The organism is Brevundimonas sp. Root1423 (assembly GCF_001426805.1).
The window spans coordinates 114,803-166,438 of the sequence record NZ_LMFL01000008.1; the positions used below are offsets into that span (position 1 = coordinate 114,803).

35 protein-coding genes, 1 tRNA gene and 6 pseudogenes (1 of these 42 running past the window's edge) are annotated in these 51,636 nt (G+C 67.3%); 24 read left to right on the plus strand and 18 right to left on the minus strand.

The features are described 5' to 3' along the window. The 5 genes from ASD25_RS05825 to ASD25_RS05845 all read left to right on the plus strand — a co-directional run. Nucleotides 1-1,577: the 3' portion of an AMP-binding protein gene (locus ASD25_RS05825; protein ID WP_235562629.1), read on the plus strand. It extends 16 nt beyond the left edge of the window; 1,577 of the gene's 1,593 nt are visible here — the last part of the coding sequence; the start codon falls outside the window, past its left edge; it ends in the stop codon at nucleotides 1,575-1,577. 73 nt (nucleotides 1,578-1,650) lie between these two features. Further along, a complete protein-coding gene (locus tag ASD25_RS05830; RefSeq protein WP_056615588.1) occupies nucleotides 1,651-2,352 on the plus strand; it encodes a TetR/AcrR family transcriptional regulator in 702 nt (233 codons plus the stop codon). Continuing rightward, nucleotides 2,349-3,599 (plus strand): serine hydrolase, encoded by a 1,251-nt coding sequence (locus ASD25_RS05835; protein ID WP_056615465.1) that lies wholly within the window; start codon nucleotides 2,349-2,351, stop codon nucleotides 3,597-3,599. Before ASD25_RS05830 ends, ASD25_RS05835 begins: the two co-directional genes overlap by 4 nt. 36 nt (nucleotides 3,600-3,635) lie before the next feature. Beyond that, a complete protein-coding gene (locus ASD25_RS05840; RefSeq protein WP_056615468.1) occupies nucleotides 3,636-4,952 on the plus strand; it encodes an MFS transporter in 1,317 nt (438 codons plus the stop codon). After that, nucleotides 4,949-6,658, plus strand: coding sequence for a carboxylesterase/lipase family protein (locus tag ASD25_RS05845; RefSeq protein WP_056615471.1), 1,710 nt, complete (start codon nucleotides 4,949-4,951; stop codon nucleotides 6,656-6,658). The genes ASD25_RS05840 and ASD25_RS05845 overlap by 4 nt, the downstream gene beginning before the upstream one ends. A gap of 64 nt (nucleotides 6,659-6,722) precedes the next feature. On the opposite strand, the gene ASD25_RS05850 is transcribed toward ASD25_RS05845, so the two are convergent. Together ASD25_RS05850 and ASD25_RS05855 are read right to left on the minus strand one after the other, a co-directional pair. Then, a complete protein-coding gene (locus ASD25_RS05850) occupies nucleotides 6,723-8,093 on the minus strand; it encodes a sigma-54 dependent transcriptional regulator (protein WP_056615474.1) in 1,371 nt (456 codons plus the stop codon). Next, complete coding sequence (locus ASD25_RS05855) at nucleotides 8,090-9,895, minus strand: ATP-binding protein (RefSeq protein WP_056615477.1); 1,806 nt, start codon at nucleotides 9,893-9,895, stop codon at nucleotides 8,090-8,092. The genes ASD25_RS05850 and ASD25_RS05855 overlap by 4 nt, the downstream gene beginning before the upstream one ends. A gap of 231 nt (nucleotides 9,896-10,126) precedes the next feature. Here ASD25_RS05855 and ASD25_RS05860 point away from each other — a divergent pair, with 231 nt between their 5' ends. From ASD25_RS05860 to ASD25_RS05875, 4 genes are all read left to right on the plus strand, one after another. Then, nucleotides 10,127-11,482 carry a dicarboxylate/amino acid:cation symporter gene (locus tag ASD25_RS05860; RefSeq protein WP_056615479.1) on the plus strand — a complete coding sequence of 452 codons (1,356 nt, stop codon included), beginning with the start codon at nucleotides 10,127-10,129 and terminating at the stop codon, nucleotides 11,480-11,482. A 33-nt stretch (nucleotides 11,483-11,515) separates the two neighbouring features. Continuing rightward, nucleotides 11,516-14,584 (plus strand): TonB-dependent receptor domain-containing protein, encoded by a 3,069-nt coding sequence (locus tag ASD25_RS05865; RefSeq protein WP_056615482.1) that lies wholly within the window; start codon nucleotides 11,516-11,518, stop codon nucleotides 14,582-14,584. Between the two features lie 53 nt (nucleotides 14,585-14,637). Beyond that, on the plus strand, nucleotides 14,638-15,912 hold the full coding sequence (locus ASD25_RS05870; RefSeq protein ID WP_056615485.1) for a hypothetical protein: 1,275 nt from the start codon (nucleotides 14,638-14,640) through the stop codon (nucleotides 15,910-15,912). Between the two features lie 204 nt (nucleotides 15,913-16,116). Beyond that, entirely contained in the window at nucleotides 16,117-16,800 is a 684-nt protein-coding gene (locus tag ASD25_RS05875; protein ID WP_056615488.1) for a hypothetical protein, read from the plus strand. An 89-nt stretch (nucleotides 16,801-16,889) separates the two neighbouring features. Here ASD25_RS05875 and ASD25_RS05880 read toward each other — a convergent pair whose 3' ends face one another. The 8 genes from ASD25_RS05880 to ASD25_RS05915 form a co-directional block, all read right to left on the minus strand. After that, nucleotides 16,890-18,107, minus strand: coding sequence for an RtcB family protein (locus ASD25_RS05880; RefSeq protein ID WP_056615491.1), 1,218 nt, complete (start codon nucleotides 18,105-18,107; stop codon nucleotides 16,890-16,892). A gap of 713 nt (nucleotides 18,108-18,820) precedes the next feature. Next, nucleotides 18,821-18,910: transfer RNA gene (locus ASD25_RS05885), tRNA-Ser, on the minus strand. Nucleotides 18,911-18,958: 48 nt separating this feature from the next. Next, nucleotides 18,959-19,900, minus strand: a complete 942-nt coding sequence (locus ASD25_RS05890; RefSeq protein ID WP_056615494.1) for a hypothetical protein — start codon at nucleotides 19,898-19,900, stop codon at nucleotides 18,959-18,961. A gap of 5 nt (nucleotides 19,901-19,905) precedes the next feature. Then, complete coding sequence (locus ASD25_RS05895; protein ID WP_056615590.1) at nucleotides 19,906-20,499, minus strand: YfbR-like 5'-deoxynucleotidase; 594 nt, start codon at nucleotides 20,497-20,499, stop codon at nucleotides 19,906-19,908. A gap of 121 nt (nucleotides 20,500-20,620) precedes the next feature. After that, nucleotides 20,621-21,541 carry a hypothetical protein gene (locus ASD25_RS05900; RefSeq protein ID WP_056615496.1) on the minus strand — a complete coding sequence of 307 codons (921 nt, stop codon included), beginning with the start codon at nucleotides 21,539-21,541 and terminating at the stop codon, nucleotides 20,621-20,623. 98 nt (nucleotides 21,542-21,639) lie between these two features. Further along, nucleotides 21,640-22,512, minus strand: a complete 873-nt coding sequence (locus ASD25_RS05905; protein ID WP_056615497.1) for a MoxR family ATPase — start codon at nucleotides 22,510-22,512, stop codon at nucleotides 21,640-21,642. Nucleotides 22,513-22,570: 58 nt separating this feature from the next. After that, nucleotides 22,571-22,822 (minus strand): hypothetical protein, encoded by a 252-nt coding sequence (locus ASD25_RS05910; RefSeq protein ID WP_056615500.1) that lies wholly within the window; start codon nucleotides 22,820-22,822, stop codon nucleotides 22,571-22,573. Between the two features lie 653 nt (nucleotides 22,823-23,475). Continuing rightward, a complete protein-coding gene (locus ASD25_RS05915) occupies nucleotides 23,476-24,750 on the minus strand; it encodes a lytic murein transglycosylase (protein ID WP_056615505.1) in 1,275 nt (424 codons plus the stop codon). A gap of 159 nt (nucleotides 24,751-24,909) precedes the next feature. Here ASD25_RS05915 and ASD25_RS05920 point away from each other — a divergent pair, with 159 nt between their 5' ends. Then, a complete protein-coding gene (locus ASD25_RS05920; RefSeq protein WP_056615509.1) occupies nucleotides 24,910-25,323 on the plus strand; it encodes a BLUF domain-containing protein in 414 nt (137 codons plus the stop codon). Here the strand turns inward: ASD25_RS05920 and ASD25_RS05925 are convergent, their stop codons facing one another. Beyond that, the gene (locus tag ASD25_RS05925; protein ID WP_056615512.1) at nucleotides 25,324-25,683 is read right to left on the minus strand and encodes a DUF2200 domain-containing protein; all 360 of its coding nucleotides are present in this window, start codon (nucleotides 25,681-25,683) and stop codon (nucleotides 25,324-25,326) included. 160 nt (nucleotides 25,684-25,843) lie between these two features. Here ASD25_RS05925 and ykgO point away from each other — a divergent pair, with 160 nt between their 5' ends. From ykgO to ASD25_RS05940, 5 genes and pseudogenes are all read left to right on the plus strand, one after another. Then, nucleotides 25,844-25,969 carry a type B 50S ribosomal protein L36 gene (ykgO, locus tag ASD25_RS05930; protein WP_055832286.1) on the plus strand — a complete coding sequence of 42 codons (126 nt, stop codon included), beginning with the start codon at nucleotides 25,844-25,846 and terminating at the stop codon, nucleotides 25,967-25,969. 2 nt (nucleotides 25,970-25,971) lie between these two features. Then, a pseudogene (gene rpmJ / locus ASD25_RS31190) lies at nucleotides 25,972-26,069 on the plus strand (50S ribosomal protein L36); the annotation flags it as partial. A 350-nt stretch (nucleotides 26,070-26,419) separates the two neighbouring features. Further along, nucleotides 26,420-26,647 (plus strand): GapR family DNA-binding domain-containing protein (locus tag ASD25_RS05935; RefSeq protein ID WP_156389204.1); only part of this gene is annotated, 228 nt, incomplete at its 3' end. A 1-nt stretch (nucleotide 26,648) separates the two neighbouring features. After that, nucleotides 26,649-26,826, plus strand: a pseudogene (locus ASD25_RS29185) (DUF2312 domain-containing protein); the annotation flags it as partial. A gap of 2 nt (nucleotides 26,827-26,828) precedes the next feature. Continuing rightward, a complete protein-coding gene (locus ASD25_RS05940) occupies nucleotides 26,829-27,182 on the plus strand; it encodes a hypothetical protein (protein WP_156389206.1) in 354 nt (117 codons plus the stop codon). Here ASD25_RS05940 and ASD25_RS05945 read toward each other — a convergent pair. The 3 genes from ASD25_RS05945 to ASD25_RS05955 form a co-directional block, all read right to left on the minus strand. Continuing rightward, nucleotides 27,179-29,950, minus strand: a complete 2,772-nt coding sequence (locus tag ASD25_RS05945; protein WP_056615518.1) for a TonB-dependent receptor — start codon at nucleotides 29,948-29,950, stop codon at nucleotides 27,179-27,181. The genes ASD25_RS05940 and ASD25_RS05945 overlap by 4 nt on opposite strands. Before the next feature lie 184 nt (nucleotides 29,951-30,134). Then, nucleotides 30,135-31,595 (minus strand): sigma-54 dependent transcriptional regulator, encoded by a 1,461-nt coding sequence (locus ASD25_RS05950; protein WP_056615593.1) that lies wholly within the window; start codon nucleotides 31,593-31,595, stop codon nucleotides 30,135-30,137. Between the two features lie 134 nt (nucleotides 31,596-31,729). Then, the gene (locus tag ASD25_RS05955; RefSeq protein WP_235562630.1) at nucleotides 31,730-32,896 is read right to left on the minus strand and encodes an aspartyl/asparaginyl beta-hydroxylase domain-containing protein; all 1,167 of its coding nucleotides are present in this window, start codon (nucleotides 32,894-32,896) and stop codon (nucleotides 31,730-31,732) included. A gap of 520 nt (nucleotides 32,897-33,416) precedes the next feature. Here ASD25_RS05955 and rplJ (ASD25_RS31665) point away from each other — a divergent pair. The 4 genes and pseudogenes from rplJ (ASD25_RS31665) to ASD25_RS05970 all read left to right on the plus strand — a co-directional run. Next, nucleotides 33,417-33,649, plus strand: a 233-nt coding sequence (gene rplJ, locus ASD25_RS31665; protein ID WP_082572507.1) for a 50S ribosomal protein L10, incomplete at its 3' end; no start/stop codon positions are given. A gap of 1 nt (nucleotide 33,650) precedes the next feature. Beyond that, nucleotides 33,651-34,031, plus strand: a pseudogene (rplJ, locus tag ASD25_RS31670) (50S ribosomal protein L10); the annotation flags it as partial. Between the two features lie 14 nt (nucleotides 34,032-34,045). Continuing rightward, nucleotides 34,046-34,414: a 50S ribosomal protein L7/L12 gene (rplL, locus tag ASD25_RS05965; protein ID WP_056615529.1), complete on the plus strand. Its 369-nt coding sequence runs from the start codon at nucleotides 34,046-34,048 to the stop codon at nucleotides 34,412-34,414. Nucleotides 34,415-34,555: 141 nt separating this feature from the next. Continuing rightward, complete coding sequence (locus tag ASD25_RS05970) at nucleotides 34,556-35,233, plus strand: type 1 glutamine amidotransferase domain-containing protein (protein WP_056615532.1); 678 nt, start codon at nucleotides 34,556-34,558, stop codon at nucleotides 35,231-35,233. A 34-nt stretch (nucleotides 35,234-35,267) separates the two neighbouring features. Here ASD25_RS05970 and ASD25_RS05975 read toward each other — a convergent pair whose 3' ends face one another. The 3 genes from ASD25_RS05975 to ASD25_RS05985 form a co-directional block, all read right to left on the minus strand. Beyond that, nucleotides 35,268-37,229: a M61 family metallopeptidase gene (locus ASD25_RS05975; protein ID WP_056615534.1), complete on the minus strand. Its 1,962-nt coding sequence runs from the start codon at nucleotides 37,227-37,229 to the stop codon at nucleotides 35,268-35,270. A 17-nt stretch (nucleotides 37,230-37,246) separates the two neighbouring features. After that, nucleotides 37,247-39,196, minus strand: a complete 1,950-nt coding sequence (locus ASD25_RS05980) for a M61 family metallopeptidase (RefSeq protein WP_056615596.1) — start codon at nucleotides 39,194-39,196, stop codon at nucleotides 37,247-37,249. 334 nt (nucleotides 39,197-39,530) lie between these two features. Beyond that, on the minus strand, nucleotides 39,531-40,049 hold the full coding sequence (locus ASD25_RS05985) for an FKBP-type peptidyl-prolyl cis-trans isomerase (protein ID WP_056615536.1): 519 nt from the start codon (nucleotides 40,047-40,049) through the stop codon (nucleotides 39,531-39,533). 339 nt (nucleotides 40,050-40,388) lie between these two features. Between ASD25_RS05985 and rpoB the strand changes: the two are divergent. Both rpoB and rpoC read left to right on the plus strand, forming a co-directional pair. After that, nucleotides 40,389-44,376, plus strand: a pseudogene (gene rpoB, locus ASD25_RS05990) (DNA-directed RNA polymerase subunit beta). Nucleotides 44,377-44,471: 95 nt separating this feature from the next. Next, nucleotides 44,472-48,628, plus strand: a pseudogene (rpoC, locus tag ASD25_RS05995) (DNA-directed RNA polymerase subunit beta'). Between the two features lie 265 nt (nucleotides 48,629-48,893). On the opposite strand, the gene ASD25_RS06000 reads toward rpoC, so the two are convergent. After that, nucleotides 48,894-49,685, minus strand: coding sequence for a hypothetical protein (locus ASD25_RS06000; protein WP_056615538.1), 792 nt, complete (start codon nucleotides 49,683-49,685; stop codon nucleotides 48,894-48,896). 376 nt (nucleotides 49,686-50,061) lie between these two features. Between ASD25_RS06000 and rpsL the strand changes: the two are divergent. The 3 genes and pseudogenes from rpsL to ASD25_RS31675 form a co-directional block, all read left to right on the plus strand. Further along, a pseudogene (gene rpsL / locus ASD25_RS06005) lies at nucleotides 50,062-50,416 on the plus strand (30S ribosomal protein S12). Between the two features lie 66 nt (nucleotides 50,417-50,482). Then, the gene (rpsG, locus tag ASD25_RS06010; RefSeq protein WP_056615544.1) at nucleotides 50,483-50,956 is read left to right on the plus strand and encodes a 30S ribosomal protein S7; all 474 of its coding nucleotides are present in this window, start codon (nucleotides 50,483-50,485) and stop codon (nucleotides 50,954-50,956) included. A gap of 149 nt (nucleotides 50,957-51,105) precedes the next feature. Beyond that, on the plus strand, nucleotides 51,106-51,636 hold a 531-nt coding region (locus ASD25_RS31675; RefSeq protein ID WP_235562631.1), incomplete at its 3' end, for a GTP-binding protein.

The window sequence follows — 51,636 nt, forward strand, 5'->3', positions numbered from 1 at the left end:
TCAGCCCGATGCAGGATTACGCCCTGACCGTGGATCGTTTCCTCGATCACGGCGCCAAATGGCATGGGCAGGCGCGGGTGATCACGGCCGCGGAGGACGGCGATCAGGCTGTCGGCTACGCCGATCTGCGGGTCAGGGCCAACCGGCTGTCCGGCGCGCTTCTGTCGCTGGGTCTGACGCCGGGTGATCGCATCGCCACCCTGGCATGGAACAGCCAGCACCATGTCGAGGTCTGGTACGCCGCCATGGGCGCCGGCCTCGTCTGCCACACGCTGAATCCCCGACTGACGATCGCGCACCTCGCCGCGATGATTACCGAGGCCGGTGATCGGGTCCTGGCCGTCGGCGCCGGCCTCGCCGGCATGGCCGAAAAGCTGGCGGCGTCCTGCCCCTGCATCGAGCAGTTGATCCTTCTGGACGGCGACCGGCCTGCGGCGGTTCGCGGAGACGCCCCTATCACGGTTCTGGAGACGCTGCTGTCCGATCGCGGCAGAGCGACGACGTGGGGCCAGTTCGACGAGCGGTCGCTGGCGGGCCTGTGTTTTACGTCCGGCACCACCGGTGCGCCCAAGGGCGTCGCCTACACCCACCGGTCGAACTACCTGCACACCATCCGGTCCCTCCAGGCCGATGCGATGGCCTTGACGGCCGCGGACACCATCCTCGTCGCGGTGCCCATGTTCCACGCCAACGCCTGGGGTTTGCCCTTCGCGGCGCCGGCCGTGGGAGCCAGTCTGGTCCTGCCCGGGCGGGTCACGGACGGACGCAGTCTCGCGGACCTCATCAACCGACATGGCGTCACCGTGGCCGTAGGCGTGCCCACCGTCTGGCTGGGTCTGCTGGACCATCTCGACGCCACGGGCGGCGAAACGCCGAGCCTTGAGCGGATCATCATCGGCGGCTCCAGCTGCCCGGACACCCTGTTGAGGCGGATGGAAAGCCGGCTGGGCGCCACGGTCCAGACCAGCTGGGGAATGACCGAACTGTCGCCGCTGGGCACGATCTCCCCCCGGAGCAGTGAAACCGGCGCCGCGCGTGGCGCGGGACGACCGCCGATGGGGCTGGACCTGCTGCTCACCGACGCGGCCGGGACGCCCTTGCCGGATCAGCGCAACGCGCCGGGCCATCTGAAGGTGCGCGGTCAGAGCGTCGCGCAGGGCTATTTCGGCGCGTCGGAGTCCGCGCTGGACGCCGACGGCTGGTTCGATACGGGCGATCTGGCGATCATCGACGATGCGGGCAATCTGACCCTCGCAGGACGCTCCAAGGACCTGATCAAGTCAGGTGGCGAATGGATCAACCCTGTCGAGATCGAGGAGATCGTCGGCGCCCTGCCGTCGATCAGTCTGGTCGCGGTGATCGGCAGGGCCGATCCCAAATGGGGCGAGCGTCCTCTCATGGTCATCGAGCCGGCGCAGGGGCAGGAGATCGAGGACAAGGCGCTGAAAGCAAGCCTCAAGGGACGCGTGGCCGACTGGTGGATTCCCGAGCGGATCGTCCGGGTCGTGGCCATGCCGCTGGCGGCTACGGGCAAGATCAACAAGACGCAGCTTCGCGCCACCTATGGGGGCGCTTAGGATGACCGATGTCTCCGTCATCGAGTCGGCGCGTCGGTATCAGGATGCGCCGGACCGTCTTGAGGTTCAGGTCATGTCCACGCCCGTCCGCACCCCCCGCCGCAAGGCCGAGCAACGCGCCGAGAGCCTCGAACAAATCCTGGACGCGGCTGAGGAGCTGTTTTCGCAGCACGGCCTGCACGGGGTTACGGTCAAGGACATCGCCGACAAGGTCGGCGTCCACAAATCGCTGGTGCACTACTATTTCACCGACAAGCAGGAGGTGTTCGACAAGGTCATGGCGCGGCGCGCGCCGATCACCGTCGGTCGCCGGATGGAAGCCCTGGACGCCTATGAGGCCTCGGTCGGCGGCAATCCGACGGTTGAAGGCGCCCTGCGCGCCTTCCTCGACACGGACCTGGACACCTATTCGACCGGCGGCGAGGGCTGGCGGCATTTCGGCGCCCTGAGCGCCCAGATCAACAACACCCCCGCATGGGGCGCAGAGGTGATGGACCGCCTCTACGATCCAGTCGTCCTGCGGCTGATCGGCCTGCTGAAGAAGGCCATGCCGGACTGCGCGGACGAGGACATCTTCTGGGGTTATCACTTTGTCACCGGCGCCCTGACGCTGACCCTCGCGCGGACCGGGCGGATCGATCACCTCTCCGGCGGCCTGTGCAAATCGGACGACTTCGACGCCATCAAGAGCCGGATGGCCGCCTTCATGGCGCACGGCTTCATCGGCATCTGCGAAGGCCGGACCGCGGAACGCCGGAAGAGCGGGGAGCCATGACGCAGGCCGGCGGCCTTCCGCTCGCGCCCGACCCCGAAGCATTGGGCTTCGACAGGGCGGGCCTCGAACGCCTGGACGCCTGGATGGCGGACATGGTCGGGGCGGGGCAGGTGGCCGGCGTTTCGACCCTGCTGATGCGGCACGGACAGGTCGTCGATTTCAGGACACGGGGCAGGGCGCGGCTCGATGACGAGGCGCTGCTGGGCCGGGACGCGATCTTCCGCATCTACTCCATGACCAAGCCGGTCACCGGCGTGGCCCTGATGATCCTGTTCGAGGAGGGGCGCTGGCGGCTCGACGACCCCATCACGAAATTCATCCCGGAGTTTTCGGACCTGAAGGTCTACGCCGGCGTCGATGGGGACGGCTCCATGGTCGTCGAGGACGCGGTTCGCCCGCCGACGATGCGCGAGCTGATGAGCCACACGGCGGGCTTCGGCTACGGTCTGTTCGACGTTCACCCGGTCGAGCGCGCGTACCGGAAACAGGGCGTGCTGCGGGTGGAAAGCCTGGATGATCTGGTCCGGCGAGCGGCCCGCATCCCCCTGATGTTCCAACCGGGGACGGAGTGGTTCTATTCGATCGCCACGGATCTTCAGGGCCTGATCGTGGAGCGGCTGTCCGGTCAGACCTTCGGAGAATTCCTGCAGGCGCGCGTCTTCGATCCGCTCGGCATGGTCGACACGGGGTTCCAGACCCGACCGGACAATGTCCACCGCTTGGCGGCCATCTACGCCGACGACGGGGCCGGCGGTCTGAAGCCGGCGACCGAGGCCTTCGACATGCCTCTCAACGATTTCACGCAGACGCCGAAGTTCGAGGGCGGCGGGGGCGGGCTGGTCTCGACCGCCACGGACTACGCCCGGTTCTGCCAGATGATCCTGAACCGCGGGACGCTGGACGGCGTCCGCATTCTCGCGCCGGACTCCGTCGATCTGATGGGCCGGAACGTGATCCCGGACGCGGTGCTGGAGACGTCCAGTCCGCTAAGGCTGCTGCCCTTCAATCCGGCCTTCGGTTTCGGCCTCGACTTCGCTGTCGTCATCGATCCGCCCGTGCTGGGTCTCGTCGAGGGTCGCGGCACGCTGAGCTGGGGCGGCGGGGGAGGGACGTGGTTCTGGATCGATCCCGAGAACGACCTGATCTTCATCGGCCTGATCCAGCGCCTGGCCGACCCGGTCGGAAACGCCTTCCGCGCCCAGTCCCGCGCCCTTGTCTACGCCGCCCTGACCCAACCCGAAAAATAGACGGGCCCCAAGGCTCGCTTCACCGAGGAAACGATCATGAGCCAGACCGAAGCGATCGCCGCCGCTCCGCCAACATCCGCCACAGGCGTCGGAACAAGGGCGTGGATCGCCCTCGGCTCCCTGTGGTTCATCTATGTACTGAACTTCCTCGACCGGCAGCTGCTGTCCATCCTCGCCAAGCCGATCCAGGACACGCTGCATATAAGCGACAGCCAGCTGGGCTTGCTGGGCGGTCTCTATTTCGCATTCTTCTACTGTTTCATCGCCATTCCGGTGGGATGGCTGGCGGACCGGACCAATCGCGTGGCTGTGGTGTCCATCGCCTGCGGAATCTGGAGCGCGGCGACCATCGCCTGCGGTCTGTCGCGGAATTTCAGCCAGCTGGCGGTGTCGCGCATGACCGTGGGCTTCGGCGAGGCCGGGGGCGTTCCACCCTCGTACGCCATCATCACCGACTATTTCCCGCCCGGCCGCCGCGGCATGGCGCTGGGGATCTACAATCTCGGGCCTCCGGTCGGCGCGGCGCTGGGCATTGCCTTCGGCGCTTCGATCGCCGCGGCCTTCAGCTGGCGCGACGCCTTCGTCGCCATCGGCGTCGTGGGGTTGATAGTCGCCGTGGTCACGCCGCTGGTGGTCAAGGAGCCCCGGCGGGGCGGTCTGGACCAGGCCGCGAACGCCGCGCCCCAGGAGCGCGCGCCCTTCTGGGGCACCGTCACCGCCTTCTTCTCGCGGCCTACCCTCGTGCTGGCTGCGCTCGGCAGCGGGGTCACACAGATCATCACCTACGGTCTGGGCAACTTCGCGGTCCTGTTCCTGATGCGCGAAAAGGGCATGACGCTGAACGACGTGGCGCTCTGGTACGCGCTGGTCGTGGCCATCGGCATGGGTGGCGGCATCTTCGCCTCGGGCTGGCTGATCGACCGCTTCACGCGGCGTTCGAAGAAGGCTTACGCCCTGCTGCCCGCGCTTTCGCTGGCGCTGGCCCTGCCGTTCTATGTGGCCTTCGTCTGGGCGCCGTCTTGGCCGCTGGCGCTGGCGCTTCTGTGCGGGCCCACCTTCCTGAACTACTTCTATCTGTCCTCGTCGGTGGCGCTGGTCCAGGAAGAAGTCAGGCCCAACCAACGGGTGATGTCGGGCGCCTTGCTGCTGCTGGTGATGAACTTCATCGGCATGGGCCTTGGGCCGACCTATGTGGGCGCCGCGAGCGACTTCTTCCGCGCGGCCCATCCCGACAACTCGCTGCAGATCGCGCTCTACACCCTGACGCCCTTCTATGTGCTGGCCATTGGCCTGTTCGTGTGGCTGTCCCGGGTGCTGGGACGCGACACGTCGAGAGCGGGAGGCGTGTCATGAGCGCAGCATCGAGGATATGCCGGTTGGCTTTGGTCGCGGGCCTTTTCGCGGGACTGGTTTCCTGCGCCGCCGCAGCGGTCGCCCAGTCTGATCCGGCGGTCGTGACCGCGCCGGCCGGAGCGGTGCGCGGCCGGGCCGTCGGCGACGTGCTGGCCTTCAAGGGTGTTCCCTACGCCGCGCCGCCCGTAGGACCGAACCGCTGGCGGCCGCCGATCTCCGCGCCCCGATGGTCGGGGGTTCGGGATGCAGCGGATTTCGGACCGGCCTGTATCCAGCCGACGCCGGGGGCGCCGCACATCTATTCGGACAACCTCGGCGCCACGAGTGAGGACTGCCTGTCCCTGAACGTCTGGACTCCGTCGACGACGGGCAAGGCTCCGGTGATCGTCTGGATCCACGGCGGATCTCTGGTCGCCGGCTCAAGCAAGGAGCGGCTGTACGACGGGTCGGTGCTGGCGGCCGAGGGCGCGGTTGTGGTGTCGATCAACTATCGGCTCGGCGTCCTCGGCTATCTGGCGCATCCGGACCTGAGCGCGGAGTCGCGAGACGGAATCTCCGGCAACTACGGCCTGATGGATCAGATCGCGGCCCTGCACTGGGTGCAGAGGAATATCGACGCCTTCGGCGGCGACCCCGCCAACGTGACCATCGCCGGCGAGTCCGCCGGCGGCCTCAGCGTCATGTATCTGATGGCGTCGCCGCTGGCCCGCGGCCTGTTCGCCAAGGCGATCGCGCAGAGCGCCTATATGATCTCCACGCCCGAGCTGAAGCAGGCCCGCTTCGGCGCGCCCGCGGCCGAGGCCGCCGGAAGCAATCTGGCCCGCGTCCTCCAGGCGCCGAGCCTGAGGGTGTTGCGCGGCATGGATCCGCAGACGCTGACCGACAGCGCGGCCCGCAGCGGCTTCGCCTCGTTCGGCGCGGTGGACGGTGTTCTGCTGCCGGGCCAGCTAGTGGATGTGTTCGCCCGCGGCGAGCAGGCGCCGGTTCCGCTGCTGGCCGGATTCAACAGCGGCGAGATCCGCTCGCTGCGCATGCTCGCCCCGCCCGCGCCCGGAAGCACCGCCGAGTATGAGAGCGTCATCCGCGACCGTTACGGCGGTCTGGCCGACGAATTCCTGCGCCTCTATCCGGCGTCGGACATGGGCGAGAGCATTCTCGCCGCCAGCCGCGACGCGCTCTACGGCTGGACGGCGGAGCGGCTGGTTCGCAACCAGACCGCCCTCGGGCAGCCGTCATTCCTCTACCTGTTCGACCATGGCTATCCCGCCATGGACGCGGCCGGCCTGCACGGCTTCCACGCCAGCGAGCTGCCCTACATGTTCGGCATGCTGGACCGGACGCCGCCTCTCTGGCCGAAGGTCCCGGACACGCCTGAGGAAGCGGGCCTTTCAGCCGCAATGGTCGACTACTGGGTCAGCTTCGCCCGCACGGGCGAGCCTCGAGCGGCGAACGGCCCGGCGTGGCCGACCTACGGCGCTTCCGGTGCCTATATCGCCTTCCGGGATGGTCCGACGCTGGCTGAAGGTCTGTTTCCCGGCATGTTCGCCCTGCACGAGCAAGCGATGTGCCGCCGCCAGGCCCGCGGGGATCTTGCATGGAATTGGAATGCGGGTCTGGCCTCGCCGAAGCTGCCGGGGCCGGTTGACGGGCGTCGCAGCTCCGGAACGCCCGGCGGGCCAAGCCTGTCTCAGCGATGTTCCATATAGTTTCCGGGGTTCAGAGACGGCCGCATCCCTCCCTTGAGGCGCCAGAAGGACGGCGGCGGTGCAGTCAGTCCAACGACGGGTTGTCTCTATCGACGGCGCGCGACGGATTGCGGTGGGCGGCCGGGACAAGCCCGTGCCGGGCCATCTTGTCGTAGAGCGTCTTGCGTGGAAGCTGCAGGTCGGCCAGCACCCGGCGGATGTCGCCTTCATGCCGTGTGAGGGATTCCCGGATCAGCTCAGCCTCATACGCCTGGACGCGCAGGACCAAGCCCTGCTCCGACTCCACGTCTGAGGCGAAGGGCGACAGCCCCACGGCGATCTGGCTCGCGTAGTTCGCCAACTCGCGGATGTTGCCGGGCCAGTCGTGCTCCAGCAGCCGTCGACGGATGACATGATCGATCGCGGGTGCGTCGCGTCCCAGACGCCGCGTAGCGCGATCCAGGAAGCGCGCGAACAGCAACGGGACATCCTCGCGCCGTTCCCGCAGCGGCGGCGTCCGAAGCCGGATCACGTTGAGCCGGTAATAGAGATCTTCGCGCAGATCGCCACGCGCGACCGCCTCGGCGGGATCGGCCTTGGTCGCAGCGAGAATGCGCAGGTCCAGCGCATGAGGCTCCATTGCGCCGACCGGCAGGACTTCCCGTTCCTCGAGCACCCGAAGCAGAAGCAGCTGGGCGGCGCGCGGCGCCAGATCGATCTCGTCGAGGAAGAGGGTGCCCTGATGCGATTGTTCAATCTGTCCCTCGCGGCGTCGATACGCGCCGGTGGGCCCAACCGCATCGCCCATCAGCAGGCTTTCGAGACCACTCTCCGGCAGGGCGGCGCAGGACACGGCCACGAAAGGGCGCAGACGCCGACGTCCGGCATTGTGGATGGCGCGGGCCACGGCCTCCTTGCCAGCCCCGGTCTCGCCCTCGATCAGCACGTCGACCTGGGCGTCAGCCAGCCGATGAATGGCAGTGCGCAGGGCCTCGACAGATCGGCTGGAGCCGCTGAGCGGGATCGACCCCTCGTCGTCGGCGGCCAGTGCGGCGAGCCGGCGGTTGTCCAGCACCAGAGAACGCTTCTCCAGCGCGCGCCGGATTGTCTCCACCAGACGTTCGGGCGAGAACGGCTTGGCCAGGAAGTCATAGGCCCCACGCTTCATGGCATCGACGGCCTCGGCGATGTCGCCATGCCCGGTCATCATCACCACTGGCAGGCCGGGATCCAGCCCGTTCAGCCTTTCGACGAGCTGCCGGCCGTCCATCCTCGGCATGCGCAGATCGGTGACGACCACGCCCTCGAACCGGTCGTTGACGACCTTCAGCGCGGCCTCCGCCGAGGCGAACGCCGCGACCGCCAGGCCGTCGAGCTCGAGCCGTTCGGTCAGTGCATCCCGAAAGGCGTCATCGTCGTCGATCAGGGCGACGCGATTGAGGGTCTGGAAGCTCATGACGCCTTCGCCAGACGAATGATGAATCGCGCGCCCCGGGTTGAAGGCTCCAGAGCGAGTTCGCCTCCGAAGCCAGCGACGATGTCCCGGCTGATGACCAGTCCCAGACCCAGGCCGTCCTGCTTGTCGGTCGTGAAGGGTGTGAACAGCCGCTCCTGGACCCCGGCCGCGACGCCGGGACCGTTGTCGCTGACGTGGATCACGGCCTGCTTGCCCTTCACGACGACGCCCACGTCGATGGTCGGGTTCGCGACGCCGTCCAGCGCCTCGATGGCGTTCTGCAGCAGGTTCAGAACCACCTGTTCCAGCCGGTTTCTCTCGGCCCGCACGGCCAGGCCGGACGGCGCCCGCCGGCGGTTCAGCACGATACCCTTTTCCCCCATTCGTCCGGCCACCAGCAGCAGGGCTCCATCGATCGCTGCATCCACGCCGACGGCCACCGTCTCCGACCGCGTCTTGCGCGAGAAGGCGCGCAATTCGTCTGTGATCGCGCCAACGCGCTCGGTCAGTCGGTCGATATTGGCCAGCGAGCGAAGCGCGCCGGCATTGTCTTCCCGGCGCAACTGCACAGAGGCGCTGTCGGCGTGGGTCCGAATGGCGGCGACGGGCTGGTTGATCTCGTGCGCCACCCCGGCGGCGATCTGACCCAGGGTCGCCAATTTGTTGGCCTGGATAAGATCGTCCTGCAGATCCTGACGAACCGACTCCAGTCGCCGCCGCTCTTCGATCTCATGGTTCAGGAGGTCGTTGGTCGATCGCAGTTCGGACGTCCGGAGATCGATCTGACGCTCCAGCTCGACCCGGGCCTGTTCGGCCTCGATCGACCGGGCGGCGGCGCGTTGACGGCGGCGCAGCAGGATGCCGGTCAGGGCGGCCAGCAGGCCGACAGTCAGGGCGCCCAGCCACCGCGCGACGGCGACTGCCCGCGCCTCGGCGTCGCCGGCCGGAGAGAGCAGGTTCAACTCCCAGCCGATGTCGGGAATGCTGTCGGACGCGACGGCATAGAGGTCCGCGGGGACATCGGCCGATACCCGGACCAGAGCGCCGTTGCGGGTGTCGAAGGGCAGGGGAGTCGGGACGGTCGCTCCGGCTGTCTGGGTCGCCGCGAGGCGTCGCCGGAGGTCGGCGGACAACGGCCGGGCGGCGTGGAAGCGCCAGGCCGGCACCGTGGTGATCAGCACCACCCCGTCCGCGTCAGTGACATAGGTCGGCTCGCCCGATGCGCGCCAGTCGGCCTCAAGGGCGTCGAATTCGACCTTGGCCACGATGACTCCGAGCGGCTGGCCGGTGCGATCATCCACCCGGCGGGACAGATAAAGTCCGGGGCGGCCGCTGACGGTGCCGAGGGCGAAGAAGGCCGCCTGACCGTTGCGCATGGCTTCGAAATAATAGGGTCGGAAGCGGTAGTTGGAGCCGACGAAGCTGGTGGGCAGCTTCCAATTGCTGGCGGCGAGGGTCTTCCCGTTGGCGTCGAGCGCATAGATGGCTGCAGCCCGGACCTCTGTCGCCAAGGCCTCGAACTTTCGGTTCAATCGCGCGACGCTCGTCGGGTCCGGCTTGCCCAGCAGGGCCGCCAGGTCCGGGTCCTGCGCCAGAACCATCGGCAACGACCGATGCCGCTCCAGCTCGCTGCGCAGGACGGCGGCGTGAAGGGCGCTGGCCGTGGCCGCCTGCCGCCCGGCCGACGCCCTCGCGTCCTGCCGGGCGACCTCGCCGCTGACCCACACGACGAGGATCGCGACAAGAATCCACGCTGTCGCGAAGAGTCGCCACTGAGTCGTCGATGAAGCGGGATCGCGCATCGGGCGACTATGTGAAATTACGCACAAATGTCCATCACATGTGTGCGGATTACCGCACGCTATTGCGATTAAAGTGAAGACTGCAGGAGCAAAGCCGATTTAATTCAACACGATGTCTGGCTGTCGGCCTTTCCTTGTCGCGACCTCAGGCTCACCGATACTGCAGTCAATCGCGCCGTCAGAGCGCTGTTGAGACCGGAGCCGCGCAGCGGGTCCAAGGGAGGTCGCTTGTTGCATCCAGCCGCCACAGCCGGCGCGCCCGTCGCGCGCCGCCCGTTCTATCGCAGCCTGTACTTCACCGTACTGTTGGCGATCGTTGCCGGTGGGCTGATCGGCCACCTGTGGCCAGACTTCGGACAGAGCCTCAAACCCCTCGGCGACGCCTTCATCAAGCTGGTGAAGATGATCATCGCTCCGGTGATCTTCCTGACCATCACCACCGGCATCGCCGGTATGCGCGACCTGAAGCAGGTCGGGCGCGTCGCGGCCAAGGCCTTTGCATACTTCCTGGTCTTCTCGACCCTGGCGCTGATCATCGGTCTGGTGATCGCCAATGTGGTCAAGCCGGGGCAGGGGCTGAACATCGATCCAGCCACCCTGAACGCCGGCGCGGTGGCCCAGTACACCGAGGCCGCCCACGAGAGCACCATTGTCGGCTTCCTAACCGGCATCATACCGAACACGCTCGTCAGCGCCTTTGTCGAAGGCAACATTCTGCAGACCTTGTTCGTGTCGATCCTGTTCGGCATCGCCCTGGCCATCGTCGGCGAGGCCGCGGCGCCGGTAAACCGTGCGCTGGATGCGCTGAGCCAGGTCGTCTTCAAGCTGGTCGCCATCCTGATGAAGGCCGCGCCTGTCGGGGCGTTCGGGGCCTTCGCCTTCACCATTGGCGCCTATGGCCTGGGCGCGATCGCCAATCTGGCCGCCCTGATCGCCACCTTCTACGTGACCTCGCTGGTGTTCGTGATCGGGGTGCTGGGGCTGGTCTGCCTCGCCAACGGATTCTCCATCTTCCGGCTGATCGCCTATCTGAAGGAAGAACTGCTGCTGGTGCTGGGCACCTCCTCGTCCGAGGCGGCGCTGCCCAGTCTGATGCAGAAGCTGGAGCGCGCCGGCGCGCCCAAGTCGGTGATCGGCCTCGTCGTGCCGACCGGCTATTCGTTCAATCTGGACGGCACAAACATCTATATGACCCTGGCCGCCCTGTTCATCGCCCAAGCCATGAACATCGAGCTGAGCCTTCAGGATCAGCTGTTGCTGCTGCTGGTGGCGATGATCAGCTCCAAGGGCGCGGCGGGCATCACCGGCGCCGGCTTCATCACCCTGGCAGCGACCTTGGCCGTGGTGCCGGGCGTGCCGGTGGCGGGCATGGCCCTGATCCTCGGCATCGACCGCTTCATGAGCGAGTGCCGGGCGCTGACGAATTTCGTGGGCAATGCAGTGGCGACCCTGGTCGTCGCCCGCTGGGAGGGCGAACTGGACCGCGAGGCGCTGCATGCGGCGCTGGGATCCGGACCCAAGGCATTGGCCGCTGCACCGGATCCAGCCGCAGGGCCGGGCGATCGAGACGTCATAACGGCCGACTGAGAGCGGCCGAGCCAAAAACGGGAGGAAGAGACAATGAGGACCATCCACAGAACCGCTCTGCTCGGCAGCGCCGCCGTGCTGACCCTGCTCATCGCCGCTCCGGCGTTTGCGCAGACGGCGCCGGCGCCCGCCTCGAACGACGAGCCGGACGCGACGACCGTCGACGACGTCGTGGTCGTGGGCTCCCAGATCCGCGGCGCCAAGGTCAACGCCGCCCTGCCGGTGACCGTGCTCAGCGAGGAGCAGATCCTGGCGACCGGCGCGGTCAACGGGGACGACCTGCTGCGCTCCATTCCGCAGATGGGCGACGTGCTGTTCAGCGCCGCCAACAACCCGCAGACGTCCAACGCCGCCCGGGGCGACGTGAACTCGGTCAACCTCCGCTCGCTGGGCGTCGGGAACACCCTGGTGCTGCTGAACGGCCGCCGGCTCATCTCCCACCCCACCAGCCAGGGCACCTCGGATACGGGAACGGTCCCGGTCCTGAGCTACAACTCCAATACCATCCCGGTGTCGGGCACCGACCGGCTGGAAGTCCTGCTGGATGGCGCCGCCGCCATCTACGGCGCGGACGCCGTGGCCGGCGTGGTCAACACCGTGCTGCGCGACGACTTCGACGGTTTCCGTTTCCAGGCCCAGTACGGCGGGGCGGAGGGCACGCACCTGCGCGAGCTCTCGACCAACATCTTCGCCGGCAAGAATTTCGAGCGCGGCAATATCTCGGGCTTCATCGACTACACGGACCGGTCCGCCCTGCTGGCCGAGGACCAGGATTATACGGCCTCGTCCAACCTGCGCAGTCTGTTCGCCAACGAACCGGGTTTCGAGACCAGCCTGGATCCTGACGCGCGCGCGACCCGCGGCGCCTGGGCCAATCTGCAGGCCCAGACCAGCACCACCATCCGGCGCAACGGCACGGCCCTGACGACCTCGGCCGGCGCTTTCCACATCCAGCCGGCAAGCTTCGGCTGCGCCACACCGGTCGGGACGAACATCTGCATCGCGTCGGGCAACGCCAGCGCCAACGGCGTCCAGCGCGACCTGCGCTACGATACCCAGGTCGGCACCACAGTGACCCCGGAGGTCGAGCGGCTCAACCTGTTCGTTTCCGGCCACTACGAACTGTCGGCCGACGTCGAGGCGTTCGGCGAGATCGGCTTCTACCAGGCCACGACCCAGAACATCCAGCCGCCCACCATCAGCCTGAACGCCATCTGGATCCCGGCCTCCAACTACTGGAACCCGTTCGGCCCGGTGACCTTCGCCAACGGACAGGCCAATCCGAACCGCCTGTCGGGCCTGACCGGTGTCCCGATCGGAGGGCTGAACGTGAAACTGGGCAACTACCGCTTCAATGACGCCGGCTTCCAGATCGTGGATGTCGAGAATTCCCAGTCGCGCCTCCTGGGCGGCCTTCGCGGCGAACGCTGGGGCTTCGACTGGGAGACGGCGCTGGTCTATTCGGAAGCGGAGGCGACCGACACCTCCAACGCCGTGAACATGACCGCGCTGCAGGCCAGCCTGGCCCTGTCCACGCCCGACGCCTACAACCCGTTCAACGGCGGCTGCGTCGCAACCACGACCTACGGCGACTGCACGCCGAGCTCCCAGACCGCCATCGACGCGATCTCGACCGAACTGGTCCGTGTTTCCCGCACGACGCTGACCATGGCTGACTTCCGCATGAGCCGGCCTGACCTGATGGAGCTGCCGGGCGGGCCGCTGGGTGTGGCCTTCGGCGTCGAGTTCCGGCACGAGACCCAGAGCGACGACCGCGACGCCGATCTGGACGGCACCAACATCTTCACAGACAGGATCGACGGCGCGGTCAGCATCTCGAACCTGTCGGCGGTCAGCTCCAATCCTGACACCCATGGCGAGCGTGACGTGGCCTCGGCCTATGTCGAGTTCGCGGTGCCGGTGGTCTCGCCGGAGATGAACATCCCCCTGGTCCACAACCTCGAATTCCAGGTGGCTGGCCGGTACGAGCACTACAGCGACTTCGGCGACGTGGCCAAACCCAAGGTCGCCATGGCTCTGGACATCGTCGACGGCCTGCGTCTGCGGGCGTCCTACTCGGAGGGCTTCCGGGCTCCGAACCTCGAGCAGACGAACGCCACCACCTATTCACGCCTTGCGTCCAACAACGACTATCTGCGTTGCGAGGCCGACCTTCGCGCCGGGCGGATCGCGACTTTCAACGCCTGCGCACAGAGCGTCAGCTATTCGCTGCGTGTGTCCGGCAACCCCGACCTGAAACCCGAGGAAAGCACCAACCAGTCCATCGGCCTGGTCTTCGAGCCGTGGTTCCTGCCAGAGGCCGTGGGCAACTTTACCTTCACCGTCGACCGCTGGCGCATTCAGCAGGAAGACATCGTCGGTCTGATCGGCGGACAGACCGCAGTGGTTCAGGACTACCTGGCCCGGCTGAGCGGTTCGTCGAATCCGAACGTCGTGCGCGCCGCTCCCAATGTCGACGACGTCGCCTTCTTCTCCGGCACCGGGATTGCGCCAGTGGGGGCTATCCAGTCCGTCAGCGACAGCTTCGTCAATCTGTTGCCGCAGGACGTGCAGGGCATCGACTTCGCGGTCCACTGGCGTCTGCGCGACACGCCCTGGGGCGACTTCAGCGCTCAGGTGAACGCCGCCCAGCTGCTGGAATTCCACCGAGACGCCGGTCCGGCCGTCCAGGCCCTGGACGACGCCCGCGACGCCGGCACGATCAACCCGGCCACGCCCCTGCCGATCGCCAGCGACCTGCTGGCCCGGAATGGCCGTCCGGAATGGAAGGTGACCAGTTCGCTGACCTGGAGCCAGGGCCCCTGGCAAGTGGGCGGCTTCGTCCAGTACACCAGCGCGGTCGAAGAGACCGGCTTCCTCAGCACCGCAGGCGATCCTTGGATCGTCGAAGCCCAGACCACGGCCAATCTGTACGGCCAGTACGAGTTCGAGGACGCCGGCTGGGCCTCGAACACGCGTATCCGCATCGGCGCGCGCAACATCACCGACGAGGCGCCGCCGCTGACGTCCACCGGCTATCTGGGGTCGCTGTATCGCCCCTACGGCCGTTACTGGTACGCCAGCATCACCAAGACGTTCTGACATCCGGACCGGCGCGGCCGTCGTCGCGCCGGTCCGCCTATCGAGAGTTCGCCATGAGGCGGTTTGCTATTGCGGTTCTGGCGTTCGCAGGCGTCCTCGCGTCGGCTCCGGCTCATGCCGGGGCCGACGTCGTGCCTATCGACTGCCCCGCCTCGGCGGGGGCCGGGACGCGCTGTCTGTCAGGGCAGGACGAAAACGGGGCCTGGTACGTCATCGCCATGCCGGCCGACTGGAACAATCGCCTGATTGTCCACGCCCATGGCGGACCGCGCACCGGCGCCCCGGGGGCGGCGGACTCGCTGGAAGACCTCGAGCGGTTCTCCGTCATGGTGCGCCAGGGCTACGCCTGGATCGGCTCGACCTATCGTCGCGGCGGCTACGGCGTTCGCATGGCGGCCGAGGATACAGACAACAGCCGCAAGGTGTTCTGGAGTCGGTTCGGCCGGCCGGAACGCACCATCCTGCATGGCCAGTCCTGGGGCGGGAATGTCGCAGCCAAGGCGTCCGAACTCTATGCCCTCGATACGGCTGGCGGCCGAAATTACGACGGCGTCCTGATCACCAACGGCGTGCTGTCGGGCGGCACCCGCGCCTATCAGTTCCGCGCCGGCCTCCGCGCCGTCTACCAGTTCTATTGCCGCAATCATCCCGCGGCGGACGAGACGACCTATCCCGTCTGGCAGGGCCTGCCGCGCGGCAGCCGCATGACCCGCGCCGATCTGCGCGCCCGGGTCGAGGCCTGCACCGGCGTGGACAAACCCGCTGCTCAAAGGACACCGCAGCAGACGCAACGCCTGCACGATACCCTGGCGGTCACAGGCGTGCAGGAGGATCAGCTGGTCAGTCACCTGTCCTGGGCCACTTTCCTGTTCCAGGACCTGGTCCAGGAACGGCTGGGCGGTCTGAACCCGTTCGACAACAGCGCCGTCGTCTACGCCGGCTCGTCGGAAGACGCGGCGCTGAACGCGGGCGTCGAACGGTTCACGGCGGACCCCGACGCAGTCGCGCGGCTGGCCTACGATTCCGATCTTTCGGGCCTGATCGTCCTTCCGACCCTGACGATGCACGCGCTGCACGATCCGACGGTCTCCTACGAGGTCGAGGCGGTCTATGGCGCAACGGTCGCGGCCGCGGGCCGCTCGCATCTGCTGGTTCAGGCCGCCACGGACGAGGACCAGCACAGCAAGCTGAGCGACGCCGGCTACCTGACCGCGCTGAACGCCCTTGAGCGGTGGATCGACACGGACGTGAGGCCCGATCCCGCTCGTTTTCAGGCCGATTGTCTGGCAGCGCATTCAGGCGAGGGGGCCTGCCGCTTTCGCCCGTAGCGAACCAGAACGTGCGGCGGCCGCGATCCGCAGCACAAGCGCCGTCCTGCTTTTCATATATTCCCGCATATGGGCATTTCGCGAACGCGGCGGGACCATCGACAGGGCAGGGGAGGGGCCGCTCTGCGCCAGAAGCGGGCGTCGGGCTCTCGCCTGTAAGCCGACGGCCGTTGAGCGCGGCGCCGCCGGGCGATATGCAACAGCATGCCTTCGCGGACTGCCGAACTTGAACTGGATCGAGACGGCGCTGAGCTGGCCCCGAAGGCTCTCGACGGCTCCACGCTGGCCGGTTTGGAACAGGTGCTGGCCGGCCAGCCGCGAGACGTTGCCGGGGTGAGGCTTTTTGGCGTCAAAGGGCTGCTCTGTTTCCTCGCGACCAGCGGACCGATTGGCTGCCTGGCCGCGCGGAACCTGGGCGAGAAGGCCCGGCCTGTACGGGCGATCCTATTCGACAAAACAGCATCCACGAATTGGTCACTCGCCTGGCATCAGGACCGTGTGGTTGCGGTGCGTGAGCGACAGGAAGTCGAAGGCTGGGGGCCTTGGACACGCAAGCATGGCGCGCTGCATGTCGCGCCCCCGTTCCCGGTGCTGGCCGGCATGCTCACGTTGCGCGCCCACCTCGACCCCGTGCCCGGGACAAATGCTCCACTACTCATCGCGCCTGGATCGCACCGCTTCGGCAGGATCCCGGAGGCCGATATTCCAGAGGTGGTGAGCAAGTGCGGCGTCGCCACCTGTCTGGCTGAAGCAGGAGATGTCTGGACCTATGCCACGCCAATTCTGCACGCGTCCGACAGGGCGTCCGTGGCCACGCACCGGCGAGTTCTACAGGTCGACTATGCTGCCGGTGATCTCCCGGGCGGATTGCAGTGGCTTGGCGTCTGACGCGCGATGGGACGGGATGTCGCCGTTCAACCGAAAGCCGGCCTGGCTAACGACGAAAGCCGGCCCCGCTTGCGCGGAACCGGCTCCCGTCATCCTTTCACGCACACCACCTGACGCAGGGTGTGAACCACCTCGATCAGGTCGGTCTGGGCCGCAATGACCGCGTCGATGTCCTTGTAGGCCATCGGCGTTTCATCGATCACCTCGGCGTCCTTGCGGCACTCGACGCCCTCGGTGGCGCGGACGTGGTCCTCCACCGTGAAGCGCCGCTTCGCCTCGGTCCGGCTCATGGCCCGACCGGCGCCGTGCGAGCAGGTGCAGAACGAGTCCGCGTTGCCCTTGCCGCGAACGATGAAGGACTTTGCTCCCATCGAGCCGGGGATGATCCCCAGTTCGCCGTCCCTCGCCGACACCGCACCCTTTCGGGTCAGGAACACATCCTTGCCGAAATGGCGCTCCCTCGAAACATAGTTGTGGTGGCAGTTCACTGCCTCCTGCGTCGTCTCCAGGTCCGGCCAGAACGCGCGCAGCACGTTCAGGACGCTGTCCATCATCACCTCGCGGTTGGCGCGGGCGTAACGCTGCGCCCAGGACACGGCCTTGACGTAGTCGTTGAAGCCCTCCGACCCCTCGGGGAAGTAGGCCAGGTCCTGATCCGGCAGGTTCAGGAACCAGCGCCGCGACTCCTGCTTGGCCCGCTCGATGAAATAGGTACCGAACCGGTTCCCCACCCCGCGCGAACCCGAGTGCAGCATCACCCACACGTCCCCCGCCTCATCGAGGCACAGCTCGATGAAGTGGTTGCCCGTGCCCAGCGTGCCCAAATGGCCGTAGCCACGCGGGTGCGCCGCCTTGGGGTGCTTTTCCACTACGGCGTCATAGCCCGTCTTCAGCCCCTCCCACCGGGAAGCGGCAGAGGCCGGCGGCTCGGTCGACCAGGCGCCCTTGTCGTTGCGCCCGCCGTTGTCGGTGCGGCCGTGCGGAACGGCCGCCTCGATCGCGGAGCGGATGCCCGACAGGTCGTCTGGCAAATGCTCGGCGCGGATCGAGGTCCGCACCGCCATCATGCCGCAGCCGATGTCCACGCCCACGGCGGCCGGGATGATGGCCCCCACTGTCGGGATCACCGACCCCACGGTCGCGCCCATGCCCCAGTGCACGTCGGGCATGACCGCGACGTGCGAGTGGATGAACGGCAGCGAGGCCACGTTCTTCAGCTGCTTCAGCGCCGCATCCTCGATGGGCACCCCCCGGGTCCACGCCTTGATCGGCGCGCCCGGGCTTTCGATCACGTCATAGCCGCGCATGGCTGACGTCTCCTTCTCTGTCTGATCCTCCGGACCGACCGTCAGGCGTCTTGCAGATACAAGAAACCCCTCCGGCCGGAAGCGGGAGGGGTTTCTGGAAAACCGAAGTCGGTATGACCGGGTGCTCTCCTAAACGTCCTCCGCGCGCGCGCCATTACCCTCGACCGGCTGGCGGTCGAGCAGCATGGGCAGGCTCGCTTTGGTGCAATAGGTGAACATGATCGTCTCGCTTCGGACGCAGGCTCATAGCTCACAACATTTCGGAACACCAGTGTTCCTCAAAGCGCGACCCGGTCGGTTCAGCGCCAGAAGCGGACGTTGTGTGCGATCCCGAAGACGACATTGGAGCCCTCCACGCGCGAACCGACCACTCGCGGGCACGGAATAGCCACCAGCGAAACGTTAAGCTCCGGCCAAGCCGCTCCCCCCAGAATCGGATGCTCAACAACGGCCTGAAGTGCGGATGTAGCATCCTGCAGGAAGCGTCTGGCCCTTCCGGACGGCCCCAGCAGGCTCCCGCGAATGGACATGAGCGGACGCTCATTCGCCTGGCTTTCTTCGCCCCTGATATTCAACAGCGGCTCCTGATCGATGTCTGATCCCCCAAAGGCGTCACAGCACTTCCCGGTTCGCATCCCTGTTACCCGGGAAATTCTACCGGATCGCAAAACGTGGGAGAGCAAGCCGTGGTAGAGAACAGTGACTTGGGCCGGTGGCGGAGAGGGTGGGATTCGAACCCACGGTGCCCGCAAAGGCACGCCGCATTTCGAGTGCGGTACATTCGACCACTCTGCCACCTCTCCGTAATGGGCGATGGCCCGCGCCGCAAGCGGGATATCGGGGAAATCGGCTCAGCGTTGCGCGGGCAGGGGAAGGCCAAGCGCTTCGCCGGTCGACAGGTCGCCGTCGATGACGCGAAACAGCTCGGCCGGGCGGCCGCCGGTGGCGGCGGACAGGCGGCCGGTGGGCTCGACAAGGCCGGTTCGTTCAACGCCGCGTCGGAAGTTCTGCTTGTGCAGCGACAGGCCGGCGACGGCCTCGGCGGCGGTCTGGAGTTCGGACAGGGTGAAGGTCGCGGGCATCAAATCGAAAAGGACGGGGCGGTATTTCAGCTTGCTGCGCAGGCGGCCGAGGCCGGTGGCGAGGATGCGGCGGTGGTCGGAGGCCATGGCGCGACCGGGGGCGGTGGAAAGAGGCGGGCGTTCCTGATCCCTTGCGGCCTCGGCGACCAGACCGGCCTCGTAGAGCAGTTCGTAGCGGTCGAGCACCTGCCCCTCGTTCCAGCGATGGGCGGGCGCGGTGGCGAAGAGGGTCTCGACGCGGGCCTGACGGCGGGGGTCGGTCGCCGCCCAGTCGTTCAATGCGGCGATCAGGGGAGCGACGCAGGCGGCGGCGCCGTCGCGGCGGTCCTCCCACGGGAAGATTTCAAGGACGGGGGTCCAGCGGGCCTCGGCCTGGGGGGCGTCGGCGGCGTCGGCCGTGAGGGCGAGGTAGCCGACCGAGACCTCGCGATGATGCTCGGGGCCCGGTGTCGCGCGCGGGCTGGCGCGGCCCAGGTCGCCGAAGGTGTAGAGCTGTTCGACGAAGCCGAGGCGGAAGCCGGTCTGGTCGGTCACGAAGTCGCGCAGGGCCCGTTCGAATGTCCGGTCCCGCGCCGGATCGAAGGGGCCGAAAGGCAGGGCGGTCTCGCCCTCCTCGCCGGGGGTGGTCAGGACGCAGGCGCGGCGGTCGCGGAGTGCGATGACGACGGCCGAGAGGCCGATGCGGACGCCCTGTTCCCCCGGACCGGCCATGCGCTCTATTCCGTGTGCCAGGCGTCGGGGGCGGGGACGACCCCGGTCGCCTCGGCGAGGACACGGTAGCGCTCGAGATAGCGCTGCTGGGCCACCGGGGCGGGCAGGGGGTCGATGATCAGGTCGTAGCCCGCCGGCGGGGCGCCGAAGAGGGTCAGGCCCTCCTTTTTGGTGAAGCCCGCCAGCTGGGTGGCTTCGAAATATGCGCAGGCCACGTCGGCCTTCTTGATCAGGGTCTTGATCTCGACCGGGTTTTTGGGCGGCAGGCCGAAGCGGACGTGGATGGCGTCTTCGAGACGGGCCTCGAAGGCCTTGTAGTTGACGCCCAGCGCCGCCTTGAAGGGCGAGATCATGTCGCCGATGACGTATTCGGAGGCGTCGTGGAGCAGGGCGGCGAGACGCCATTTGGGCTCGAGCCCCGGCTGGATGTGGGCGGCGATCTCCTCGACGACGCAGGAGTGCTGGGCGACCGAAAAGGCGTGTTCGCCGGTCGTCTGGCCGTTCCAGCGGGCGACGCGGGCCAGGCCGTGGGCGATGTCCTCGATCTCGATGTCGAAGGGCGAGGGGTCCAGCAGGTCGAGCCGGCGGCCCGAAAGCATGCGCTGCCAGGCGCGGGGCGGTTTCGCGGATTTGCGGGGCGTGGCGGCCAAGGTTCTGTCCTGCTCTCGTGGGCAGGGTTGGTGACGCATCAGCGCGACGCGATCAAGGCCGGAGGCGGGCTTATTCGCCGACGTTGAGGGTGACGAGGTCCTTGGCGTCCTCGAAGGCGCGGCCGCGGTTGGTGTCCTTGGACCGGACGGTGGCGACGACCAGGGGGCCGCCAACGGGTCCCCGCGCCTCGAAGCCGACCAGACGCCAGCCCGATTCCGTTTCCCGGTTGTCGCTGAGGATCCAGCTGGTGCGGGTCGCCTCGCCGGCGGCGCTGGTGCGGATCTCGGCGGCATTGTTCTGGGCGTTGACGCTGAGGCTGTCGCCGCCGCCCGAGGAGGCGCGGACGCGGGCCGAGCCATCGCTGTCGTTGGCGTCGATGTGGAAGCCGCCGATCCGCACACTGGCCTGATCGCCCTTGGTCTCGATGCGCATGCCGGGCAGGCGAACGCTGGCGTCGTCGCCTTCGGCCTCGATCGCCACGCCCGGAGCCCGCACCGAGGCGCGATCCGCCTGGGCGGCGGCGCGGTCAGCCTGCGCCCCGGCCGCGTCAGCCTGGACGGCGGCCGCGTCAGCGGTGGCGGCTGCGGTGTCGGCGCTCGCCCGGGCCAGATCGGCCTGCATGCGGGCCTTCTCGGCGTCGGCCGAGGCCCTCAACTGCGCGACCGCGGCGGGAAGCGAAGCCGACAGGCGGGTTTCGAAGGACTTGAGCACATCGGCGGGGGCGGCGCCGTCGAGGGCGACGAGGTGAAGGCTGACTTCGGTCCCCTTGCGGCCCACGTAGGTGCAGACCTTGCCGCCGTCCTGCGCCGAACCCTTGCGGGTCAGCGAGCCCATGGTTTGCGGGCACTGCAGGGTGTCGACGACTTTCAACACGCCCTTGGCGTCGCTCTCGGTGGTGGTCGAGGTGATGCGCACCGAACGGTCGCCGTCGCAGGCGGCCGTCAGGGCGGCGAGGGCGCAGAGCGTGGGCAGGAGGAGGCGTAGGGTCATCTTGGGTGGTCCTGGTACGGTTCTATCCTGCGCGCGCGCGTTTCATTTGCCAGTGAAATCGCGGTAAGGCGTGTGTCCGTATCGCAACGCAACTGTGTTTAGCCGCCGGGTCGCGAGCCCTCGCGGCGGCTGAGGAAGGCGAGGCGTTCGAACAGGTGGACGTCCTGTTCGTTCTTCAGCAGGGCGCCATGCAGGGGCGGGATCAGCTTGTTGGGAGACTTCTCGCGCAGGGTCTCGGGGTCGATGTCCTCGACGAGCAGCAGTTTCAGCCAGTCGAGCAGTTCCGAGGTCGAGGGCTTCTTCTTCAGGCCCGGCGTGTCGCGGATTTCGTAGAAGGTTCGAAGGGCTTCCGAGACGAGGCGCGGCTTGATGCCCGGGAAGTGGACCTCGACGATGGCGCGCATCGTCTCGTCGTCGGGGAAGCGGATGTAGTGGAAGAAGCAGCGGCGCAGGAAGGCGTCGGGCAGTTCCTTCTCGTTGTTGGAGGTGATGATGACGACGGGCCGGACCTCGGCGCGGATCGTCTCGTCCGTCTCCTGGACGTAGAACTCCATCCGATCGAGTTCCTGCAGCAGGTCGTTGGGGAATTCGATGTCGGCCTTGTCGATCTCGTCGATCAGCAGGACGGGTCGGTCGGGGGCCGTGAAGGCCTCCCACAGCTTGCCGGGCTTGAGGTAGTTGCGGACATCGTGGACGCGTTCCTCGCCCAGCTGGCTGTCCCGCAGGCGCGAGACGGCGTCGTATTCGTACAGGCCGTTGTGGGCCTTGGTCGTGGACTTGATGTGCCAGGTGATCAGGGGAGCGTTCATGGCCCGGGCGATCTCATAGGCCAGGACCGTCTTGCCCGTGCCGGGCTCGCCCTTGATCAGCAGAGGGCGTTCGAGCGCCACGGCGGCGTTGACCGCTATCTTCAGGTCGTCGGTGGCGATGTAGTTCGAAGTGCCTTCGAAGCGATCGGACGAACGGGACATGGAGAGCTCCGGCGGGTGTCCGGTTCGGGTTAGCGAAGGCGGGACGGGTTAACAACGATCATGTGGGTTCGGGCGCGGCGATGTCTTCCTCGTTGGCGCGGCGTTCCATGGCTTCCAGCTGGAACAGGGGCTTCGACAGGACGAAGTCCTCGATGTCTACCGGACGGCCGGCGCGGACGATGCGCAGATACATTTCCTCGCGGTTGGACATGGGCTCGTATTCACCGGTCGGCAGGCCCTTCAGGCGGATGAGCTGCAGGGCGCGGATGAAGTCGCGATCGGTCAGTCGGGCTGATTTGCGGCGGGTCATGGCGTTCTCCTGTCCATGAGGCATGGGTCGACGCGCTGTGGCGACGGGCCGCCAAAGCTGGGGAGGGCGCGGGGCGACCGGGCCCGCCCGGTGCTGTTTCAGAGTTACCGTTTCGACGAGACAGACCGCCCCGCGTCGTCGTTTTCCACGCGCGTGCCGGCCGCCGGCCCTGTTCGGGCCTTGCCGGCGCCCGGATGGTTCCTTGCGGAGCCGGCCCGGGGGGAGACTTGCGGAGGCGTCAGCGCCGCAGAGGTCCCGCACAGAAGCGCGCGGCGAGCAGGGGGACGCCATCCATCGACGTCCTCAAGGACCCCCGGCGTAAGCGCCGCCGGGCTTCATCGCTCGACCACAGCCCGCCGACATCGAGAAGCGTGGATCCGACGCCCTCCCCACCGACGGGATGGGAGAATTATGGGGCCGACTCCACGTGCGGCTACGAAATGACGCTGCCTGCGGAAATATCCCGCACATGATCAACAGGTTGGCGTTTGCAACTTGTCTGTTTGGCGGCGAATTGCTCGCATCGTCTCCTCCCTGTTCGCGTAGCGAATGGGGAGGGGGCCGCGAAGCGGTGGAAGCGCGGCCCCCCTCCGTCACGGCGCGAACAGCGCCGCGCCACCTCCCCATCGGAAATGGGGAGGAGACGGGAGGGGTTACCCCGCCCTTCGGATCAGCTCATCCGCCAGATCGGCGGTCAGATACCCGTCCGCCACACGCCCGGAAGCGATCTGCCAGCGGCGCAGCGCGGCGCGGGTGTTGGCGCCGACGACGCCGTCGACGCCGCCGGTGTCATAGCCCAGGGCGGTCAGGGCGCGCTGGGCGCCGATGCGCTGGTCTCGCGACAGGGGGGCGTCGTCAGGCCATGTCCCCACGAGCCCGGGTTTGCCCGCGATGCCGTCGGCGGTGAGGCCGATGGCGAGCGCATAGGAGACCGAGTTGTTGTAGCGGCGGATCACATAGTGATTGGGCAGGGCCAGGAAGGCCGGGCCGCGCGCGCCCTGGGGCAGGAGGATGACGCCTTCCTCCAGCGCCTCGGCGTCTGTGGGAGCGCCGCCGCGCGCGAGGGTCACGCCGCGTCCGGCCCAATAGCGCCAGTTATGACGCGGGCCCTCGGCCTCGGCGTAGTCGAAGCCGGAGGGCAGGGCGACCTCATAACCCCAGCTCTGGCCGCGCTTCCAGCCGGCCTGGGCCAGCAGGTTGGCTGCGGAGGCGAGGGAGTCGGCGTCCGAGCCCCAGATGTCGACCTTGCCATCGCCGGTCTGGTCGACGCCGAGGCGCAGGAAGTTGTCGGGCATGAACTGGGTCTGGCCCATGGCCCCGGCCCAGCTGCCCTTCAGGCCCGCGCGTGCGCGGCGGCCGTCGACGACGATGTCCAGCGCATCCTTCAGCTGGGCCTCGGCCCAGTCGCGGCGGCGCCCGTCGAAGGCGAGGGTGGCCAGTGAGCGGATGACGTCATAATCGCCCTGGACCGCGCCGAAGCTGCTCTCGTTGCCCCAGATGGAGACGAGGATCTCGGCCGGCACGCCGAAGCGTTGGGTGACCTCCCACGGCACGCGGTCGACGCGCTGGCGGCCCTGGGCGATGCGCGTGGCGGAGGCGGCAGACTGGATATAGGCGCCGGCGGGACGGCTGAACTCGGGCTGATTGCCATCGAGGCGGATGACGGAGGCGTCCGGGGTCAGGCCGGCCAGTTCGCGGGCGTACTGATCCCGACGGACGCCGCCGTGACGCGAAAGGAAGCCCTGTTTCCAGCCCTCGAACCCGGCCTGGTCGGCGGGATTGGCCGGGGGCGGAGCGGGCGTGGGCGCGGGAGCGGCCGGCGACGCGGGCGCGGGCGCCGGAGTCGGCCTCACCGGCGGGGCCTCCGGCAGCATGGGCGCGCAGGCGGCGACGGAACAGATGAGGATGAGTCGAAGGCTGATACGCATGATGCAGGTGTAGAGTCCCCGATGGCCGCCCCGTCATAACAAGTGCGCGAGGCCGGGAAGCGTTGCTGCAATAACCCACCCTTCACACCAGATAGCAGCGGCATTGCTTGCGCGAAGGGCGTACACCCCGCGCGGGCGCTTGGCCCCAAGGCAATCGCGATGCGCGAGAATCTCAAACGGCTGGTCTGTCGCAGCGAGTCCCTGATCGACCATGACGACGTGGTGGCGCTGGATGCGATCTTCCGCACGTCGCTGGCCCACAACAAGCGAGACAGGATCACCGGAGCCCTCGCCCTGCCGGACGGGAAGTTCGTTCAGGTCATCGAAGGCTCGGAGGCGCATCTGGACGCGCTGATGGTCCGAATCCGGGCCGATCGGCGGCATGAGAAGCTGGCGGTCCTGGGCGAATGGGCGGTGACGGCGCGGCTGTTTGAGGGCTGGGCGATGGCGCGGCCGGACCCGACGCCGCTGAGTCAGCAGGCGTTCAACATCGTCACCGAGGACGGCAGCGGGGTGCAGGTGACCGGCGTGCTGCTGGGAATGACCGCGGGGCCCGTAGAGACCTGGTTCTGATCAGACCGGCTCTCGCAGGATTTTCTCCATCGCCTTCCCCCTGGCGAGCTCGTCGATGAGTTTGTCCAGGTAGCGGATTTCCCGCATCAGCGGCTCCTCGATGGTTTCGACGCGGATGCCGCAGATCAGGCCGGTTATTGCGGCGCGGGCGGGGTTCAGCCGGGGCGCTTCACCGTAGAAGGTTTCGAGATCGGACTTGTCGGCCAGGCAGGCCTCGAACTGCTCCCGGCTGTAGCCGGTGAGCCAGAGGATGATCCGGTCGACCTCTTCCTTTGTGCGGCCCTTCTTCTCCGCCTTGGCGATGTAGTGCGGGTAGACGCTGGCGAAGCTGTATCTGTAGACCCGTTCGTTGCTGGCCATGAAGCCCTCCCTCCGCGTAGCAACGCGAGTGTGCCGCAAGCCGGTCTGCAAATCACGCCAGTCCGTGGTTGACGATTCCGGGAAGCCTCTCTATACGCACCGCTCCGCCGCAGGTCTTGCCCGCGGCTTTTCTGTTTTGCTTTGCCTCAGGACGACGACCATGAAGGTCCGCAGCTCGCTCAAGTCGCTCAAGACCCGCCACCGCGACTGCAAGGTCGTGCGCCGCAAGGGTGTTGTGTACGTGATCAACAAGACCGACCCGCGCTTCAAGGCGAAGCAGGGCTAAGNTCAAGACCCGCCACCGCGACTGCAAGGTCGTGCGCCGCAAGGGTGTTGTGTACGTGATCAACAAGACCGACCCGCGCTTCAAGGCGAAGCAGGGCTAAGGTCTTTCCACGCCTTACGGCGCGGTACGAAATTCCAAAGGCTGCGGACTTGTCCGCAGCCTTTTTCGCGTCTGCTCCCAGCGATCGTTGAGTCGCGCGCTCGGGCGTGGTTAGCGTCCTTCATCTTTGTTGCCCTATCGGCCTTCGGCCTACTTGAGGGCGGTTTATCCGGAGTTCTCCCTTGGCCGACGACGCTTCCTTCGATTCCTCGCCCGACGTCCTGACCTCGGCCGCCCAGGGCCGGCTGCGCACCATCATCGAGNGGCGCGGGCGGTTTCCGACCCGGCCCAGCTTCGGGCGGGGGTATCGGCCTTCGGCCTACTTGAGGGCGGTTTATCCGGAGTTCTCCCTTGGCCGACGACGCTTCCTTCGATTCCTCGCCCGACGTCCTGACCTCGGCCGCCCAGGGCCGGCTGCGCACCATCATCGAGCGCATCGAGCGTCTGGAAGAGGACAAGGCCGCCGTCATGGCCGACATGAAGGAGGTCTTCCTGGAGGCCAAGGGCGAGGGCTACGACGTCAAGATCCTGCGCAAGGTCATCCGCATCCGGACCGACTTGTATTTCGATGTCAGGGCCNAGAGGACAAGGCCGCCGTCATGGCCGACATGAAGGAGGTCTTCCTGGAGGCCAAGGGCGAGGGCTACGACGTCAAGATCCTGCGCAAGGTCATCCGCATCCGGAAACAGGACAAGGCCAAGCGGCAGGAAGAGGACGCGATCCTGGACCTGTACATGTCGGCGCTGGGCGAGATCTGACCCTGAAGCGAACCGGCTTCGGCGGGGGGAAGGGCGGTTCGAAAAAACCGCCCGCCAGTCCGTTCGAGGCCGAACGCAAGGCGGCCCAGCGGGCGGCCCTCAATGCCTTAAGACGCGCCCGCCGCTCGGCAGAGAAGGCGGGCGTTTCGCTGTCCGAATGGGAGGGCGAATTCATCGACTCGGTCAGCGAGCGAGTGAAGACCCACGGCCGCGCCTTCGGCGACCCCGAGAAGGGCGCGCCGGGGCAGGCGCTGTCGGCCATGCAGGGCCGCAAGCTGAAGGAGATCGCGGCCAAGGCCAAGGGCGAGGCGCCGAAGCGGCGCTGGGGGCGAAAGGCCCCCGACGCCGACGGCTAGAACAGGATCTTGCGGAACGTCAGGCTGATGGTCCGGCCCATGGGGTCGAGGTAGTCGGGTTGGTAGTTCAGCGGCGCGTCGCCGGCGCTGGAGGTCACTTCCAGACGGCTGTCGAAGATGTTCTGGACGCCGAGGTTGAGGCGCGCGCCCTTGAGCCAGGGATATTTGGCGACCCATGACGCCTGCCCGCCCAGGTCGACGAAGACGTTCAGATTGACCGTGGCCAGATCCGAGAACGACAGGTCGGGTCCGGTTCCACCGTCGACGAAGGTGCCCTCGCGCCAGTTGGCGTTGAGGAAGGCGCCCATGCCGCTCTTGAAGACGCCGGCCTGGGCCTGGATCTCGTTGCGGGGGGTGCCGCCGCGGCTGCCGGTGGCGGAGCCGTCCAGCAGGTCGAGAACAGGCAGACCCTCGGCGATGACGATCTCATCCTGGATCCGGTAGGTGTGGTAGACCGACAGATTGAAGCGGCCCTGGCCGGGCTGCATGCCGCCGCCACGGCCGCCCCCGCCGCCGCCCATGCGCATCTGGCCGCCACCGCCTCCGCCGCCGGGAGAACCGCTGAAGGTCACTCGTGCTCCGGGCGGGAGGGGCGCACCGTCGGAGGTAATGATCATGGGGCCGCCGGCCGGACGTGCGCCGCCGGGCTGCCCCGGCAAGGGCGTGGCGGCCGGATTGGGCTTGCCGAAGGCGCGCGAGTAGTTGACCCCGGTGCGGATGTCCTGACGCTCGAAGCGGTCGAAGTTGAGCGCCCGGCCGTCGAACGACAGCAGATTGCCGGCGGCGTCGCGGACGAAGCGGCCGGGCAGGGCCGCCTCGAGGTCGGGCGTCAGGGTCGGGAAGCCGGCGATGGCGTCTTCCGTCAGACTGTACGTCCAGGTCGACTGGATGCGGAAATCGGTCTCGGACCAGGGCTTGAGGGTGCCGCCCAGCTTCCAGACCTTGCGGTGGTCGGCGTTCAGGCCGGGGTTGCCGCCGTCGATGCGGGTCACGAACACCGTCTGGCCGGTGGCGAAGTCGAACACCGGCACGTTCGGCGTGGCGATGATCGGGTCGTTCAGCTGCGAGATCGAGGGCGCGCCCTGTTCGTCGGTGTAGCTGACCAGCAGGGAGACGGGCTCGATCGGCGACCAGTTGACCCCGAAGCCAAGCGTGGACAGGCCGCCGAAGTCCGACAGTTCCTCATAGCCGACATTGAAATTGGCCGAGAGGTCGCCGAACTGCGGCAGGACGCCCTGGCGGCGGCTGGCGATAGGGATGCCGAAGCTGGCCTGGGCGTTGACGCGGTCCCGGGACTGCGAGCGGTCGATGATCAGACCCGAACGGTTGGTGACCGAATCCAGAGAGCGGGTGTCGGCGCCGAGCTTGAAGGTCGAGGAGATGCCGCCGGCCGGAAGGTCGTAGACGTCGCCGTTCAGGACGAGCTCGCCGGCCAGAACCTGGGAGACCGAATTGGCCGTGTCGTCGGGCAGGGCGGTGAAGTCCGCGGGGTTGAGGGGACTGGCGAACGGGTTTGCGGTCGGGTCGTTGGCGGTCAGGCGCGTCTGGAAGGGCGCGGCGCCGAAGCCGCGGCCGGTGAGGGTGTCCGTTTCCACGCGGTCGTAGGATCCGGTCAGGGTCCAGCGCCAGTCCTCGCCGATGAAGCCGTCCAGAACGCCGGCGATGCGGCCGGTCAGGGTGTCGGTTTCCCGGTCCATGTTGTCCGGGGCGTCGAGGTAACGGAAGACCAGAACGTCATTGGCGAAGGGCGAGAACGGGTTGCCGTCCGGCAAGGTCAGGACCACGCCGGGCAGGCCATTGTAGCTGTGGCTGGTGTTGTTCTCGAGGCTGCCGCTGAGCGTGCCCTGGGTGGTGCCGTTGATGTCGCGCTTGAGGGTGCCGCGCACCGTGGAGCGCTCGGCGGCGGACAGCAGGGTGCGGTAGGCGCCCAGGTCGGTGGTGCGCGGGTCCCCGGCCACCGAGGCGAAGTTGGCGATGGTCGGCGCGCCCGTGGCGGGCACCGGGTTGACGATAACGGTCGAGCCGACCGCGGCCGAGAGGGCCGGATCGATCTCGGCGCCGTAGGGCGCGCCGGAAATGTTGCCGATCAGGTCGTAGGGCAGGGCGCCCGGGTCGCGGACGATGTCGCGCTCGGATTCGTACAGCGGGGTCGAGCGTTCGTATTCGGCGTCGAGCGACCAGCGGGTGGCGCCGGCGATATTCAGGACGTTGCCCTCGATCTCGCCGATGGTGCGGCCGCCCTGTGTCGGGGCGCGGCCCGAGAGCTGGCCCACCAGCGAGCGGAAATTGGCCTTGAGCACGAAGTTCACCACCCGCTGGTCGGCGCGGTAGCCGTACTCCAGCGCGACTTCCTCGGGCAGGATATCGGTGCGTTCGATCGCCTCGGTCGGGATGCCCTGGATTTCCTGGAAGCCGGAGATGCGGCGGCCGTTGACCAGAAACACCGGCTGGCCGCCTTCCCGGCCGCGCGTGCTGCGGGTCAGGGGCTCCAGATAGGTCAGCAGTTCGGCGATGTCGGAGGCGCCATAGGCCTGGATCTGTTCGGCGGTCAGGGTGACGTCCGGCGGGATGTCGGAATTGACGCTGCCGCGCGGGCGGGCGCCGGTGGTGACCACCGTGCCGAGGTCGTAAGCGTCGTCATCCGTGCGCGCGGGCGCGGTCGCAGCGGGCGCAGGGGCCGGCGGCGTTTGCGGAGCGGCCGCTTGCGGCGGCGCGGTCTGGATAGCCCCGGCCATGAGTCCGGACAGGGCGGTGGTGACGAGAAGCATGCGATGGCCTTGGGGGAGGAGGACGAAGCTGCAACGTCGCCCGCTCGTGTTTCCGTCGCGTTTCAGCGACGAAACCGAAAGTTGCGGCAGCGCACAGCCCATGCGTCTTCGACTGTAGCGGCGCTGCTGGCCAATGAACTTTTGGTCAGACTACGGGCTTTGCGAAGGCCGCTGCTGCAGCTTCCTAACCGACTTCCCGGAGACTGCCTTCCAGGCCCTGTTCGCGGACCTTGCGGTAGAGGGTCGAGCGGCCGATGCCGAGCCGGCGCGCGATCTCCGACATATGGCCGGCGTAGACCTCGATGGCGTGCTGGATGAGGTCGCGCTCGATCTCCTCGAGGGTCCGCAGATGGCCGCGCTCGTCGAGGATGCGAATGGGCGAATCGGGCAGCTCGGGAAGGTCGATGTCGCCCGCGGCCACCGGGATCCCGACGGCGTTCGCTTCGACTTCATGGTCGGCCAGCGGCGTGGCGCGGCCGGAGATGGCGGGGAAGTCGTGCGGCTGGAGGAAGGGCGCGTCGGCCAGCACGATGGCGCGATAGACGGCGTTCTCGAGCTGACGGACGTTGCCGGGCCAGTCGAAGGCGCACAGCAGGGCCAAGGTCTCACCGGAGCAGCCGGCGATGCGCTTGCCTTCCTCGACATTGAAGCGGGCGATGAAGTGGTCGACCAGGGCCGGGATGTCCTCGCGGCGTTCGCGCAGGGACGGGGCTTCGATCGGGAAGACGTTCAAACGATAGAACAGATCCTCGCGGAAGGCGCCTTCGCGCACCTGCTGGGCCGGGTCGCGATTGGTGGCGGAGACGATGCGGACGTCGACCTTGACCGAGCGTTTGGCGCCGACCGGGTCGATCTCGCCCTCCTGAAGGGCGCGCAGCAGCTTGACCTGCATATCCAGCGGCAACTCGCCAATCTCATCGAGAAACAGGGTGCCGCCGTTGGCCTCCATGAACTTGCCAAGGTGTTTGTCGTGAGCGCCGGTGAAGGCGCCCTTCTCGTGCCCGAACAGGATCGACTCGATCAGGTTCGAGGGCAGGGCGCCGCAGTTGACGGCCACGAAGGGCTTGCCCGAACGGTCCGAGGCGCCGTGCAGGGCGCGGGCGATGACTTCCTTGCCGACGCCGCTTTCGCCGGTGATGAGGACGGGGATGGAGGATTTCGCGGCGCGGGCGCCCAACGACTTGACCATGCGCATCGGCGCGGACTGGCCGACGAGGTCGTCGAAGGAGGTGCGACCGCTGACGTGCTTCTTCAGGCGGCCGACCTCAGCGGTCAGGCGGGTCATCTGAAGGGCGTTCGAGACGCCCACCAGCAGGCGTTCGGCCGAAACGGGTTTGACGAAGAAGTCCTGGGCGCCGGCCTGCATGGCCTTGACCACAGCGTCGACGCCGCCCGAGGCGGTCAGCACGATGACGGGCGTGGTGACGCCGGCGGTGCGGATTTCGGCGAGGGCCTCCATGCCGCTCATGCCCGGCATGACCATGTCCAGCAGGACGACGTCGGCGCCGCCCCCCTTGGTCAGACGGTCGATGGCCTCACCGCCGGATTCGGCGTGGACGACCGCGTAGCCTTCGCGCTCCAGCACGGCCTGGGCGAGGCGGCGCTGGGTCGGATCGTCGTCCACCACCAGAACGGTCTTGGCCATGGGATAGCGCCCCTTCATCATCACGTCGGCCGGTCTCTGCGCGAAGCTGGACTGGCTCATTCCGGGACGTTTCTACCCGGCTCAAGGTGAAGATCGGGTTGTGCGGGGTGGTGAGCGCCGGGTTAACGGGAGGCTCAGCCGGCCGCCGTGAAGCTGCGCTGGGCCTTCATCATGGCGGTGATCAGGGTCTTCTCGCCGTCCGTCAGCCACGGGTTCCAGATGTCGAAGATCAGGATGACCCGCATCTGATCGGCGTCATTCCAGGCCTCGTGCTCGATCGTGTCGTCGAAGACCCAGGCTTCGCCCATCTTCCAGTCGCGGACGGTGTTGCCGACGCGGAACCGGGCCGGACCGGGCAGGATGAGCGGCAGGTGGGTCAGCAGACGGACGTTGGACGAGCCCGTATGGGCGGGAATGTGGGTGTGAGGCTGGAGCGCCGAAAAGACGGCGGTGGGGGCGAAGCCTTCCTGCCGGCACATCGGCAGTGACTCCAGCAGGGCGGCGGTCCGGGGGCAGCGTTCGCAGACTGCCTCCTGACGCGCGCCGTCGCGCCACAGCCAGAGCGAGGACCATTTGCGCGAATGGTTCAACTCGCCCCACTGATTGACGGGAGCCCCCTTTGGATAGGCGATGTAGGGGGCGAATTCGTCCATGGACGAGGCCAGCAGGGCCTCAAGCTCCGCCTGGATGACGGGGGTGGCGGCCTCCAGCTGTTCCAGCCAGGGGAACAGGGCGCGGTCGTAGAAGGGAATGGCGGGCAGGCGGGGATAGTCGAGCAGCAGGGGTTCCTGCTTCGGCGCCGTCTTCAGGCCGGCGTAGATTTCCAGCCCCTCGTCGAACCGGTCGAGGGCGGCGGGGTCGAGCGTGTCGCGAAGGCCGGCGACCGCGTTCCGCATATGGTCGCGGAGGGCTTCGGCATGGCGGCGGACGACGCCGTCGGCGTGGTCCATCTGGGCCGCGACCGGGGGCGGGCAGCGCTCGCGCGGCGGGGCGATCTTCAGCGCGTTTCGATAGACGTCGACGGCGGCGACGCCCTGGCCGATCTTCTCCAGCATCGCCGCCTTGCCCAGCAGGGCGGTGAAGTCATACGGCTGCATGGCGAGGGCGTCGTCCAGCACCACCAGCGCGCCGTTGAAGTCGCCGATCAGCCTGAGCGCCAATGCCCGGTTCAGGGTGCCGTTGTGGGTGACTCCGAGCCGGTCGGCCTGATCCAGCAGGCCGAGGGCGGATTGCGGATCGCGGCGAGCCAGCGCCTCGGCGGCGCGGCGCAACAACTCAGCCTGTGGTCCGTCCTGCGTCACGCGGGGTCCCCCGATCCCGATTTGATGACAGGACTGTAATGATCGACGCGGGGGGCGCGTCAAGCGCGGTCAGCGCACATGGAGGGTTTTCCGGCCCTCCCGCGCGGAAAACGGGGCGGGTGCTTGAGTTCGCGGGATATCCGTGTATAGAGCGCGCCTTCTCCGTCATGGCCCCGTGTCATGGCGGTCCTGTCCGAGAACTTCGGGGCGTGGGGGTCACCCGCGCCGTAAATGTCAGAGAGCCCTCTGACGCCGTGGGGAGATGGGGATGCAGACGGCCATCGTCGACCCGGTATCCGGGCCGCACGAGGTTCGAGCCTCCTTCGGACATTACGACCGGCCTGAACGCTTCGGATGGGGATGCAGACGGCCATCGTCGACCCGGTATCCGGGCCGCACGAGGTTCGAGCCTCCTTCGGACATTACGACCGGCCTGAACGCTTCGCAGCGATGCGGCGCGCTTTGGCCAAATCCGTCGTCGGGAATAAGCCCGGCGGCGAATACCAGACTGGAGACCGCAATGGACCGCGCACAAAAAGCCGAGTCGATCGAAACGCTGAAGGGCGTTTTCGCCGACGCGGGCGCCGTGGTCGTGACCCACAACCTGGGTCTGACCGTTGCGGACATGGAAGATCTGCGTGGACGTCTTCGCAAAGAAGGCGGCACGTTCAAGGTGGTCAAGAACCGCCTGGCGCTCAAGGCGCTGGATGCCGCCGAAGGCAGCGATTACCACGGCCTGTTCAAGGGTCCCGTNGAAGGCGGCACGTTCAAGGTGGTCAAGAACCGCCTGGCGCTCAAGGCGCTGGATGCCGCCGAAGGCAGCGATTACCACGGCCTGTTCAAGGGTCCCGTGGGCATCGCCTATGCCGACGATGCGGTGACGGCCGCCAAGATCACCGCTGAATACGCCAAGGCGAACGACAAGTTCATCGTCCTGGGCGGCTTCATGGGTGAGAAGGTTCTGGACGCGAAGGGCGTGGAGGTTCTCTCCAAACTGCCGTCGCTGGACCAGATCCGCGCTTCGCTGCTCGGCCTGCTCAACGCCCCCGCGACCAAGATCGCCGGCGTCGTTCAAGCCCCGGCTTCCCAACTGGCCCGCGTGTTCAGCGCGTACGCCTCGAAGGACGCCGCGTAAGCGGAACCGCCAAAATCGTTGAAGACCTGTCGAAGCTGACCGTTCTGGAAGCCGCCGAACTGTCCAAGCTGCTGGAAGAAAAGTGGGGCGTCAGCGCCGCTGCTCCGGTCGCCATGGCCATGCCCGCCGGCGGCGGCGCCGGCGCTCCCGCCGAAGCTGCTGAAGAGCAAACCGAGTTCACCGTTGTCCTGCTGGACGGCGGCGACAAGAAGATCAACGTGATCAAGGAAGTCCGTGGCGTGCGTTCGGACCTGGGTCTGAAGGAAGCCAAGGACCTGGTCGAAGGCGCTCCGCAGAACGTCGTCGAGAACGTCTCGAAGCAAGCCGCCGACGAAGTCGCCAAGAAGCTGACGGAGGCCGGCGCCAAGGTCCAGGTCAAGTAAGACCGACCACGGCATCGGGCGCTTCGGCGCCTCGAAATCGCAGGCCCGAAGGGAAACCTTCGGGCCTGTTTTCGTTTGGGGCGTGGCGGGTGCGGGGCAGGCTCCCCACCTCCGTCTCTCCGCAACCGAAAAGGCCTCCCCATGAAAATCCTGATGGTGCTGACGTCACACGACGCGCTCGGCGACACCGGCAAGAAGACCGGTTTCTGGCTGGAGGAGTTCGCGGCGCCCTACTATGTGCTGAAGGACGCGGGGGCGGACATCACCCTGGCCTCGCCGAAGGGCGGCCAGCCGCCGCTGGACCCCAAGAGCGACGAGCCGGACGCCCAGACCGACGCCACGCGGCGTTTCAAGGACGACGCGGCCGCCAAGGCGGCGCTGGCCTCGACCCGCCCGCTGTCAGAGGTGTCGGCGGACGACTTTGACGCGGTCTTCTATCCGGGCGGGCACGGTCCGATGTGGGACCTGGCGGAAGACCCCGTCTCGATCGCGCTGATCGAAGCTTTCGCCAAAGCCGACAAGCCGGTCGGCGCGGTGTGCCACGCCCCGGCGGCCCTGCGCCATGTGAAGGGTCCGGACGGCGAATTCCTCGTCAAGGGCCGCAAGGTCACCGGCTTCACCAACGGCGAGGAAGAGGGCGTCGGCCTGACCGACATCGTGCCCTTCCTCGTCGAGGACATGCTGAAGGCCAACGGCGGGCTGTATTCCAAGGGGGCCGACTGGGGCGAACATGTCCTGATGGACGGCAAGCTGGTCACGGGCCAGAACCCGGCCTCCTCGGAAGGCGTGGCGAAGGCTCTGCTGGCCTTGCTGAAATAGAGGCGGCGAAGGGGGCGGCGGCCCCCCTCCGGGCTCAGCGCCGTCGTGGTGCGAGGATGTCGGCGAGGCGGTCGCGCGTTCCTTCGGTGCGGACCAGGCGCGGGTAGCGCAGGCCGTCGTGGTAGGCGAAGGACAGGGTGCGGAACTCGTCGCCGCGTTTGACCACGAGGATGATCGGGTCGGTCCCGCCCTTGGCCGCCGTGACAGCGTCGCGCAGGGCCTCGGCCGAGGCGGTGCGGTCGCCGACGGCGATCAAATCCCAGCCTGCGCCGAGGCCTTGCTCGAAGGCCGGGCTGCCCCAGCGAACCCCGGTGATGCGGTTGGCCGCATTGAGGTTGAAGCCGAGCGAGTACTGGAAGTCGGTCGCCCAGCCGGACTGGATGCGCTTCTCGAGGGCGTTCAGGTCGTCGACGTATGTCAGCCGGTAGCCGGCGCGGGCGATACCGTCGAGCGGGGCCTCGGCGTCGGGGCCGACGGCGTCCAGACGGGCGCGCAGGAAGGTCGCCCAGTCGTGCGGGTGGACGGCGTTCAGGGCCGCGACCACGTCGTCGAAGGTGTAGGGTTTGGCTTCCCAGACGCCGTCATCGACGCCGAAGAACCCCCTGGCGAAGTCGTCGAGGGATTTGCGCTCGTTGGTCTGCTCGCGGATCAGGGTGTCGACGTCGAGCCAGATCAGCTGGGCCTCGCGGTAGTAGTCACCGGTGCCGCGCATCCACGATCCCCAGGGGTTGGTGGTGCGGTAGCCGAGCAGGTTGTGGTTGGTGGTGTCCTGCAGCGAGCGCCACTGGCGGCCGGGCTGCTGGTCGTAGAAGCCGGCCACCTCGGCGAGGTTGGCGAGGGCCTCCTCCTTCGTCACCAGACCCGAGCGGGCGCCGAGGACGTCGCCCCAGTATTCGGTCTGGCCCTCGTAGACCCACATCAGGGTGTTCTGCGTGGGGAGGTTGAGGTTCTGGACGTATTCGTCTGACGGACGGCGGAATTTTCCGTTCCAGCTGTGGGTGAACTCGTGCGGCAGCAGGGTGCGGGCGCCGAAGTCGGGGCTGGAGCCGGTGAAGAAGGTCGGGCTGGCGGTGTTCTCGGACGAGCGGTGATGCTCGAGGCCGATACCGCCCATTTTCGAGGTCAGGCCGAGCAGGAATTCATAGTGATCGAAGTGGCGGGCACCGAAGAGGCGGTCGGCCTGGTCGACGAGGCTCCGGTATTGTTCGATCCGCTCGTCGGAGGCGGCGAGGGAGGCTGCGGTGTCGCCGACGAGGTTCAGATGCACGGGCGAACGGCCGCCCGGATCCAGGTCGATGCGGCGGTAGTGTTTGCCCGCGAACATCGGGCTGTCGGCCAGATGCTCGAGCGAGATGGGGGCGAAGGTCGCGATGTCGCCCTCGCGGCCCGTGGTGGTCAGGGCGACGCCGTAGTTCCAGCCTGCCGGCAATTTGACCGATGGGGCGAAGGTGATGCGGTCGTGGTTGTAACCCGCCGGATAGAGCAGGGCCTTCTCCCACTGAAGATTGACCATCTCTGGCGTCATGACCACGCGCCAGACGGCGTTGTCGGGCTGGGTCAGCCATTCGAAGGCGACCTGGATCTCGGTGACGCCCGCGGGGATGTCGAGGTGGAAGGCGTGGGGGTCGACGGTGTCGCGCACCCATTCGATCCGCCGGCCATTGCCGGTGACGGTCAGGCCGGAGACGAGCTGGATCGGGCCGGTGTCCGCATGATTGCCGGGGATGAATTTCGGATACTGCAGGACCAGATGGCCGGCCGAGACCGGGACGGTCTGGCGGACGCGAATGACCTTGTGGTCGAGGTCGGTCAGGTCCGCCTCGATGCCGATGACGCCCGGATAGTCCCGGTCCTGCGGCGCCGGGATGGGCGGCAGGGCGTGCGGCAGGCTGGTCGGGGCGGGCAGGGGGGTGGCGGCCTGCGACGCGGGAACCTGCGCGAGGGCGGGCAGGGCGGCCGAGGTCAGGAGCAGGGCGAGGGCGGCGGTGCGGATCATCTGATTGTCCCTCACGATCAACGGCGGCGGGGGGCGAGGATGTCGCCGAGACGGTCGGGGGTTCCGGCAATCCGCTCGAGGTGCGGGTAGCGCAGGCCGCCGTGGTAGTCGAAGGCGATGGTGCGGAAGCGATCGCCCTTCCGGAGCATCATCTCGATGGGGGTCGTGTTGCCCTTCGAGGCCGTGATGGCCTCGGAGATGGCGTCGGCGCTGGCGGCGCGGCCGTTGACGGCGACGACCTCCCAGCCCGAGGTCAGGCCAGCCTCGAAGGCGGGCGAGCCCCAGCGGACGGCGGTGACGCGGTTGGCGGGGTTCAGGCTGAGACCCAGCGAGTATGCGAAGTCGACGCGGCTGTATTCCCTGTTCAGGGCCTTGGAATAGTCGTTGGGCGTCTCGCGCCAGACGAGGCGGTAGCCGCCGCGCTCGATGCCGCCGTTGGGGGTGGGGGCGCCGGCGCCGACGGCGTCGAGACGGGTGCGCAGGAAGGTCGCCCAGTCATTGGACTGGACGCCGTTCAGGGTCGAGGTGACGTCGCTGAAGGTATAGGGGGCGGGGTCCCACTGCCCGTCCTGCACGCCGAAGAAGGCCTTGGCGAAGTCATCCAGCGACTTGCGGCCGTTGGTCTGCTCGCGGATCAAGGTGTCGGCGTCGAGCCAGATCATGGCGCCTTCGCGATAATAGTCCTCGCTGCGCTGGAAGCTGCCCCAGGGCTGGGGCCGGCGCTGGGCGATGATCGGATCGTTGGTGGTGTCCTGCATGGCCCGCCACGTCCGGCCGGGGTTGTCTTCGGCGTAGCTCGCAGCCGTATTTGCGAAGACGTCCAGCGCCTGCTGTTTGGTCATCAGGCCGGCGCGGGCGGTCAGGATCAGGCCCCAGTACTGGGTCTGGCCTTCGTAGACCCAGAGCAGGGAGTTCTGCAGCGGCTCGTTCAGGGTCGGGGTCAGCTGGTCGGCGGGGCGGCGCCATTTGCCGTTCCATGAGTGGGTGTATTCGTGGCCCAGCAGGTCGCGGTCGCCGATGGTCGCCTGTGCGTCGGTGAAATAGCGGGTGTCGACGCTGTTCTCGGACGAGCGGTGGTGCTCCAGCCCGATGCCGCCGAGGTCTTCGGTGACGGCCAGCAGGAAGTCGTAGTGATTGAAGTGGCGCGCGCCGTACAGGCGGTCAGCCTGACGGACCAGTTCGCGGTGCAGGGCGATATGCTCGTCGGTGGCGGCCAGCATGTCGGCGTCGTCTGCGACGATGTTGAGGCGGACGGGCGAACGGCCGCCCGGATCGAGATCGATCTGGCGATAGTGGGCGCCGGCGAAGACCGGGCTGTCGGCGAAATGCTCGAGCGTGATGGGGGCGAAGGTCGCGACGCCGTTCTGGAAGGCGCGGGTGTCCAGCGCCGTGCCGTACTGCCAGCCCGCCGGGAGACGCAGGGTCGGTTCAATGGTGATCTGGCGGGAATAGTAGCCGGCCGGATAGAGGACGGCCTTCTCCCACTGGATGTTCAGCATCTCGTCGGTGAAGACGATGCGGCCCTGCGAGCCCTCGATCGGGGTCAGCCATTTGAAGGCGACGTCGACGGCGGAGACGCCGGCAGGGACCTCTACCTCATAGGCGTTGGTGTTGGCGGTGTTGCGGACCCAGCGGAGTTCCTGACCGCCGGCGGTGATGTGCAGGTCGCCGATGTCGTCCACCGGGCCGACGGGGCCGTGATTGCCGGGAATCCACTGCGGATAGAGCAGGATCAGCGGACCGGGGCCGGCGACCGGGATGGTCTGTCTGACGGAGACGATGCGGCGGTCGATGTCGGTGGCGTCCATCTCCAGCTTGATGACGCCGGGGTAGGCCACGTCGCGCGGGGCGGGGATGGGGGCAAGGACGCGGTCGAGGGCGGGCGTTCCGACCTGGGCCAGGCCGGGCGCGGCCCCGAACAGAAGGGCGGCGGCGCAGGCGGAGGCGAGCAGGCGGGCAGGACGCATCATCGGAACACTCGGAGGCCTAGGGGAGGCGCAGATCACGCCGGGGGCGCGGACCGGTCAAGCCGAACGCGCCCGCGCCGGATTAAAACGCCGTCATGTTCCGGGTTCCGTCGGTTGTGATTGGGCGGCGCAGTCGGCGCGTTGAGCGGCCCCTCACCTTCGTCATCCTCCGGCGAGCGCAGCGAGACCGGGGGACCCAGCGGCGCCGCGACGGCGGCGAAACCCTGCTGCATCCAGCATTGGCGCACCCGACAGCTTCGCGCTCTCGCGCGCCGCTGGGTCCCCCGGTCTGCGCCGCTGCGCGGCTTGCCGGAGGATGACGAAAGGTGTCAGGTCAGGCGGCGGGCGTGGCCGGCTTCACTTCCAGCAGTTCCACCGTGAACAGCAGGGTCGAGTTGGGGGGCAGTTCGTCGCCCCCGACCCAGCGTTCGCCGTAGCCGAGTGAGGCCGGGATGACGAATTCGAACTTTTCGCCTTCCCGCATCAGGGCGACGCCTTCGGTCCAGCCCTTGATGACGCGGTTGAGCGGGAATTCGGCCGGTTCGTTGCGGCTGTAGGAGCTGTCGAACTCGCGGCCGTCGACGAAGGTCCCGCGGTAGTGGACCTTGACCGTGTCCGAGCCCGAGGGCTGGCGGCCTTCCGGGCGGGCGCGGCCGATGCGGCGGTACTGGAGGCCCGATTCGGTGGTGGTCCAGCCGCGGCGGGCGCCGTTGACGACCAGATATTGCGCATTGCCGGCGGCCCAGCCCTCGGCGGTGCCGGTTCCCGGCGTGGCGGCGGCCGGCGGCGGCGGCGCGCTGGCGCAGGCGGCGAGGGTCAGGGCGGCGACGGAGGCGAGGATCAGGTGTTTCATGGGGAGGGACGCTATTTTCCCGCCCGCTGCAAAGCAATGGGGAGTCGGCGCGCGCTGGACGCAGGAAAGATCAGTGCAGGCCTTTATTTCGTCGAAGAAGCGAGTATATGTGCCGGTCCCGCACACACCCCCCGTATGCGCGCGAAAGCGCCGAGGCCCGGTCCGTCGCCCTCCGACCGAGCGAAGGCGTGCTCCTCCCCAAGGGAGCTTCACATTGCTGGCGTCCTGGCCGAAAGGCCGAGGGTGGACGCCGAGAAACCTGAAGCCGCGACAGCGCACCCGTGCGCCGCCGCGGCTGCTGCTGCATTTGACGCGGGCTGCCCGGCTCGCATTGGGAACATAGACACCTTCACCGGCAAGAAGCGCATCCGCCACTCGTTCGGCCGGATCCCCGAAGCGGTGCAGATGCCGAACCTGATCGAGGTTCAGCGCGCCTCCTACGAGCAGTTCCTGCAGCGCGAAGTTCGCTCGGGACCGCGCAAGGACCAGGGCATCGAGGCGGTCTTCAAGTCGGTGTTCCCGATCAAGGACTTCAACGAGCGCGCCATCCTGGAATACGTCTCCTACGAGTTCGAGGAGCCGAAATACGACGTCGAGGAATGCATCCAGCGCGACGAGACCGGCGCGCGCTCGGTCAAGGACATCAAGGAGCAGGACGTCTACATGGGCGACATCCCGCTCATGACCGACAAGGGCACCTTCGTCGTCAACGGGACCGAGCGGGTGATCGTGTCCCAGATGCACCGTTCGCCGGGCGTCTTCTTCGACCACGACAAGGGCAAGACGCACAGCTCGGGCAAGCTGCTGTTCGCCGCCCGCGTGATCCCCTATCGCGGCTCGTGGCTGGACTTCGAGTTCGACGCCAAGGACATCGTCTACGTCCGCATCGACCGCCGCCGGAAACTGCCGGCCTCGACCTTCCTGATGGGTCTGGGCATGGACGGCGAAGAGATCCTGAAGACCTTCTACGAGACCGTGCCCTACGAGAAGCGCGTACAAGGCCGAGCGCTGGCGCGGCGTGAAGCCGGAGTTCGACCTGGTCGACGCCGACACCGGTGAAGTGATCGCCGCCGCCGGCACCAAGATCAGCGCCCGCCAGGCCAAGAAGCTGGGCGACACGACCACGTCGCTGTCGCTGGCCGCCGACGCCCTGCTGACCCGTTATCTGGCCGCCGACGCCGTCAACTACGAGACCGGCGAGATCTACGCCGAGGCCGGCGACGAGCTGGACCAGCCGACGATCGAACTGCTGGAAAGCCACGGCTTCACCACCATCGACGTGCTGGACATCGACCACGTCACGGTCGGCGCCTACATGCGCAACACCCTGCGCATCGACAAGAACACGGGCCGCGAGGACGCGCTGTTCGACGTCTACCGCGTGATGCGTCCGGGCGAGCCGCCGACCCCGGAAGCCGCCGAAGCCATGTTCAACTCGCTGTTCTTCGACAGCGAGCGCTACGACCTGTCGGCCGTGGGCCGGGTCAAGATGAACATGCGTCTGGAGACCCCCGAGGTGTCCGACGAAATCCGCGTCCTCCAGAAGGAAGACGTGCTGAAGGTGCTGCAGATCCTCGTCGGCCTGAAGGACGGCCAGGGCGAGATCGACGACATCGACAACCTGGGCAACCGCCGGGTCCGTTCGGTCGGCGAGCTGCTGGAGAACCAGTACCGCGTCGGCCTGCTGCGGATGGAGCGCGCCATCAAGGAGCGCATGTCCTCGGTCGATATCGACACCGTCATGCCGCACGACCTGATCAACGCCAAGCCGGCCGCCGCGGCCGTGCGCGAGTTCTTCGGTTCGTCGCAGCTGTCGCAGTTCATGGACCAGACSAACCCGCTSWSCGAGATCACCCACAAGCGCCGCCTYTCGGCGCTTGGCCCGGGCGGTCTGACGCGTGAGCGCGCGGGCTTCGAAGTCCGCGACGTGCACCCGACCCACTACGGCCGCATCTGCCCGATCGAAACGCCGGAAGGCCCGAACATCGGCCTGATCAACTCGCTGGCCACGCACGCGCGGGTCAACAAATACGGCTTCATCGAGAGCCCCTACCGKCGCGTGAAGGACGGCAAGGCCACGGACGAGGTGGTCTACATCTCGGCCATGGAAGAGGCGAAATACACGATCGCCCAGGCCAACATCGAGYTSAAGGACGGCRWGATCGTCGAGGACCTGGTCCCCGGACGGATCAACGGCGACTCCCAGCTGCTGATCAAGGCCGACGTGGACATGATGGACGTGTCGCCGAAACAGGTCGTTTCGGTCGCCGCCGCCCTGATCCCGTTCCTGGAAAACGATGACGCCAACCGGGCCCTGATGGGCGCGAACATGCAGCGTCAGGCCGTGCCGCTGGTGCAGTCGGACGCGCCGCTGGTCGGCACCGGCATGGAAGCGGTCGTGGCCGTGGACTCCGGCGCCGTCGTGGTCGCCCGTCGTGACGGCGTCGTCGAACAGATCGACGGCACCCGCATCGTCGTGCGCGCCACCAACGAACTGGACGCCGGCCGTTCGGGCGTCGACATCTACCGCCTGTCGAARTTCCAGCGYTCCAACCAGTCGACCTGCATCAACCAGCGCCCGATCGTRCGCGTGGGCGATGAAGTGAAGGTCGGCGACGTGATCGCCGACGGCCCGTCCACCGATCTCGGTGAACTGGCTCTGGGCCGCAACGCCCTCGTCGCCTTCATGCCGTGGAACGGCTACAACTTCGAAGACTCGATCCTGATCTCSGAGCGCATCGTGCGCGACGACGTCTTCACCTCGATCCACATCGAGGAGTTCGAGGTCATGGCCCGCGACACCAAGCTGGGGCCGGAAGAGATCACCCGCGACATCCCGAACGTCGGCGAGGAAGCCCTGCGCAACCTCGACGAGGCCGGCATCGTGGCGATCGGCGCCGAGGTCCAGCCGGGCGACATCCTGTGCGGCAAGGTCACGCCGAAGGGCGAAAGCCCGATGACTCCGGAAGAGAAGCTGCTGCGCGCCATCTTCGGCGAGAAGGCGTCGGACGTCCGCGACACCAGCCTGCGCCTGCCGCCCGGCGTCGCCGGCACCATCGTCGACGTGCGCGTCTTCAACCGCCACGGCGTCGACAAGGACGAACGGGCTATCGCCATCGAGCGTTCGGAAATCGAACGTCTGGGCAAGGACCGCGACGACGAGCTGAAGATCCTCGARCGCAACGTCTACGGCCGTCTGCAYCCGCTGATCGTCGGCAAGAMCGCCACCTCGGGTCCGAAGGGCCTGGGCCGCGGCGTCGTGACCGAAGCCAAGCTGGGCGAGCTGTCGCGCGGCCTGTGGTGGCAGATCGCCCTCGACGACGAGAAGGCGATGGGCGAGCTGGAAGCCATGAAGAAGCAGTTCGAGGACGCCCGCAAGGCGCTCGACCGCCGCTTCGAGGACAAGGTCGAGAAGCTGCAGCGCGGCGACGAACTGCCCCCCGGCGTGATGAAGATGGTCAAGGTCTTCGTGGCCGTGAAGCGCAAGCTTCAGCCCGGCGACAAGATGGCCGGCCGTCACGGCAACAAGGGCGTCATCTCCAAGATCCTGCCGATCGAGGACATGCCGCACCTKGAAGACGGCACCTCGGTGGACGTCGTTCTGAACCCGCTGGGCGTGCCTTCGCGCATGAACATCGGCCAGATCTTCGAAACCCACCTGGGCTGGGCCGCCGCCGGTCTCGGCAAGCAGATCCAGGGCCTTCTGGAAGCCTGGCAACAGGGCGGACAGAAGAAGGCGCTGGTCGATCACCTGACCAGCATCTACGGCGCCGACACCCCGCTTCCTGAGTCGGAAGAGGACCTGGTCGAGCTGGCCCGCAACCTGTCCAAGGGCGTTCCGTTCGCCACTCCGGTGTTCGACGGCGCGCACATCAACGACATCGAGGAACTGCTGGAGAAGGCGGGTCTCGACCGCACSGGCCAGTCGATCGTCTATGACGGTCAGACCGGCGAGCAGTTCAAGCGTCCGGTCACGGTCGGCTACATCTACATGCTGAAGCTGCACCACCTGGTCGACGACAAGATCCACGCCCGTTCCATCGGGCCGTACTCGCTCGTCACCCAGCAACCGCTGGGCGGCAAGGCGCAGTTCGGCGGCCAGCGCTTCGGCGAGATGGAGGTGTGGGCCCTGGAAGCCTACGGCGCCGCCTACACGCTGCAGGAAATGCTGACGGTGAAGTCGGACGACGTGGCCGGCCGGACCAAGGTCTACGAGGCCATCGTCCGCGGCGACGACAGCTTCGAGGCGGGCATTCCCGAGAGCTTCAACGTGCTCGTCAAGGAAATGCGCTCGCTGGGTCTGAACGTGGAGCTGGAGAACAGCTGACCGACCAAAATCCCTCTCCGCGAAAGCGGGGAGGGACGGTCTTTCGCTTTCTCCCTCAATGAAATTTGGCGGGTCACCCCGCAGAAGGAATCAAGATGAACCAGGAAGTCCTGAACATCTTCAATGCAGTCCCGGTCACCCCGACCTTCGACCAGATCAAGATCGCCCTGGCTTCGCCGGAGAAGATCCGTTCGTGGTCGTTCGGCGAGATCAAAAAGCCGGAAACGATCAACTACCGGACGTTCAAGCCCGAGCGTGACGGCCTGTTCTGCGCCCGTATCTTTGGCCCGACCAAGGAYTACGAATGCCTGTGCGGCAAGTACAAGCGCATGAAATACAAGGGCATCATCTGCGAGAAGTGCGGCGTKGAGGTCACCCTGGCCCGCGTTCGMCGCGAGCGGATGGGCCACATCGAACTGGCCAGCCCGGTCGCCCACATCTGGTTCCTGAAGTCGCTGCCGTCGCGCATCTCGCTGATGCTGGACATGGCGCTGAAGGACGTGGAGCGCGTGCTCTACTTCGAAAACTACATCGTCACCGAGCCGGGCCTGACCCCGCTGAAGCAGAACCAGCTGCTGACGGAAGACGAGTTCTACCGYTACCAGGACGAGTTCGGCGATGACGGCTTCACCGCCGAGATCGGCGCCGAGGCCGTGCGCAACCTGCTGATCGGCATCGACCTGCACGCCGAGGCTGAAAAGCACCGCGGCGAACTGGCCGACAGCCCCTCGGAAATGAAGGCCAAGAAGGCCTCCAAGCGCCTGAAGCTGATCGAGGCCTTCCTCGARAGCGGCAACAAGCCCGAGTGGATGATCCTGACGGTCGTGCCGGTCATCCCGCCGGAACTGCGCCCGCTGGTGCCGCTGGACGGCGGCCGCTTCGCCACCTCCGACCTGAACGACCTGTATCGCCGGGTCATCAACCGGAACAACCGTCTGAAGCGCCTGATCGAGCTGCGCGCGCCCGACATCATCATCCGCAACGAAAAGCGGATGCTGCAGGAATCGGTCGACGCCCTGTTCGACAACGGCCGYCGCGGCCGCGTSATYACGGGCGCCAACAAGCGTCCGCTGAAGTCGCTGGCCGACATGCTGAAGGGCAAGCAGGGCCGCTTCCGCCAGAACCTTCTGGGCAAGCGCGTTGACTATTCGGGCCGTTCGGTCATCACCGTGGGTCCCGAGCTGAAGCTGCACGAGTGCGGCCTGCCGAAGAAGATGGCGCTCGAGCTGTTCAAGCCGTTCATCTATGCGCGCCTTGACGCCAAGGGCCTGTCGGGCACCGTCAAACAGTCCAAGCGCATGGTCGAGCGCGAGCAGCCGCAGGTGTGGGATATCCTCGACGAGGTCATCCGCGAGCACCCGGTYCTGCTGAACCGCGCGCCGACGCTTCACCGTCTGGGCATCCAGGCGTTCGAGCCGAAGCTGATCGAGGGCAAGGCCATCCGCCTGCACCCGCTGGTCTGCACCGCCTTCAACGCCGACTTCGACGGCGACCAGATGGCCGTACACGTCCCGCTGAGCCTCGAGGCCCAGCTGGAAGCGCGCGTGCTGATGATGTCGACGAACAACATCCTGTCGCCCGCCAACGGCAAGCCGATCATCGTGCCGTCGCAGGACATCGTCCTGGGCCTGTACTACCTGTCGCTGGTCAAGGAAGGCGAGCCGGGCGAGGGCAAGCTGTTCGCCAACATGGGCGAGATCGACGCGGCGCTCGACGCCAAGGTCGTGTCGCTGCACACCAAGATCAAAGCCCGCTGGACCGAGATGAACGCCGAAGGCGACGTCATCACCAAGGTCATCGACACGACCCCGGGCCGGATGAAGCTGGGCGCGCTGCTGCCGCATAACGCGAACATCGGCTACCGCCTGCTCGAGAAGAACCTGACCAAGAAGGAAATCGGCAACCTGATCGATCAGGTCTATCGCCACTGYGGYCAGAAGGCGACGGTCATCTTCGCCGACCAGATGATGCAGCTGGGCTTCCGTGAAGCCGCCAAGGCCGGCATCTCGTTCGGCAAGGACGACATCGTCATCCCGGCCGCCAAGGCCGGTCTGGTCGCCGACACCCGCACCCAGGTGGAAGAGTACGAGCAGCAATACGCTGACGGCCTCATCACCAAGGGCGAGAAGTACAACAAGGTCGTCGACGCCTGGGCCAAGGCCACGGACAAGATCGCTGACGCCATGATGGGCGAGATCGCGCARCCGCGCGTTCTGGCCAAGGGTCAGGCSCCKGACATCAACTCGGTGTTCATGATGGCCAACTCCGGCGCCCGTGGTTCGCAGGCGCAGATGAAGCAGCTGGGCGGCATGCGGGGCCTGATGGCCAAGCCGTCGGGCGAGATCATCGAGACGCCGATCATCTCGAACTTCAAGGAAGGCCTGACCGTTCTTGAGTACTTCAACTCCACCCACGGCGCCCGCAAGGGTCTGGCCGACACCGCGCTGAAGACCGCCAACTCCGGCTATCTGACGCGTCGTCTGGTCGACGTGGCGCAGGACTCGATCGTCACAGAGGACGATTGCGGCTCGACGCGGGGCATCACCCTGCGCGCCGTGGTCGAAGGCGGCGACGTGCTGGTCTCGCTGGGTCAACGCGTTCTGGGCCGTTACGCGGCCGAGGACATCAAGGAGCCGGGCGGCGACGCCGTCCTGTTCAAGGCGGACACCTACCTGCAAGAGGAAGAGGTCGAGGTCATCGACAACGCCGGCGTCCAGTCGGTCAAGGTCCGCTCGGCCCTGACCTGCGAAGCCGAAGCCGGCATCTGCGCCTTCTGCTACGGCCGTGACCTGGCGCGCGGCACCAACGTCAACATCGGCGAAGCGGTGGGCGTYATCGCCGCCCAGTCGATCGGCGAACCCGGCACCCAGCTGACGATGCGGACGTTCCACATCGGCGGTACGGCGCAGGTGGCGGAAACCTCGTTCTACGAGGCGACCAACCCCGGCGTCGCCAAGATCACCGGCCCGACCGTCAAGGCGGCGCACGGCGATCTGGTGGCCATGAGCCGCAACGTCGTCGTCACCATCGTSGTCGACGGCAAGGACCGCGAGAGCCACAAGATCCCGTACGGCGCCCGTCTGCGGGTGGTCGAGGGTTCGGACGTCAAGCGCAGCCAGCGTCTGGCSGAGTGGGACCCCTACACCTCTCCGATCCTGACGGAAGTCGGCGGCGTGATCCGGTTCGAGGACCTGGTCGAGGGCCTGTCGGTCCGCGAGGAAACCGACGAAGCGACGGGCATCGCCCAGCGCGTCGTCAGCGACTGGCGCGCCAGCCCCCGTGGKGCGGACCTGCGTCCGGCCATGGGCGTCACCTCCGGYGAYGCSTACGCCAAGCTGGCCTCGGGCTCCGACGCCCGTTACCTGCTGCCGGTGGGCGCGGTTCTGTCCGTGAACAACGGCGACTCGGTCAAGCCGGGCGAGATCATCGCCCGCGTCCCGACCGAGGGAGCCAAGACGCGCGACATCACCGGCGGTCTGCCGCGGGTGGCCGAGCTGTTCGAAGCCCGTCGACCCAAGGACTGCGCGGTCATCGCCGAGATGGACGGCCGCGTGGAATTCGGACGCGACTACAAGAACAAGCGTCGCATCAAGATCACGCCGGAACTGGACGCCGACGGCAACCAGGCCGAACCGGTCGAATTCCTGATCCCCAAGGGCAAACACATCTCCGTCCACGACGGCGATCTGATCAACAAGGGCGACTACATCATCGACGGCAACCCGGATCCGCACGACCTGCTGCGCATCCAGGGCGTCGAGGCCCTGGCCGAGTACCTGGTGAACGAAGTGCAGGAGGTCTACCGACTGCAGGGCGTGCCGATCAACGACAAGCACATCGAGGTGATCGTTCGCCAGATGCTGCAGAAGGTCGAGRTYCTGGACTCGGGYGAGACSACCCTGATCCGTGGCGACACGGTCGAGGTKGCSGAAGCCGTTCTGGAAAACCTGAAGGTCGAGAAGCGCGGCGGCCGTCAGGCCACCACGCAGCCGGTCCTGCTGGGCATCACCAAGGCGTCGCTGCAGACCCGCAGCTTCATCTCGGCGGCGTCCTTCCAGGAGACCACCCGCGTCCTCACCGACGCCTCGGTCAAATCGTCGGCCGCCTGATCCCGGCCGGCACGGGCGCCTATCTCCGGGCCCTGCAGAAGATCGCCAACGAACGCGACGCCGAACTGACGTCGCAGCGGGAGGAGGCCATTGAGCCGCTTCCGGCCGATCTGGCGCTGGAGCTGGAGAGCAGCGAAGGCTGATCGACAGGTTCGGACTGAAATGAAGAGGCGGCCCTGGAAGCGGGGCCGCCTTTTTGTTGGCCGTACTCACGTCGAGCGCTGGTGGCGCCCCTTGTTGTCGTCATCCCGGCGAAGGCCGGGACCCAGTGGCGCGCGAGAGCGCGAACCTGTCGGGAGCGTATCTGTCCGATACAGCTTGCCTGAAAAGATCGCCTTCGGCGCCGCTGGGTCCCGGCCTTCGCCGGGATGACGACGGACGGATGATCGGCGTCGTCGCCTGAGCGCGTCAGCGCGGCGGCGGGTCGCGGGTGACGCTGGAGCCTGGCGTCAGGGGCGCATCGTCGTTGCGCGGGCCGTCGCGGCGGGTGCGGATGTTCTGGGTCGAGTCGGGACGGAGCGACGGATCCAGATGGGCGCCGGCGACGCCGATGCCGAAATTCGAGCCCGGCCCGTCCTGGGGACCGACGATGCCCGGACCGCCCGACAGCGGTCGGCGGCGCATCTCGTACTGGCGCAGGCGGCGGGCGCCTTCGCGGGCGAACTGGCCGTCGCGTTCGGGATTGCCCGTGCCTTCGATGGGCCGGGCGGCGGCGGCGCGGCGGCCGAAGCGGTCGTCGCAGATGGCGCGCTCGGTAGCGCTGAGCACGGCCTCGGCGGCGCAACCGAGGGGGCTGGTGCGCAGGCCCTGCGCGATGCGGTCGCGGAGGGTGCGCGGGTGGACGGCCCAGTAGCCGTCGGTCGGCGGCGCGGGCGCTTCAGGCGCCGGCGCTGCGAGGCGAGGGGAGGGCGCGAGCGGCGTTTCGTCCTCGTCGTCGTTGCGCAGTGTCGGGGTTGTCGCGGCCCGGGCCAGCGGCGGCGCCTCGACCTGGCGGGCGGCCACGGGCTGGCGCGGCGTCTCGTCGGCCAGCAGGGGCCGGGGCTCGAGCTGGACGTAGATGGTGGGGCTCTGGTCCGGGAGGGGCGCGCCCAGACCCATGGTGCGCATGCCGATCCAAGCCAGAAGGCCCGCGTGCAGCAGCAGGGAGGCGGCGACGATGGCGGGCTTGCGCCATTGTTCGGCGCGCGGAGGCCACGCCAAGTTCGTCTTCGTGATGCCCCGTACTCCCGCCATACGCGCATCTGGCGGGGCGAGCGTGGCGGTATTACGGCTACTGCAGGCATGCCTCGAGCGGCAGAGGCCACGCCTCCCTTGACCTGAGCACCCCTCGCGCGTAGAAGCCCCCCACTTTCGAGGTTCCCGGTTCGCCGGGTTCCGGGATCGTGACAATTGAGCGGACGGGCTGTGCCCGCCGGAACGCCCGAAGCGCGCGTTCCGGTTTTTTCGTTTGGCGGTCGCGCTGTCGGCTCGAGATCAAACCCGGGGCGGCGTCAAGGCGTCGTCCGAAAAGAAGGCTCACCGGGGCGCTCCGGCCGAAAGGCACACGCCCCCATCGATTGAAGAGAACCGAGACTCCATGCCGACTATCAACCAGCTGATCCGCAAGCCGCGCCAACCGAAGCCGGTGCGCAACAAGGTGCCGGCCCTGAAGGGCTGCCCCCAGCGCCGCGGCGTCTGCACCCGCGTCTATACGACGACCCCGAAGAAGCCCAACTCGGCTCGTCCGCCTGACCACCGGCATCGAAGCCGTGTGCTACATCCCCGGCGAAGGCCACAATCTGCAGGAGCACTCGGTGGTCCTGATCCGCGGCGGCCGCGTCAAGGACTTGCCCGGCGTTCGCTACCACATCCTGCGCGGCGTGCTCGACACGCAAGGCGTCAAGGACCGCAAGCAGCGCCGTTCGCACTACGGCGCCAAGCGTCCGAAGTAAGCGACCGACCCACTCCATTCGCCAGCGAAAGCCGGCACCCAGATACGTCTTTAGAAGGCCAAGCCCATGTCCCGTCGCCACCGCGCCCAGAAACGCGAAGTCCTGCCGGATCCCAAATACAAGGATCTGACCGTCACCAAGTTCATGAACTACGTCATGTACGAGGGCAAAAAGGCCGTCGCCGAGAACATCGTCTACGGCGCGTTCGAAATCCTGGCCGACAAGAAGAAGGACTTCGAGCCGGTCCAGACCTTCCACACCGCCCTGGAAAACGTCCAGCCGTCGGTCGAGGTCCGTTCGCGTCGCGTCGGCGGCGCCACCTATCAGGTGCCGGTCGAGGTTCGCCCCGATCGTCGCCGCGCCCTGGCCATCCGCTGGCTGGTGAACGCTGCGCGCAAGCGTGGTGAGAACACCATGACCGAAAAGCTGGCCGCCGAGCTGCTGGACGCTTCGAACAACCGCGGCACCGCGGTCAAGAAGCGCGAAGACACCCACAAGATGGCCGAGGCGAACCGCGCCTTCAGCCACTACCGCTGGTAAACGCCTTCAAGGCGCCCTGTTCGGCGCCTATCTAGTGACTATCCGGCGCGGGCGGTTTGAGCTAAATCGCCCGCGCCCGCTTATCCGAACATCGACGATCTCCCCGAGGGCGCCCACCGCGTCCTGAACTCACTTCAAGGCACGCTTTCATGGCCCGCACGCACAAGATCGAGGACTACCGCAACTTCGGCATCATGGCCCACATCGACGCGGGCAAGACGACGACGACCGAGCGGATCCTGTATTACACCGGCAAGAACCATAAGATCGGCGAAGTCCACGACGGCGCCGCGACCATGGACTGGATGGACCAGGAGCAGGAGCGCGGCATCACCATCACGTCCGCCGCGACGACCGCTTTCTGGAAAGAAAAGCGCCTCAACATCATCGACACCCCCGGCCACGTGGACTTCACCATTGAAGTCGAACGTTCGCTGCGCGTGCTCGACGGCGCCGTGACGGTGCTGGACGGCAACGCCGGCGTCGAGCCGCAGACCGAAACCGTCTGGCGCCAGGCCGACAAATACCGCGTGCCGCGCATCGTGTTCGTCAACAAGATGGACAAGATCGGCGCTGATTTCGACGCCTCGGTGCAGTCGATCCGCGACCGCCTGGGCGCCAAGGCCGTGCCGATCCAGTTCCCGATCGGTTCGGAATCCTCGCTGTCGGGCCTGGTCGAC

Coding starts and splice junctions, on each gene's coding strand:
- ASD25_RS05830 (WP_056615588.1), top strand. CDS start 1,651: ATGTCCACGCCCGTCCGCACCCCCCGCCGCAAGGCCGAGCAACGCGCC.
- ASD25_RS05835 (WP_056615465.1), top strand. CDS start 2,349: ATGACGCAGGCCGGCGGCCTTCCGCTCGCGCCCGACCCCGAAGCATTG.
- ASD25_RS05840 (WP_056615468.1), top strand. CDS start 3,636: ATGAGCCAGACCGAAGCGATCGCCGCCGCTCCGCCAACATCCGCCACA.
- ASD25_RS05845 (WP_056615471.1), top strand. CDS start 4,949: ATGAGCGCAGCATCGAGGATATGCCGGTTGGCTTTGGTCGCGGGCCTT.
- ASD25_RS05850 (WP_056615474.1), bottom strand. CDS start 8,093: ATGAGCTTCCAGACCCTCAATCGCGTCGCCCTGATCGACGACGATGAC.
- ASD25_RS05855 (WP_056615477.1), bottom strand. CDS start 9,895: ATGCGCGATCCCGCTTCATCGACGACTCAGTGGCGACTCTTCGCGACA.
- ASD25_RS05865 (WP_056615482.1), top strand. CDS start 11,516: ATGAGGACCATCCACAGAACCGCTCTGCTCGGCAGCGCCGCCGTGCTG.
- ASD25_RS05870 (WP_056615485.1), top strand. CDS start 14,638: ATGAGGCGGTTTGCTATTGCGGTTCTGGCGTTCGCAGGCGTCCTCGCG.
- ASD25_RS05875 (WP_056615488.1), top strand. CDS start 16,117: ATGCCTTCGCGGACTGCCGAACTTGAACTGGATCGAGACGGCGCTGAG.
- ASD25_RS05880 (WP_056615491.1), bottom strand. CDS start 18,107: ATGCGCGGCTATGACGTGATCGAAAGCCCGGGCGCGCCGATCAAGGCG.
- ASD25_RS05890 (WP_056615494.1), bottom strand. CDS start 19,900: ATGGCCGGTCCGGGGGAACAGGGCGTCCGCATCGGCCTCTCGGCCGTC.
- ASD25_RS05895 (WP_056615590.1), bottom strand. CDS start 20,499: ATGCTTTCGGGCCGCCGGCTCGACCTGCTGGACCCCTCGCCCTTCGAC.
- ASD25_RS05900 (WP_056615496.1), bottom strand. CDS start 21,541: ATGACCCTACGCCTCCTCCTGCCCACGCTCTGCGCCCTCGCCGCCCTG.
- ASD25_RS05905 (WP_056615497.1), bottom strand. CDS start 22,512: ATGTCCCGTTCGTCCGATCGCTTCGAAGGCACTTCGAACTACATCGCC.
- ASD25_RS05910 (WP_056615500.1), bottom strand. CDS start 22,822: ATGACCCGCCGCAAATCAGCCCGACTGACCGATCGCGACTTCATCCGC.
- ASD25_RS05915 (WP_056615505.1), bottom strand. CDS start 24,750: ATGCGTATCAGCCTTCGACTCATCCTCATCTGTTCCGTCGCCGCCTGC.
- ASD25_RS05920 (WP_056615509.1), top strand. CDS start 24,910: ATGCGCGAGAATCTCAAACGGCTGGTCTGTCGCAGCGAGTCCCTGATC.
- ASD25_RS05925 (WP_056615512.1), bottom strand. CDS start 25,683: ATGGCCAGCAACGAACGGGTCTACAGATACAGCTTCGCCAGCGTCTAC.
- ykgO (WP_055832286.1), top strand. CDS start 25,844: ATGAAGGTCCGCAGCTCGCTCAAGTCGCTCAAGACCCGCCACCGCGAC.
- ASD25_RS05945 (WP_056615518.1), bottom strand. CDS start 29,950: ATGCTTCTCGTCACCACCGCCCTGTCCGGACTCATGGCCGGGGCTATC.
- ASD25_RS05950 (WP_056615593.1), bottom strand. CDS start 31,595: ATGGCCAAGACCGTTCTGGTGGTGGACGACGATCCGACCCAGCGCCGC.
- ASD25_RS05970 (WP_056615532.1), top strand. CDS start 34,556: ATGAAAATCCTGATGGTGCTGACGTCACACGACGCGCTCGGCGACACC.
- ASD25_RS05975 (WP_056615534.1), bottom strand. CDS start 37,229: ATGATCCGCACCGCCGCCCTCGCCCTGCTCCTGACCTCGGCCGCCCTG.
- ASD25_RS05980 (WP_056615596.1), bottom strand. CDS start 39,196: ATGCGTCCTGCCCGCCTGCTCGCCTCCGCCTGCGCCGCCGCCCTTCTG.
- ASD25_RS05985 (WP_056615536.1), bottom strand. CDS start 40,049: ATGAAACACCTGATCCTCGCCTCCGTCGCCGCCCTGACCCTCGCCGCC.
- rpsG (WP_056615544.1), top strand. CDS start 50,483: ATGTCCCGTCGCCACCGCGCCCAGAAACGCGAAGTCCTGCCGGATCCC.